The organism is Calyptranema fuscum S582, assembly GCF_055793305.1.
The window spans coordinates 1-43,784 of the sequence record NZ_JBSLYH010000057.1; the positions used below are offsets into that span (position 1 = coordinate 1).

A 43,784-nucleotide genomic window follows, 5' to 3' on the forward strand; every position below is an offset into this window, starting at 1 on the left:
TTTTAGGGCATTGCGGCAATTAGTTTTCGTAATTTTTTCGCCCAGGGCTTGCGACAAAAATTTCCATAAATCAGACCCGACATCTTTGGCATGACCTTCTGTGCAACCGTAGTAGGCAGCGATTTCTACATACTTGCGTCCCTGCAAAACGAGTTTCAGAATCGTTCGTTGCAGTTCGTTCAGACGTTCACCCGTCTTTGCCAGTACCAACGTATCTACCCATGTCAAGACAGCTTTAGCATCCATTGCTCGGCGATCGATGAGAGTTTTTTAACAGCATAACCTTCTCTATTCTTTCCCCGACTTTTCCGACTTTTTGGGGAGCCAAAATTGCCGACCTTTGCCGACTGACAGTCGCTACTGCCATTTTCTAGGCTAATGAACACCTGACGTTGGTGATTCTGGATGTGTGGTAGATGGGGCAACCGACGGTTGCCCCATCTACCACACATTCCCCAGCCAGTCTTGCCGCATACCCAAATATCCTTGAGGATCGTATGACGAGTACTTATTCTCTCGATCGCTTGCGACCCGATCGGGCAGGTCAGCCCGACTTGCCACCGTCCTACCGCATACTCCAACGCCGTATTGCGGTTTTAGTCGATCGCTATCTAGCCCTCGACCATTTAAGCGATCGCCTTGCAGACCTACCCAAACAGTTTGTCCATCCCCAAACCCGTCCATGGCAACCGATTTCCTGGCAAGCGATCGATCGCACTCAGATTATTGGCATCCAGCCCGATGTCTTTTTGGCAGTCCTCAAAGGGGCGATCGATACAGAAGCACCCATTCGAACCTATACCCAAACCAGTCGCCGCTATTTAGAAACACTGCATCCCCAACTGGCTAACGTTGTTGGCGGCACTCTGGCTCCAGATGGCTCTTTGCTAGAACCCGGATTATGGGAAAAAGAAGAACGGCAACACACGCCTGCACTGGTAAAACTCTACACGCAGCTTAGCGGCGAAAAAATTAGCCCGACTCCCCATGCTGCCCGACTCTATCAACCCTCTTCCGACCCGGAAACCGATCTGTACCGTCATGGGTTGCACCGGGTTGCCACTGAATATGGCGCAACCTGTCTCTATCTCTGGCTGATGGCGCACACGACCGGAGCGCTCCAGACCGTTTTAGAAGAACTAACGATCGATGAAATCAACCACATGACAAAATTTTGGGGCTTTGGGGTCTGGGCATATCCGGATACCTCGCTGCTCAAAATTTGCCACACCTTACTGAAAACTATGAATGGACGAATTCGCTATAGTCGCGATCGCAGTAGCCTGATCGGTACCCTTAGCCGCATGACCCATGTCCTGTCCTGGCACACCTGGACTTGGACGAATCGAGCCACATTCATCTATACCTGCATCCGTACTCTCTGTCGGCTCCATCGTTGGCACAACGGCTTGAGTCAGGAATACTTAGAAAACCTGTTTGGCAAACCGGGGAACCGAGGAGTTTCGATCGCCGTGGATAACGGGGAAGGATAAAAGATGAAGTCTTAAGGTTGAGGTATTGAGTTCACGATCAAAATCCCTCACCCCATACCTCTGCAAACATTCCCAACACCTACCCATGAAATTAATCGTAGAGACGCGATGAATCGCGTCTCTACCGTCCCTCATCCCTCATCTCTCATCCCTAATTTCTGCTATGACAACCAACCTTTCATTCACGACGCTTCCATCTGACCTCGATCCGCAACGGTTGCCGCACCATGTTGCTGTAATTATGGATGGCAATGGCCGTTGGGCAACTCACCAGGGATTGCCACGGATTGCAGGACATCGCCAGGGTGCCCGGACGCTCAAAGACCTGTTGCGCTGTTGCAAAGATTGGGGCATTGGGGCGTTAACGGCATATGCGTTTTCGACCGAAAATTGGCGGCGTCCTACCGAAGAGGTCGATTTTCTCATGTTGCTGTTTGAACGGTTACTGCGGCGAGAGTTGGTCGAAATGCAACGAGAAGGAGTCAAAATCTCGTTTGTTGGCGATCTAGCAGCATTACCGAAGGTGTTACAACGGGAAATTGAACGGGCGATCGCTGAAACCATGAATAACCAGGCGATTCATTTTACCGTGGCGATGAACTATGGCAGTCGTGCGGAGATGGTAAATGCTTGCCGCCAGATTGCCGAACAAGTGCAACGACAGGAACTTGCTCCGGAAGCGGTAAATGAAGCATTGATTAGCCAAACCCTTTACACGGCTGGCACGCCCGATCCCGATCTGTTGATCCGCACCAGTGGCGAGATGCGCTTAAGCAATTTTTTGCTGTGGCAATTAGCCTATACCGAGTTGTATTTTACCGATCGCCTGTGGCCTGACTTTGACCGAGCCGCCTTTCATCAAGCTTTATTGGCATATCAAGGACGCGATCGCCGCTTTGGTCAACTTTCCCGGTCTGCCTAACCGCTCCGTGCAGCACTCATCCCAAATTTTATAACTGGCTTAAGCAAGGCATGAATTTGCCGGGGAAACCTTCGGTTTCCCCGGCAAATTCATGCCTAAAATCCGTAACACTGCCTAACCTGAGCCAAGATAGAGAGGTAGAGCGTGCGATGCTGCGCTTGGCATCGAGTAATCATGACTGAACCGAATCTGACCTCTCTGTCCTCTCCATCTGCCACGACCACCCCTGCCATTAGTGATGCGGATATCGTCACCGTGCATCCGGTAGAAGAAACCATGACACGCCAGCGATTGCCTTACTTTTTTGGGATTTCCAATGCTACCGCAGGCACCAACGGCATCTCGATGAATCTGGTGATTATTCCACCCGGCAGCAGTGCCGAACCGCATTTTCACAAAGACTTTGAAACTGCCATTTATTTACTCAAAGGACGGGTTGAAACCCGCTATGGCAAAGGCTTAAAGCGATCGGTGATCAATGAAGCAGGGGATTTTCTGTTTATCCCACCGGGTGTGCCCCATCAACCGTTTAATTTGAGTGAGACAGAAGCAGCCCAGGCGATCGTGGCTCGCAATGATCCGAAAGAGCAAGAAAACGTGATTCCCTATGACCCAGCAATCGACTGAACTGGGTATTGGGGTGGATGACTAGAGGCGATCGCACGCGATCGCCTCTAGCCTTTAATGGCGCGCTTGATCTGCCCAGGGGGTCAACCATGCCGAAAACCATTTCAACCCGTAGTCAATCACCAGCCCAATCAGCCCGATTACAGCAATGCAGAACAATACTTTTTCCGTTTGCAAAAATCGCTGAGACTGAACAATTTTGAAACCCAATCCATTTTGCGCGGCGACAAGTTCAGCAATCACCAAATAATTCCATGCCCCGGAAATATTCACCCGAATGGTATCTAGAACACTGGGAAACGTCGCCGGGACAATGACTTTGAACAACACATCAAGACGGTTTGCCCCCAGCGTATAGGCAACATTAATCATTTCATTGGGAATAAATTTGACCGCATCGGCGACCATCATGGCGTTATACAACACCACTCCCAGGAAAATGATTAAAATCTTCGACGGTTCGCCCAATCCCACCCAAATCACAATCAAGGGCACAAACGCCACCACAGGCATATAGCGAACGGTGCCCACAATCGGTGCAAACAGGCTTTCCATGCTGTAAAACGTACCCATGGCAATGCCCATCGGCACACCAATGATAGCAGCGACCAGGAAGCCCCCGGCTACGCGACTACAACTTGCCGCCACATCCACAATCAAATTATCGTCTCGAAACATCTCAATGCCCGACATCAGCACCGAGGTCGGGGTGGGCAAAAACATTGGCGTTACCCATCCGGCATAACTGACAATTGACCAGGCAATCAATGGGATGGCTAACGAGATCGTAACAATCAATATTGACAGCCACCGGGGAAATCCTTGGCGAATGCTCCAAAATACAGAAGGTTTGAGATAGCGCCTTTTAGGAGGCGAGAAAGCAAAATCAGACTCTGCAAAACTAGATTGATCCACCATCTGTATTCCCTCCATCAATACGGTATAAGATGCAACCCCCTAAAAGAATTTGAGATATCGCTGTATCTCCCAGTCTGAAACATGGGTATGGTATTCCTCCCATTCCTGATTTTTAAAATCGATATAGGTCTGATACATCAAAGAACCCATCACCTGTTCGCTGAGCGGATCGGCAGCAAAAGCCGCGATCGCTTCTCCTAACGTCCGGGGCAACATGGCAATGCCCTTTTCCTTTAACTCTTTGAGGGAATAGGTATACATATTTTCGGTATGGGGTTCACCGGGGTCGAGTCCGGCTTTAATTCCTTCCAATCCAGCTGCCAAAATCATCGCCGCCCCCAGATAGAGATTGCTGGAAATATCAGCAGCCCGACATTCCACCCGCCCCCCTGCCAGGGGAATTCGTAACATATTAGTGCGATTGTTGTTGCCATAGCAGATGTAAACGGGTGCCCAGGTAAAACCAGACATACTGCCTCTGGCAATCAATCGTTTGTAGCTGTTGACCGTCGGTGCAATCACCGCACAAATTGCCGGGGCATGGTTGAGAATGCCAGCAATAAACTGATAGCCCAGGGTGGATAAGCTACACCGACGAGGATCTTCAGCATCAGCAAACAGATTCTCACCCGTTTTAATATCAGCCAGGGACATATTATAGTGGGCACCACTCCCCGTTCGGTTGGCAAACGGTTTGGGCATAAAGGTGGCAAAGAAACCATGCTTGCGAGCAATTTCCTTGACCATCAGCTTAAAGAAAGTAAGCCGATCCGCCATTTTCAAGGCATCGCAATAGGTAAAGTCTGTTTCAAACTGTCCGTTGCCATCTTCATGGTCAAACGAATAGACATCCCAACCCATGCTATTCATGGCTTCGACAATTTCTGTCACCCATTCATAGTTATCCAGCAATCCTTGCAGGTCATAACAAGGCTTTGCCAGAGTATCGCGATCGCTAATGGGAACCGGCTGACCGTCTTCCTCTTTAAGGATAAAAAACTCTGTCTCAACCCCCATATTGCAGGTAAAACCCATCTCCGCCGCTTCTGCCAGCACCCGCTTGAGAATACCGCGACAACAAGCTTCGAACGGCTGACCCTTTAAATACAAATCACTGGCAAACCAGACTACATCCGGCTTCCAGGGCAAAATTGTTGCAGAACCAGGGTCAGGATAGGTAGCCACTTCCTCATCACTGACCTCTTGCGGGACGCCGTCCAATGCCGCACCAGTAAACAGTTCCGAACCCGCCATCATCTGCCCAAAATGGCTCAGGGGTACAGACTTTGCCTTACACATCCCGTGGATATCCACAAAGCTTGCCAGGACATACTTCACTCCCTGATCTACCAGGGAGGCTTTCAAGGCTTGCAGTTCAGAGTTTAATTCTTCAACCATAAAATTTAATTAAGGCAGCCCACATGTTCATCACAAAATTTACATGAATAGTGATTAACATAAAACAGCACAAAATATTGTGCTGACTTGGACAGTCATACGTTAAGCATTAGACTATTAACCACAAACTTCAATGAAGTCAAAACTCTAATAGACAAACTCTTCAGTATTCAGTTTTTATATTTATGTACAGAAAAAAATCTACCTATTTTGTTCCTCATGGATTAAGAGAATCTTCTTTTTGATGCAAATCTTGCGTGTAATCTAAAGAAGCAAAAGGATTAATTATTGCTTCAATTCCCAACTGAACTTTCTGAAGTTCCTGCCTTTGTTTATTAAGCCACATTTCTTCAGTCAGTCTTTGCTCTAGGGTCTCTTGCTGGCAACGATTTTGGAGTTCTAAAAGATTAGAATAAAAAATAAATAATTGTTCTAAATAGTCTTTTACTAATTTCAGCCTGTCATCAAAAAGCAACTTAATTCGCTTTTCAATTTTATGAGAAACTTCTCCCTTGTAATCAAGCACTTCATCCCACAAAACATCAGACATACGTTTTTTAAATTTTTCCAAAGTCGGACTTAAAGTATCTTTAAAGGATACTAAATACTGATCTGAAAGATTTTTTATATCGCGAAAATAACTTTCAAACTCTTTTTTATTTTCCTCAAGTTCTATTCTTTTTTTCCACTTTCCTCGTGAGTCAAGCAAATCAAGACTAGATTGAATCATCTTTGAATCAACTGCTTCAACTTCTTTAAGCAGCAATTGAAATCGATTTTCGATAATTCGCTCAAATTCTTTAGAAAGATTATATACTTCAGCTTCGATTTCCTTTAAAAAAGTATCCTTCTCACTCCATCCGACTCCTAGTTTAGATTTATTATTTTTATCCACGAAATGCTTTATTCTAAGCTTTGCAATCTGAGTTTCCCATACTTCCTTTATTTCTTCTATAACAGATATTTTTGAGGCGTTGCCTATATCTTGAATCCTGACCTGACTTCCACTAATTTCTCCTATTTGTTGCCATATTTCTAAGCTTGACGCTCTAGAAATTCTCAGCTTGCTCTGCCAAACATCATTAGCATGGTCTAAATCGTTCAGGCTATTTTGCAGTAATTTCCTAAGACTATCCGCAGATGACCTTAAATCTACAACACACTTTGATACAGATTCTTGCAACACCGAAGCAGCTTGCTGGATTTCCACAGAATGCAATAATTGCACCTCAGTATCCAATATTTGTTCTGTAGATTGGAGTACTTCTTGAAAAGACTTGAGATATTCATTCATCCGTAAAACCTCCGAGGTAAATGACTAAATCTGGGAATTAGAATATGCCTTGATTATTCCCAGATTTAATTACAATTTACTCCAACCATGGTTGACATTCTAAGTTTTTCTAGCGCATCTAGTACTTTTGTCTTTTCTCCCGAAGTCCAAGAAAAAATTTCTAAAGGTCTATATGAAGTTGTCAGACGTGCGGATGGAACACCTATTGGCATAGCCAGGGATGTAGTAACAGGTCAGTTCAGAGCTATAGCAACTAGCTTTATCGATCAGGGGTCTTTAATACAAAAAACTAAAGGAATAATATTAGAGGGCGAAAATCCTCTTCCATTTTTTCCTCCAACTCCTATCTCTCCCCTGATTACAGGAGTTCAAATGTTTCAGTCTCATCTTGGATTTCAAAAGACTTATCGTAAACTTGATGTCATTCAATCGGGACTCAAAGCACTTCAAAATAGTGTGGGTGTTTTACAAGCAACAACAGCATTAATAGGCGTTGGCACAGTAGCTGGCGTTGTCTTAGGGGCAGTGAATCTACATCAAACCCTTAAACTGAAAGAAGATGTAAAACAATTAAGAACAGAAGTTAAGGATGGCTTTATTGATCTCAGTAAAGCTTTAAGGGGAGCAGAAGTCGAAATTATTCAGCGAATTAACCAGGTTGCCAATGATGTTGAATTTAGACATCATCGAACTCTTCTCATTGAGTCTTATGGAATCTTTGTAAAAGCAATACAGCGCTTTCAATTAGCTTTGAAACTGCAAGATGATGGTCTTCGAAACTCAGAGATTAGCAGTTCTAGAGATATGTTGTTTGAAGCTTTAGCCCGTTATGATAATCCTCACTTATTGGAAGGAAGTTGCTCCGCTGGTCAACTCCGTAGGCAAGAATGTGTTTGGGCGATTGAGCAAGCAATTGTTACGACTTTCCAGTTACAGGGTGCCTATGAGATGGTCAGCGATCGACTTTTCAGGCTTCAAGACAAGATTCGTCAAGACTCCATCAATATTATTGATAATTGCCAATCTTCAGATGAGCTAACTTTCTTGTTCCCCGAGTTAACTCGAATTCATACTCATGATGTTGCAGGATTAGTATCCTGGCAAAACCAAGTTGATTGGACACAAGAATTATCACAAAGTGATCAGGATCTTTTAGGTAATGCGGACTACGGCAGTAAAGATGTATCGATTACCTCAGCTAACGAATATAATCTTCAGCTAGATATCGAGATAGCAAAACCTCAAGAACAGATACTTTACGAAAGCCTGCAATTAAAGTCTCATTTCCTGGCTTTACGTGACCAACTAAAACTTATTGTCAATACCGACTTTCGGCAAGAGTATGAGTCTTACATAGAACAGCAAGCTCCAAGCTACGGATATAAAGCGCTTGTCCCGTCCAACTGGAAAGAGATACCAGATCTAACTGTTGTAAATCTTTACTGGTATCTGAAAAACAAAGCTTCTGAATCAGTGCAGAAATAGTTGAGTTGCTATGTAACTAGCATCAACTATTCATAAAGAGGCAATCGCTTTCATAAATTAGTTTTTGAAACAAGTGCGTCCCGACTTCACGGGTAGGCAATAGTTTACCTTTCGCATATCCCAGCGACTGAATCCGCTTTTGCACGTCTGGCAACGGGTTCAGGTATTTCTGAATGGCGTCGAAAAACTCAATCAGCGGTTTTACATTTTCTGGCGACGCCATTGCGATCGCATTAGGTATCATTCAGCTGAGAGATATTACCTCACGGTTTAGCGATCGCAGCTAGCAAGGGTTTGGCGATGTCAGTTTCATAGCAGCCGAGAGGCTGGTTGAACGGGGTGCAGGGGTGGAACCCCTGGCTGGGGGCGCAGCCCCCACACCTACACCGTCCTGACCATCTACTCAATTGCTAGATGCCCTGATTTTGGGCAGGATTCGGTTTGCAAGAGAGTCATCGCGGATCAATTTCGTCCAAAATGATGAGAGTGCCAGATTCATTTGAACAGTCTTATTGATCCTTCCGCTGGCTTTTGTATCTGACTCCACATTTAACCCTTGCCCCTCGGTTTAACCTGATGAAATATTTACCCTCCCTCCACCATTGCTGTTTAGGACGTTCTTTATGCTCAACATCAGCACAGCGATCGATCTCAAGCATCAAGGAGCACAGCAGGTGAGCCGTGTTGCAGACGCTCCTGGCAGTCAACCGAAAATGGAAGTACGTGATCTGTACAAATCATTTCGGGTTGAAGGGAAGCAGTTGACCGTGCTGGAAGATATTAATCTGCAACTCTACCCAAGAGAGTTTGTCTGCTTAGTCGGGGCTTCGGGGTGTGGAAAATCAACGTTGCTCAATATCATTGCAGGGTTAGTGCAACCGACCTCGGGCAAGGTGTTGGTAGATGGCAATGTCGTGGGGGGACCTGGTTCCGACCGGGGCATGGTGTTTCAGCACTATACGCTCTATCCCTGGTTAACAGTGTCTCAAAATATTGCCTTTGGGCTACAGTTGCGCAAAATGCCCAGAGCCGAGCAGCGCGAACGAATTCAGTACTATCTGCGAGTGGTGGGGCTGACCCAGTTTGCCAATGCTTACCCCAAACAACTCTCTGGCGGCATGAAACAGCGGGTAGCGATCGCCCGTGCCTTAGCCAATGAACCAGAAGTACTGTTGATGGACGAACCGTTTGGTGCCCTCGATGCCCAAACGAAAGAACAGATGCAACAGTTTCTCTTAGAACTTTGGGAGCAAACTCATACCACGGTCTTGATGATTACCCATGATGTAGAAGAAGCAATTTTCTTATCGCAACGGGTCTATGTCATGAGCGTGCGACCCGGCCGGATCAAGCTGGAAGTGCCGATTGATCTACCCCAGCATCGGGACTTAGATATCAAACTCACCCCTCATTTTGTCAACATCAAACGGCAAGTGATTCATTCCCTACGAGATTGATCGGGAAGCTGAATTGGAACGTGAAACCTTCGGTTTCACGTTCCAATTCAGCCCAATATAAACTCGAAAAGCGGCGCGATGCGCCGCTTTTCAACACTTTAATTGGTGCTCATGTTATCGCGTAAGACTGGATATCTAATGTCTTCATCGCAATTGGAAAGCGATCGCGAAGGAAGGCGATCGCCTTACATGAATCCACTACTTAGCGACCAGAAGCGCCGCCAGATCCTGTACAAATCCCACCCTCAGCAGGACAGGTAGTTGTATTGGCACGACCTGCATACGCCGCAGGAACTAGAGCAGCAGACAACACTAAAACTGATAGGGAAGCAATCACTAGGCGTTTCATAATAGGTCTCCTTACAATCAGGATGATTCAAAATCCAATGGTTGACTTAAGGATCACAAATTCATCAGAGTCCGGAAGTTTATTGTTGGAAGCGCGGCGTTGCCGCGCTTCCAACAATCAATCTGCGGTTTTATTAAATCCACGATCCCAGATAGGGCGTTCCATTTGGTGAGTATCGCGAAGACTGATAACGCCCTACCTTTCAAACGCTGGGCAGCAAACTGGGTCTACCGACCGGATGCGCCACCAGAACCTGTACAAATACTTCCTTCTGCGGGACATGTGGTTGTATTTGCATTACCTGCTGCACTGGCGACAGGAGCTAAAGCAACAGACAAAACTAGAACAGACAGCGTAGCAATCATTAAGCGTTTCATGGTCGATTTCCTCGGATTAAGTATTGGACTAGTAGTAGAGACGAGAGCCAGCCGTGAATAGAATGCTGTATCGATTTTGCTATTCTTACTTCAACGGCTGTTATCAGTTGACTAAGGTATGAACGGACTAGAGAATTATTGGGCTTCTAGCAAGTAGCTCTTACGCAGCCCTCGCTAGAGTTGGTTGAAGTCTAGATTTATCGCCCAGACGCTCCACCAGAGCCAGTGCAAATACTTCCTTCTGAAGGACATGTCGTTGTATTTGCGCTACCCGCAGCACTAGCAACGGGAGCTAAAGCGATAGACAAAACCAAAACAGACAAGGTGGCAATCATTAAGCGTTTCATTAGGAGTCTCCTCTGAGTGATGAACTGAAGCGGATCAAGTAGTTGATAGAAGCGACCTTTCGGTTTCGATTTCGATTTGCTTGACTCAACTTGATTACTATAGTGACTGCCTCACCTGAGTTTGTTCTGATGGAAAACTGAGAGAATTCTAAGATTTGCCTGGGAAAACTGAGAATCTGGAGTAATGGTATACAGATAATGGGTTTTGATTGTGCAATGCAATCCATTCCCATCTGGTGTCGCAGATACTAAGGAGCGTAGATTTAACAAACCCGCAGATTTACTTTTGGAAGTGCGGCGGAGCCGCGCTTCCGAAGTAAATCTGCGGGTTTTAATTAATTTGTGACCCTAAGACAAACGGCTGAATATTGGGGAGTTTGAGCCAAGATCTTCCGGAATCTCGGCAAAGTTGGTGAAACTTAGGGTGGGCGAGAAGAATCGGGACGGCACACATCCCCATGACAGCGCTATCAACTAGATGGCACATAGATAATGAAACGATGCCAAATTGCCTGGAAATCAGACGGGCGATCGCTCTATTTCTTTATGACCAGCCAAAATTCTGTCACTTGATAGACTGCCAGTTGCTTAAAAAGCTGTCTTAATGAAATACAGAACGCTTTATTCCTATACAGATAGTTGTCTGACACATTCGCTTATAATCACTAGAGGCTAATATATTAAGCAAGCGTAATATGCTCTTTACAGAGTGATACATTTATAGCCACTGTCAAGAAAATTGGGCAAAAAATTGGGACAGGAAACGTGGGAACCGCACCCCAACCAGGGGTTCCATCCCTGAACTCCGTCTTAAGCAGCCATGCAATAGCGATATAAAACGTCTGATTAAAACGTCAAAAACTAATTTTGTAAACGTAGAAAATTTAGAGGTGTGAGCCGGAGTGGGAAAGTCAATACAAGAGTCTGAGGTACAAACCAGTAAGGCTGAAGCTAATAGCACCGACGGGATCACGCAAATCCCGGCATTCGTAGCCCAACCCGATCCTGCTCCCGCTCAACCCATCCCTCCAGCCCAGCACGTTAAACCGCTTCGCTGGTTTTTTTGGGGTTCTGCTTTGGCACTGACGGCAACCGTCTCGGCAACCCTGGGTGCCACCCTGATGTTGACCGTGCCCGTACCCCCGACGATCGCCCCTGAAACCCAAGGACAACCCCCTTCTTTTACAGATCTCTGGCGCAAGAGCTTTGGTTATCGGATTACTCGCCCCATCAACATTTTAGTGATGGGAATTGACGAGGTGTTAGAAGCGCCGGAAGGCTCGGATGAAATTTTTTCGGGTCGAAGCGACACGATGTTGCTAATCCACATTGACCCCGAAACCAATACGGCTAGCCTGCTATCAATTCCAAGAGATACTCGCGTTCGGGTGCCCGGTGAAGGCATTGCTAAAATCAATCATGCGAACACCGTTGGCGGCGCAGAACTGGCAGCCCAGGTAGTTAGCGGCACGCTGAATGATGTCCAAATCGATCGCTACATTCGAGTCAGCACAGAAGCCTTTCGTGAATTAGTCGATTTGCTGGGCGGGGTTGAGGTCTATGTCCCCGATCGAATGGTTTATGAAGACGACACTCAGCAGCTTTATATTGATTTGCAACCCGGACGTCAAGTGCTAAATGGTGACCAGGCAGAGCAGTTTGCTCGCTTTCGTCACGATGCCTATGGCGATGTGGGACGGGTACAGCGACAACAACAATTGCTTCAAGCATTGCGCGATCGCCTGATGAACCCAACGGTGATTCCCAAAATACCCCAGGCGATCGAGTTATTCCAAAGATACATTGATACCAATCTATCGATGGATGAAATGCTATCTCTGGCAAACTTTGGGCTGGGGCTGCAACGAGAAGACCTGCGCATGGTGATGCTGCCCGGTCGCTTTAGCGCACCAGACGAGTATGTAGCGAGCTATTGGATTCTGGATCGTGCTGGACGCGACCAGGTGATGCAGGAATATTTTCAGGTTGATCCGCTGGCAGATGCGATCGCCGCTCGTCCGAGAGAATTTGAAAATCTCCGGATCGCTGTACAAAATGCGACAGACAATCCCAATGCCGGACAGGAATTTGCCGATTCTCTCCGCGATCTGGGGTTCCGAAATGTCTATTTAATTCGAGATTGGTCGGATCAGCAAAGCGAAACCCAAATTATTGTGCAACGCGGTAACTTAGAGGATGCCGGTCAGCTCAAAGATCTATTAGGGCTGGGTCAGGTAGTGGCAGCATCGATTGGCGATCTCGATTCTGACTTAACCATTCGAGTCGGTGCGGATTGGGTAGCGCCATCGGCGGATAGCGAACTCAGCTACTAAACAAATACCTGACAGAGAACTCGTGTTGCAAACACCAAATGTTGCAACATGAGGGGTTGGGGGCTTTGCCCCCAAGAAGGGGTTCCACCCCTTCACCCCTTACAAAACTTTCGTTTTGCTGTACTAGATCGCCCTTTAGGACCTTTACAAAATTAAAACCCACAACTGTTTTGGGAGAGTGCGGCTCCGCCGCACTCTCCCAAAACAGTTATTCAAGTTATTTTTATGAGGATCCTTAGAACTGCGATGAAGAAACTGATCCTACGTTTTGTTGGGCTGTGGCTGGTGATCGGCTTAGCCTGTCTGTGGCTGGTGTTGAGTGCGGCACCGGCGATCGCCCAGGTCGATAGTGTCAACTACAGCAACGCCAACCTGATCGGCAAAGACTTTTCGGGTCAAGATTTAACAGGAAAAACCTTTGTCGCCGCAGAAATGCGACAGATCAATCTCCAAAATGCCCAGCTCAGCAATGCCATTTTGACCAAGGCAGTGATGCTGAATGCCAACTTAGAATCGGCAGACCTGACAGGTGCTTTGGTCGATCGCGTATTTTTGGTGGGGGCAAACTTGACCAATGCCATCCTGACCGATGCCACCATGACCCGCACCAGTTTTGAGAATGTGACCATCACCGGGGCTGATTTTACCAACGCTATCCTCGATCGCTATGAGATTAAACAGCTCTGCGATCGCGCCGATGGGGTTAATCCGGTCACTGGCGTTTCAACCCGCGATAGTCTGGGGTGCTAGGCATGGTGGCTTGACGTAAATCCAATGCCTTGTGAGGGAGCGATGGCGGAGCCATCGCTCCCTCACGACGTGCAGTTCACGCTATTGAGCATGGCTAGATCATTATTAGATCGCTTGTAGATTAGTTTGGGCGGGGACGAAGCCCCTACTCGAACTCATCCCAAAAACTTAATGTGCAAGAGGTCTATTCACTTAACTGGGGTTGAGCAGCGATCGCATCTCTTCCCAGGCAGTCACGTCTTGCAGCAACGAACTATATCCTAAAGAATTGGGATGTAACCCATCCGGAGAAAGACGCGATCGCCACCAGTCATCGCCTCGCGCCAGCCATTGGTCAAACACATCTAAATAGGGAACTTGCAACGAAGCGCAGGCTAACCGCGTCACTTCTTTATACCGATATTGTTCGGCATGGGTGTAATACAACAGATTGACGAACGGCATTTTCGTTTCATCAACGGGCGGCATCCCGACAAAAATTACCTTGCAGAGTTGCCGCGCCTGGATCAATAAACTACTCAGCTCTGCCCTAAACTCATCAAAGTCTGTTAAATTTCGACCCGTGGGCTTACCGACCCGTGCCGAATCATTAATTCCCACCGAAAGAATGATGACATCGGGGAGACAATGGCGCAGTTCACCCCGACAGCGAAACTCACAATCTAAGCGGCGAGAGACCTGACGAACACCATCCCCCCGCACTCCCAAATTGTAGAGGGCATGACCTGGGCTATCAAATGACATCCATTGGCGGCGCAATCGCTCAACCCAGCCACCACCTTCTGGGTCGCCAAACCCGTAAATTAAACTATCTCCAATAGCAATTAGACGTAACGGTTTAAGCTGCCGATCAATCAACGACGTTCCTTTTTCAAGAGACTGACCAGATTCCAATGCAGAAATACCTCTTGAACTCTGGTTAGAAGCGATTTCAAGATGAGGTGATAATGTTTGCTGCATGTATGCGACGAAACCCTAACGGCTGGAGTTAACTTTCCTATACAAATCGGACTGTATCACTCCAGGGGACACTTTTCAATTCTTTGCGTAGATACAAAAAACTAAACATTTCGATAAGGGCGAAAAAGCAACACGTCCCTGAGGCTCAAAAAACCACCGTCCTGTGATTCATGGGGGGGCAGCGACGGCTTTGCCGTTGCTGCCCCCCCATGAATCAAGGTTTGCACCACACCTTTGGCACGCGATCGCGGATGACGTTTAGTAGAGCGCTTGCATCAGTTTCTTGCGATAGTCTTTACTCAGCGTATGGTCATCGCCCAATAGCCCAAAAATCATCAGCATGGCTTTACGGGCGCTGTCGTTGCGATACTTGCGATCGCGGCCGACAATTTTTAAGAAATCGGATAGAGCCGCTTCATAATCGCCACTTAAAACAGATTGCACAGCGGCAAAGTACGTTTGATCCAACTCGCCATTGATCACCGGATTTTCGGCTTCCCGCCTAAATTGGATCAGCGTTTTGATCGTTTGCGCTTCAGTAAAAAATTCTTTTTCGTGGTCTTGAATTTTGCAGGCTAGCTTCTCAGCCGAATCCAGCCTATTTTGGCTCAACAAAAATCGAGCCGCTTCGATAATCAGCTTACGGTTGTCAGGATATTTTTCGCTGAGTGTCTCAAACAACCGCTTAGCACCTTCGACATCTCCCGCCACCCTGGCAACATGGATCGCTTCTAACCCAGTTTCTAACTCAGACTTGAGCTTCAGCTGTGTCATCAGATCGCGGAGTTTAGGTTCGGGCAAAACACCGACAAAGCCATTCATCACTTCGCCCTGAACGACCACCCGAACATCAGGCACCCCTTCGACGCCATACTCTTGTGCCAGATCGGGATTTTGATCAATATCAACCTTTGCCAAGACAAAGTCATACTCTTTTACAAGTGTTTCGAGCATGGGTTTTAGCATCTGGCAAGGACCACACCAGGTCGCATAAAAATCGACCAATACAGGCTTTTCAAACGACTGCTGTAAGACATCGGTGGTAAAGTTATCGCGATCTACCACAACTGAAGTTCCCATGTACACTCTCCATGTCCGACTTGCATTCTGATCCTTTATGGTAAAAGGCGATCGCAAGCTCTGACCAAAATTCCTGCATTCCTCAAGAATTCCCCCCGATCACTGGCAACAAAATTTACAATCACCTCTCCAACCGGATGAGTTGGGCAAAAACGGCGTGCCGTTTTTGCCCAACTCATCCGTCAGGTTGATCAGAGCTTTAGCGATTGACTGTGCTCATATCGGCATAGCGATCGCCTGCGGTCATACCCTTGGGGGCAACCTGTTCGATCTGCTGAAGTTCATCGGCGGTTAGCTGAACATTCACGGCTGCAACATTTTCTTCTAAATACGTACGCCGTTTTGTCCCCGGAATCGGCACCAGATCATCGCCCTGTGCCAACAACCATGCCAATGCCAACTGCCCCGGAGTAGCACCTTTGGCAGCCGCGATCGCTTTCACTTGTTCAACCAGTTGCAGATTTTTGTAAAAGTTTTCGCCTTGAAATCGCGGTGCCACACGACGATAGTCATCTTCTGCCAGGTCATCGGGACTGGCGATCGCTCCAGACAAAAAGCCTCGACCTAAAGGACTGTAGGGCACAAACCCAATTCCCAACTGCCGTACAGTTGGCAAAATTTCATCTTCCGGGTCACGGCTCCAGAGCGAATACTCCGTCTGCAAGGCTGTAATGGGATGCACCGCATGTGCCCGTCGAATGGTTTCCGGTGCTGCCTCCGACAATCCCAGATAGCGCACCTTACCCTGTTGAACTAACTCCGCCATCGCCCCCACCGTATCTTCGATCGGCACAGTGGGGTCAACTCGGTGTTGATAATACAGGTCAATCACCTCTACACCCAAGCGTTTGAGCGACGCATCGCAGGCTTGTCGCACATAGTCAGGCTGACCACTGATGCCGCGCCATCCCCCCTCTTCGGTGCGCACATTACCAAACTTTGTGGCAACCGCAACCTGATCGCGCCGACCTCGAATCGCCTTACCTACCAACTGTTCATTGGTAAAGGGACCATACATATCTGCCGTATCCAACAACGTGATACCCAGATCTAACGCCCGTTGAATTGTGGCGATCGCCTCATCATCATCCCGACCACTATAAAACTCTGACATGCCCATGCAGCCAAGCCCTAATTCGGAAACGACAAGCCCTTGTTGTCCTAATTTGCGTGTTTTCATCTGCGTCTGTTCCTTCTAAACGTGTTGAGTTGGTTGTTAGCTGTTAGCTATTAGCTATTAGCTGTTAGCTGTTAGCTATGAGCTATTGGCTGTTAGCTATGAGCTGTTGGCTATGAGCTGTTAGCTGTTGGCTGTTGGCTGTTAGCTAATAGCTGTCAGCTGTTAGCTATGAGCTACTTGCTCCTTACCTTTCTTGTTCTGTGGGGCGAATTAAAATTTCATTCACATTTACACGGGGCAGTTGAGTGACGGCATAAGCGATCGCATTAGCAATATCCTCACTTTCTAGAGTTTTGAGGGAGCCGTAGAAGTCGTCTGCCCGCGCTTTTGCGGCAGGGTCGGTAATATGTTGGGGCAATTCTCTGGCAACCAAACCGGGTTCAATTACCGTGACGCGACTCTTGTTTTGGTGAACTTCTTGGCGCAACGCTTCTGAAAAAGTACCTACGGTCTACGACATCTTGACCCGCTAACGTTCCAGTCATTTTAAGTGCCTCCTCACGGGTCAACCATTCATCTGGGGATAGAAACTAGATGCCATCCGTATCAGGTGAGGATGCCACAAATCGCTAGTCTCCGGATTGGTCAGCAAACACCTCTTTGGCAACAGCCATGCCATTTAATGCGGCTGGGAATCCGGCATACAGTGCCATTTGCAGAATCACTTCGACAATTTCTTGCTGGCTACAGCCTACGTTCAACGCCCCCTGGATATGCACTTTTAGTTGGGGTTGGGCATTACCCAGGGCAGTCAGTGCTGCCACCGTGGCAATTTCTCTGGATTTCAAATCCAGTCCCGGACGGGAGTAGATATCGCCAAAGCCAAACTCAATAATGTAAGTTCCTAAATCTGGGGCGATCGCCTGCAAGCTGTCGATCACTCGCTCACCGGCAGCACCATCAATCTCCTGGAGTTTAGTCCAACCTCGGTGATAACGTTCCGAGTTAGGGACGGTAGATGGGGTGGCAGGTGAGGTAGCCGGGAGCGATCGCTCAGACGGATGTGCAACCTCATCAGAAGCGCTGAGAATTAAATTTTCATGGAGAGGTAACATGATTGACCTCAATTCACTAGGGTTTACGTTAACGTTAGATTGATAGGGCGATCGCCGCCCTGTTTTATCGTGATTTGTAATCGAGTGGAGTACAGATTATTTTTTGAACGCTATGCGGAGCATACCTTTCAGCGAGATAACCTGGCTACAGCGGAGCGCGAAGCGCTATAGTATTGAATCCGAACTTTTTATTTTTACCTTTACGTAAACGTTAGATTTTAGGCAAAAAATTATCTTACTGAGTCTCAACCTGTTCATCAATCCAGTGTTGGATGCGATCGATGCTGGACTTTAGTTCTGAGCGAAATTGAGTCAGCGATTCGATCTTGTCATCAGTTTCTTGCAGGTGTTGCGTTAGGATTTCAACAATTTTGCGTTTGCCTTGCAATCGCGTCGGATCGCCAAAATAGAGCGGAATCACGGTTGTAATTTCCTCCAGGCTAAGTCCTAGTTCTTTCAAAACTGCAATTTTTTCTAACCGTTGCAATTCAACGTCTGTGTAATATCGAAAGCCTTTTCCTTCGCGTTCACTGGGTCCCAATAACCCAAGACTTTCGTAATAGCGAATCGTTCGGGGTGTTACACCCGCCCGTTGAGCTAATTCACCAATCCGCATTTTTTCGTTCACATTCTATTTTTACCAAACTTTTACGTTAACGTCAAATCTTTGCGATCCAAAACAGCGACTTGTGCCCGGTCTGGAGTGTCGCGCCATGCGGGCGCGACACTCCAGACCCAAAGCCCCAACCAGCGTGGCTGGAGATAAGACCCTACCCGATTGCAATCGACTCCAGGGGCATTTTTTAGTCATGCCAATTTAATGAGCGATTGCACCAGAGCTCGTAGGGACGCATCGCCATGCACCCTTACAGAAGAGTGATGTGCCGTGCAGTCTGCTTAAATCGGTATCCCATCCCAGCCCGAAGTCGGATCAATGTTGCTAGATTTATCCAGTTTTTTCCAATTTTTTCCTGATGGACTATCCATTCCTGTGAGAAAGGGAATGGTAGATGCACCCTGAATTAAATCCCTGGCGTTCCGCTAGGGATTTTTTATTTTGATCCATTGGCGGTAAATGGGATGACCTTACGCGACAAATGCCAGTTGAGGTAGGCGTTCAATCCCAGTTGGCATGGTTCTGCCAACGGCTGCCGCGATGGGGCGCAGGCTCTCGACTAATTCCATCATGTCGTCTAAAGCAAGCGTTTGACGCGCATCAGAAATAGAGTTTTCGGGGTCTGGATGGCACTCGACCATGATGCCGTCGGCAGCACAGGCGATCGCTGCTTTTGCCAAATTGGGCACGAGTTCCCGTTTTCCAGCGGCATGGCTGGGGTCTACGATCACGGGCAGATGGGTAATTTGTTTGAGCGCAACTACCGCACCCAGATCTAAAACATTGCGCGTATAAGTATCGAAGCTGCGAATGCCACGTTCGCACAAAATCACATTGGGGTTGCCGTGGCTAAGAATATATTCTGCTGCCATGACAAACTCTTCGACGGTAGCAGCTAATCCTCGTTTTAATACAATTGGCTTATGGGTCTGCCCCAGCGCTTTGAGTAAGTCGAAATTTTGCATATTGCGGCTACCCACCTGCAACACGTCGGCATAGGTCACAATCTCTTCGATCTGCGAAATTGCCATGACTTCCGTAATCACAGGTAAACCATAGCGATCGCGCACCGATGCTAAAACCTTTAAACCCTCCAATCCCATGCCCTGGAAATCGTAAGGAGATGTGCGAGGCTTATACACTCCACCCCGCAAAGCCTGGATCGGAGCCGTAACTAAGCGACTGGCGATCGCGTCCATTTGCGCTTGACTTTCGACGGAACACGGACCGCCCACAATTAACAGATCTTGTCCGCCAACTGCCACCGTTTCAGAAAGGTGAATGACAGTTGTGTGGTCGGAATGAGCTTTCGCAACGAGTTTCGCTTTTTGCACGGGAGTCTCCTTGAATTGAGGGAAAAGGGAAAAAAGTTTAAGGATTGAACGCTTGGCATGAAAAAACCCGGAACGTTGTCGTTCCGGGTTGTGTGAAGAGTGCACGACAAACTCACCCGGAACGTTGCCTGGTCCAAAAAAAGTATCCAAAAAAGAATCCGAGGGTTGTGTGCAGCATGATTGAGAGTTGATTAAAGGTGGGACGAACGGGAAGGGTGAACTATCAGCCTAGAAACACAAAAACCGCAGAGGTTAGTCTGCGGTTCACTCAGAGGTTCCATACGAAGCTGGACTCACCCCAAGTGAACCTTCGTAAAGAAAAACCAAAAATAGAGTGCTGACTGGAACATAAAGCTTTGGCGTTTTTTGTCGTGTAGAGTTGACTGGCTTGATATTGCTAAACCTAACAGACAAGTCGAAATGGCGTCAAGTACCTTAATGGGGTGAGCGAGGGGTGTTAACTAGCAGATTCCTGAGAATCGTGGATTTAATAAAACCCAATTCTTTTTGAGAGAGCGACGGCTCCGCCGTCGCTCTCTCAAAAAGAATGACAGGTTATTTAACGTGTGATCCTAAGGTGATGGTGATTGGACAGGCGATCGCCCCTTCTCCATATCATCCCTTTGACGAAACTGCCATTGTTTTGGCTACAATTCATCAGGTGGTCAGGAACACTTAGTCAGAAACATTTTGGTCAGGAACATTGCGTTTCTAAAAACAAACCATGATTGAAGTCGAACATCTCAGCAAAACCTACGGCTCCACAACAGCAATCCAGGATGTAACATTTTCGGTTGAGAAAGGCGAAATTTTAGGATTTCTGGGACCCAACGGAGCCGGAAAAACAACAACGATGCGAATTTTGAGTGGGTATTTGCCTGCAACCACAGGTACGGCTCGCATTGCTGGCTTTGATGTGCATGAAGACTCAATGGCAGTTCGGCAAAGCATTGGCTATTTACCCGAAACACCGCCCCTGTATCCGGAGATGACCGTTGCCGGATTTCTCCAGTTTGTGGCTCAGATTAAAGGCATATCGGCAGGCGATCGCCCCGGACGGGTTGAGTCTGCGCTAAAACGCTGCAACTTACTCGAAAAGCATAATGTTCTGATTCGCAAATTATCAAAAGGCTTTCGCCAGCGGGTTGGCATTGCCCAGGCGATCGTCCACGACCCGCCCGCCATCATTTTGGACGAACCGACGGTGGGCTTAGACCCGCGACAAATCATCGATGTCCGCAATCTGATCAAGAGTCTGGCAGGGGAACATACCATTATCCTCTCAACCCATATTCTGCCAGAAGCCAGCATGACGTGTAACCGAGTTGCCATCATCAACAAAGGGCAGGTAGTGGCAACGAATACGCCAGAGGAACTGGTTAACCAACTGGTTGGGGGAGGGGTGCGCTATGAGTTGGAAGTCGTGGGAGACTTCGAACCGTTGAAACAACGATTGCAAGGGTTACACAGCATTCGCATGATAGACACCCAGTCGGCTCCCGATCGCCCAGATGGGCACTATCGCGTCAAGATCGAGCTGGAGGCGGGAGTTGACCTTGGACGAGAGATCTCAGCCATGGTAATCGGGGCTGGGCTGGGGTTATATGAAATGCGGCGGAGCCAGGGCAGTCTAGAAGATGTGTTCTTGGAACTGACCACGGAAGAAAAAACTATAGAGTCGGATAACGGTGACACCCCTGAGGCTGAAGCACCTGATTTATCTAATGATTTAGCCAGTCCAGAGCACCAGCAAGAGATCCAGCCGCAAGAAATCAAGTCGTCTGAAGGGGAAGGAGTTTAAATGCGAATCATTCTTGGCAATATTTTGGCAATTTACCGCAAAGAACTTCAGAGCTATTTTGCCTCTCCCTTTGCGTACATCATTGCTGGTATTTTTTGGCTATTGGCTGGTTTTTTCTTTGTGGCAATTTTATTAGGACCTCAAGGGTTGATCGCCCAGGTTGCTTTACGCGATCAAATGGGAATCACAGAGCCTCCGGTCGATGTTCCTTACCAATTCATCAGCATTTTCTTAGGCATTTTAGGATCGCTGTCCCTCTTCGTTTTGCCAATGCTATCGATGGGGCTGTATACCGAAGAACGCAAGCGGGGTACGTTAGAACTCCTGGCAACCTCACCCATTACCAACTGGGCAGTGGCAGTAGGGAAGTTGCTTGGGGTCGTCACTTTTTTTGCCACGATGGTCTTGCCATTAATGGTGTATGAGGCGATCGCCCTACGTGCCTCAGATCCACCTTTCCAACTGCCGGTCTTATTCATGGGTCATATGGCTTTGATCTTGATGGCAGCTGGTGTGCTGTCTGGAGGAATGTTCATCTCGTCCCTGACAGATAGTACAATCCTGGCTGCCATCCTGACCTTTTCGTCGATGCTGACCCTCTGGATGATCGATAGCATTGCCAATGCCGTGGGCGGCACCTTTGGCGACGCCTTAGGACACCTGTCATTGATCAAGCATTACACCAACCTGACTCAGGGGGTTCTAGACACCAGTAGCCTGGTTTTATTTGGCAGCTATATTATCTTGGGAGTCTTTCTCACTGCCCAATCTATCGAAGCATTTCGATTCCAACGGTAACTGTCGTCAGTCGCCACCCACGTTGATATCGCTACCCAGAACTTGTGCCCCACTTAGCTCAACGCCGGTCAGGACGGTTTCTGTGGTGCTGGCGTAGTACATCTGCGCATTGGTCAGGTCGGCATTTGTCAAGTTGGCGTAGTCAAACACAGCATTCGTGGCAAATGCACCCGTCAAATCTGCCTGACTCAGGTTTGCACCCGTTAGATCCGCACCTTCCAGATTCGAATTGATCAGCGTAGCACCCGTCAAATCCGCGTTTCGCAGGTCAGCGCCAATCAAATGCGCGTCATTTAGATTAGCTCCTGTCAAGTCACAGCTTGGGCAAGCACCCGTTTCCAGAAGTTGCTGCACTTGGGTTGGGTTTTCGGCTCGGACGCTAGTTGCAATGAATAGCGGTGCAATCAGAGCAATCGACGTAAGTAACATTCGTTTCATTTTTCGCTCCTCCGTTATCAACGGTAAGCAACTGTGTAGCCCGGTCAGCGATCGCCATTGAGGTCAGTAACAAGAAGGTTTAGCGCACCTTATTCCTCATCCAAACATCTCAAGCAACTGCTATACCTATAGCTTCGCATTCTTAGCAGGGGATTGCCATCTAGCTACAGAATGAGTTACATTTAGAGGTTTTTACACTCAACGTTAAGGACATGGCAGTTGCTCTTCCTATTCTCTACAACGCTGTTGGGCAGTGCGTTTTTGCTGTTTTGGGTGCAGCTGATGGTGGGCAAAATGATTCTGCCCTTGTTGGGTGGCTCACCCGCCGTCTGGAATACGTGCTTATTCTTTTTTCAGGCAGTGCTGCTGCTGGGTTATGGCTATTCTCACGTGGCTACCACGAGCTGGAAGATCCGTCATCAAGCCGTCTTTCATATCGGTCTGCTGCTGGTGACGCTGCTGGTCTTACCGATTGCTCCTGCTCCGGGTTGGATGCCCTCAGCAGACACGATTCCCGTCCTGTGGCTGTTGGGCTTATTGAGCGTCTCTGTGGGGTTGCCGTTTTTCGTCGTTTCCACCACGGCTCCCCTGTTGCAAAAATGGCTAGCTCAAACGCCTAGCGTGGCGGGCAAAGATCCCTATTTTCTCTACGCCGCAAGTAATTTGGGGAGTTTGCTGGGGCTGGTTTGCTATCCGCTGGGGTTGGAACCCACCCTCTCGTTAACCCAACAAAGCCAACTATGGGCGATCGCCTATGGTGTGTTGATAGTGCTGGTGTTGAGTTGTGCCGTGTATGTGTGGCGATCGCCTGCCTCTGCCAATGCTCCCGATCCCACGTTTGACCAACCATCCCTTGAGAACGCCCCCACGGGTCAACAGCAACTGCAATGGGTCGTGCTTGCCTTTCTACCCTCCAGTTTGCTGCTGGGGGTCACGACCTATATCACGACCGATTTAGCGGCTGTTCCGTTGCTTTGGGCAGTGCCGCTGATGATTTATCTGCTCACCTTTATCCTCACCTTTGCGCCGCGATCGCGGCTTCCCCATACATTACTGATCTTGCTACAACCGCTGCTATTAACCGCCCTCTGCCTACTGTTTTTGCTGCGAATTGTGCAACCTATCTGGCTCATTTTGCCTTTGCATCTGTTGGGTTTATTGCTCGTTGCCGGTATCTGTCATAGTGAATTGGCGCGGAGCCGTCCCGATCCTCAACATCTCACGCTGTTTTATTTTTGGATTGCCCTGGGTGGGGTCTTGGGTGGCTGGTTGAATGCGATCGCTGCTCCCATCCTTTATCCCAGTGTGCTGGAATATCCGCTGATTTTGCTCCTGAGTCTATTGCTCTTACAAACCCCCCTTTTTGCAGACACGCGAATCGGTAGTTTCCGGTTGCGGTTAACGTTACCCCTGAGTTTAGGACTGTTGGGCGGCGGATTGCTGGTTGGGTTTAGTGCCGATTGGCGACCGGAACAGTGGATGGGATTAGGATTGGCGATCGCCCTATTACTGGGGCTACGGTATGCTTTCCGAGGGCACTGGTGGATGGCAGGGGTAGGCATCGTTTTGATTGGCTTACTCCACCAATTTTCGGTAGGGGGCGGGGCAGACGTATTGCTCAGCGATCGCAGCTTTTTTGGCGTGTATCGAGTGCTCAGCCCAACCCAGTCGGGGGGCTACCACAGCCTCTTACATGGCACGACCCTGCACGGCGAGCAAAGCCTCGATCCCGATCGGCGTAACGAACCGCTTACCTATTTCACTCGCACGGGACCTGTGGGGCAATTGTTTCAGGCATTTGCCGATACGCCTCCCGATCGGATTGGAGTTTTGGGCTTGGGGGTAGGCACGCTGGCAACGTATGCTCAGGCGAACCAACAGTGGACGTTTTATGAAATCGATCCCCTAGCGGTCAAAATTGCCACTGATCCGGACTATTTCACGTTCCTACAAGACAGTCGGGCAGCGATTGATCTAGTGGTGGGAGATGGTCGCTTGGCGATCGCCCAGATCCCCAACTCATCCTACGATTGGCTATTTATGGATGCCTTCAGTTCCGATTCCATCCCACTGCATCTCATTACCCAGGACGCGATTCAACTGTATTTTGAGAAATTGAGCGATCGCGGTTTGCTGGTCGTCAATATCACCAATCGGTTTTTAGAATTAGAACCCGTTTTAGGGGCGATCGCCCATCACCTGAACCTGGCAACCCTGGCACAATTTGAAACGGATGTCTCAGACGCCGATCGAGCTGTCGGCAAAGCACCCTCTCACTGGGTCATCTTGGCACGGCAGCCAGAAGATTTTGGGGCATTACAAGCTGATCCCCGCTGGCATCCTATTGCCATCGATGTCAATCAGCAGCCCTGGACCGATGATTTTTCCAATATTGTTCAGGCAATTCGCATCGGGCAGCGCTAAAGCACTTCGGCACACAGTTTTGCCATCGGCAGACACAGCATTTTGCGCCAGCCTGGAACATAGGCTCGCTGCCGGAAGACGTCATACTGATTTTGCTCAATCACATCTAAAATGCCGCGATAGAGCATCAGTGCTGCCCAAACGGGGAATCGAGCATCTTGGCTGAGCTGGCGAATGCCTCTTTCTGCCTCGGTGTAAAACTTTCGCGCCCGTTGGATCTGAAACCGCATCAGCTCGCACCAGCGATCGTCTACCACACCCGCCAACAGGTCGGCTTCGGTATAGTTAAACAGTTGCAGATCGGCTTGGGGAATGTAGATGCGCCCACGGCGAGCGTCTTCCCCAACATCCCGCAAAATATTGGTTAACTGATTGGCAACGCCAAGGGCGATCGCCTCTTGAGTCGGGTCAATTTCACCCTGGTTTTGTTCCCACGGTGCCCTGGTGTTGTTGGTCGCAACCCCCATCACTGCCGCCGACATCAGCCCCACCGTACCTGCCACCCGGTAGCAATATAGCTCCAGTTCCTCAAAGGTTTCATAGCGACTCCGGTACAGATCCATGCGCTGACCTGCGATCATGTCCCGAAAAGGCTGAATGTCAATCGGAAAACGCTCTAGCGTATCGACCAATGCGACATCCACATCGTCCAGAGGATGACCTGCAAAAATTGATTCCAGGTTTTCCTCCCACTCATTGAGAGTGGCATCAGTCGTAAATTCTGCTTTCGGTCCATCAACCAGCTCATCGGTGCGACGACACCAAACATAAATAGCCCAGATAGCCCGACGCTTGGCTTCTGGCATCAGGAGCGTGCCCACATAAAAGGTCTTAGAGTACATTGCCGTCACTTGACGACAAAGCTCATAGGAGTCTTCCAGGGACGCCAGGGAAAGGATACGAGGAGATTCAGGCAATTGCAGCATTCCGTTGCAGATGGGGGGTACTTGTGAGATGTTAGCGATTCACCATCAGCTATCAGCTTTTCAGGTTAGGGATCGCTTGGTCAAGTCACTCAACGAACTGAAGGCTGTAAATCTTCTAACTTGGGGTTAGATTGCCCTGTCGCGGTTGCTGAGGAGCCTGTCGTGTTTTGGCGATCGCTAATTGCCTGAGCGGCTAGCTTACCCGAAAGGACAGCTCCCTCCATACTTGCTAGATAACGCTGCATCGTAAAGTCACCTGCCAGGAAAAAGTTAGGAATGGGCGTTACTTGTGAGGGACGGTATTGCTGACAACCGGGTACCGCTTTATAAACGGAGCGCGGTGTTTTCACAACTTTAGACTTCAACAGTGTGGCAGTGTTGTCTCCTGTGAAGTGTTCTGGAAATAGCTTTTCCAGTTCTACCATAGTTGCTGCAATAATCTCTTCGTCTGATTTACTAATCCAATCTTTTGCGGGCGCTAAAACCAATTCCAACATCGATCGATTGGGGTCGGCATATTCGCGGCAGGTGTTGCTCATGTCGGCATAAACACTCAGCAACGGCGATCGCGAAAATAATAAGTGATCGATATCGGTGAGTTTGCGATCGAACCAGAGATGCAAATTAATCACGGGCACCCCTTCCAACCCATCCAGCTGTTTGAAGTAGCTCTGCTCTCGCCAGGGGGTCGGCAGCATGACTTTCAACGGGTCAACGGGCATCGCTGACACATATAAATCTGCCGTCAGCACCTCATCCTCTGCGTCGTCTAAACCGCGCAACAAAAATCCGCGTACCGATTGGTCATCGTTCAGCAAGATTTCTTTTAAAGGTGCATTTAACCGCACCTCACCCCCGCGTTCGGTAATATAGTCCACCATCGGCTGACAGAGGCGTTCTGTGGGTGAACCATCCAAAAATGCCATTTTTGAACCGTAGCGCTCCTGCAAGAAGCGATTCATGGCAGTCAGGATCACCGTTGAAGAAATTTCATCCGGGCCAATAAAATTTAACGATTTAGACATAGCAATGAAGACTTCTTCATTCACCCGTTCGGGAATGCCATGTTTTTGCAACCACTCTGTCCAGGAGTAGCGATCCATCTCTTCGACATAGGCTTGCCCGCGCAGCATCACCGGGATTAGCCCCAGCCCAAATTTGATCTTTTCCTCCCAGGTGAGCATGTCATTGTTGCGCAAAATTGCCGCAATGCCGTTCCAGGGTGCCGGAATATCAGGGAAATCAAAGCGGGAATAGACCCCCGGATGATCCGGCTGATTCATAATCATGCTGTGCTCTTTCCACTGCAACCGATCCTCAATGCCCAGCTCTTTGAACAGCTGAAGGACATTGGGATAAGCGCCAAAGAAAATATGCAGCCCGGTTTCATACCAGTCGCCATCTTCATCTTTCCAGGCAGCGACCTTACCGCCCAAGACATCGCGACGTTCTAAGACGATGGGGGTATGCCCTGCATCAACCAAGTATTTTGCGCAAGATAGCCCTGCTAACCCTGCTCCAGCGATCGCAACTCGCATGTAATGTGATTACCCTTGAAAAAGTTTTGACACTCAGTTCACATTAAAATTATATGTTGCAATCTGTTACATTTTGATTCGCTGCAACTAAATCTATTAAGAATGACTCGTTAATTCGTCTGCCATTCTGGTTGAGAGAGCTGTGGCGCTTTCAACCAGCGGTGAACTTTATCAAATCCATGATCCTACGTCAGAATGCAATAGGGGCACCTTAAGTCTTTGCAATGGGTTGAAATGCTAAAACGACCATATCCTTCATGGCTAAACCGTTATCTTGGGTTAGGGATTCCCCTGATCGGCGTTGTCATCGTCGGCGGCATTTTTTTGGAGCGGCAACGGCAACAGGTTGAGACCGTTATCCCAGCCACCCCTCCCTCAGCCTCAGCCTCACCTGTTACCCCAGGCGATCGTCCTTCTCCAGCCTCACCCACACCGACTCCATCCGCGATCGCCTCTACTTCAGTGCCCCTGGCAGGAATCGTCCCCCACCTTTCTTCCCGCCCAGGACAACCTTCCACGACGCCATCTGTCAGTCCCTCTGCTGCCACACCACCGCTAACGGCTGCCCAACAGGCTGCCAACCAACAGGCAATCGAAGAATTTCATGCCTCAATGCCCACCATTGATGCCTCGATCGAGATGCATGTGGCGATCGCCGTAGGGGTTCCTTCTACAACCTTTAGCAGCGCTGGGGGAGCTAATTTGCGCGATCGCAATGGTCAAAGTTTACGGTCTCTCGCTGCCGGAGAACATTACACCGTCCAGGCACAGGGAAATGCGATCGCCTTGGGGTCCTGGAACTTACCATCCGTTGTCTGGATAGAAATTCCACCGACAAGCACCTTTCGACTGGGCGATCGCGAATATCGGGGGCAGTTATTACTGGCAGCTGAGTCAGGACGGCTCTGGGCAGTCAATTACGTCAATATGCGGCAGTACCTCTACAGTGTCGTTGGTAGCGAAGTCTCTCCCAGTTGGGATATGGAAGCGCTCAAAGCGCAAGCCGTCGCTGCCCGTTCCTATGCACTGACGTACTATTTTCGACCTGCCAACGACCTCTATCACTTAGGCGCAACCGAACGCTACCAGGTGTATCGCGGCATCGAACGAGAAGCAGCCAGAACCAATCAAGCCGTAGACGACACAGCCGGAGAATTTGTGAGTTATCGGGGAGGCATTGTCGAGTCGCTCTATGCTGCCTCTGATGATATTGTTGCAGAAGCATTTCAAGGTCGGGGCATGAGCCAACTGGGCGCACTCAACCTGGCAGAGCAGGGATATTCCTACCAACAAATTTTAAGTAATTATTATCCCGGCACAGGCGTCGGACGAGTCGAACAAGATTACGAATAAGAGATTCCAGTTTTTGAGTGAGAGCCTCGCAGAGCGAGGCTCTCACTCAAAAACTCGTATTTCACGTAACTGAAAATTGCTATGCCTATATTGGTTTACAGATCTGCCTCATCTTTTGCCATCAAGTCCCCAATATCATGGCAAAGGTCTTGAAGCGCCTGCTTTTCGGTACGCCGCGACGGACGCCGATATTTCTTGCTTTCTAGCTTGGGTTCCGATTGAATCTGTCCTTCTCGCCCAATTTTCATCTTGGTTGTAGACTCAGCATCCCCCGTCTGGTCTTGAGCATCCTGACGAGCGATCGCCTCGCTCAAAAACCGTAAATAGTGCTCATAACGCTCCCAGTCGCCACGAACCGCGCAATTGGGTTCATCCCGATGCAAACAATCGCTAAATTGACACTGACCCTCGGCTAACCGTTGCCCAATCTCCGGAAAATAATCGGCTAATTCTCCTGGCAAACAATCGAGGTCGGGCTGGTTAAACCCAGGCGTATCGGCTAACAACCCACCCATGGGCAGCTCAAATAACTCAACGTGGCGCGTGGTATGCCGTCCCCGCCCCAGCTTGCCCGACACAGCCCCAACTCTCAAATCGATTTTGGGAATCAGATGGTTAATCAAACTTGACTTACCCACGCCGGAAGGTCCCGACACAATTGTAATGCGTTGGTCTAACTGGGCTTCTAGCTGATGGAGACCTTGATTGTGTTCAAGACTGACAATCAGAGGAGAATAGCCCCACTGCTCCAGGCGATGACTCCAATCGTGCTGCACGGCATCTGAAACCAGATCGCTTTTATTCAAACAGAGCGCCACCGATATCCCCGTTGATTCTGCTTTGATCAGAAAATGACTCAGCTGAAACGGGTCTAAATCGGGTTCTGCCAGGGCAAATACCAGCAAAATTTGATCGGCATTGGCAATGGGTGGACGATCAAGCTCGGTACGACGCGGAGCCACCTGCACGATCGCCCCTCGCCCACCATCCCAGTCAGGCTCCTCAATTTGGACGCGATCGCCCACCATGACTTGCTGCCCAATTTTTTTGAGCCGCGATCGCCGGGTGCAAAGAAGCGATGAAATTGCCCTTGCACCTTCTGGTAGCGTTTCAGGGTCAAGCTGCACCCAATAATAATTCGCCTGCACTGACAACACAGTGCCTGTCAGAGTTGTGAAATCCGGAATCTGCACCTTGAGCGAAGGCTCTAAATCTGCACTCATCACTCTGGTTTTAAAGCTCACAACTTAACATTCAGAATGACCTTCTGTGAAAGGATGACGGACTCTTAAGGCAAAAAAGGCGTGATGATCTTCAATACTTTCTACGGCGTACCCCGACATCTTTAAACTGTCAGGCACTTGCTCGATCGGCTCTCCCGGATCAAGCCAGACCTCCAGTAAGGTACCAGGCGTCATTTTCTCCAGCCGCAATTTGGTTCGCACAAAGTTGATCGGACAGGGCGTTCCTCGCAGGTCTAAATGCGCGGCGGCATCGGGATGGACAGTAACGGCTTCTGTAGGCTTCATCCTCGGAATAATCCTCCTAGAAACCCCTCAATACCGCCTCCTTTACCAATGCGATCGCCCCGGATCTTAGCCAGCTTCTCCAGCAATTCTCGCTCTTCAGGCGCAATCTTAGTCGGGATATCAATCAGAACTGTGATTAAATGATCGCCCCGGCTAACCGGATTACCTAGCCGTGGGACACCGTGATTTTCTAAGGTTAATACTGTATTCGGCTGAGTCCCCGGAGAAATTAATAATTCAGCAGGTCCATCTACCGTATTCACCTCTAAGCGGCAGCCCAGAATTGCCTGCAAATAGCTAATTTTAAGCTCTGATAGAATATTGATCCCATCTCGTTGAAACTCAGCATCTTCGTTGACAAAGAGATAGACATACAGATCCCCCGGCGGTCCACTCCGTTGTCCGGCATCGCCTTCCCCAGATACGCGCAAACGGGTTCCATTATCGACACCAGCCGGAATATTGATCTTGAGTTTCTTGGCTTCCTGCCGTTGCCCACTACCGCTACAGACATCACATTTGTCTTCGATCACCTGTCCGCCGCCATTGCAGGTCGGACACACCGAAACTTGGGTGAAACTGCCAAAGGGCGTGCGCGTGGCTCGACGAACTTGACCTGAGCCGGAACAGGTTGGACAGGTACGTGGGCGAGTTCCAGGTTTTGCTCCAGAACCGCTGCATGTGGTGCAGGTTTCTAAATGGCTAATGCGGATCTCTTTCTCGCCACCAAATACGGCTTCACGAAAGTCTAACTTCAGATCCAGACGCAAATCGTCACCCCTGACGGGACCGCTACGACGACGGACTTGCTGACCCATGCCACCCGAGAAGCCACTAAAGAAACTCTCAAAAATATCAGCGAAGCCACCTAAGTCGCTAAAGTCCTGCGGATTGGGACCCGCCCCAGAACTAACGCCCGCTTCTCCAAACCGATCGTAGCGAGCCCGAATTTCTGGTTCTGAGAGCACTTCGTAAGCGCGATTAATTTCTTTAAATCGCTCTTCAGCCCCTTCTTCTTTGTTGACGTCAGGGTGATACTTGCGAGCTAGCCGACGGTAAGCGCGCTTAATTTCCTCTTTGTCTGCACTACGAGAGACACCGAGAACTTCATAGTAATCACGAGCCATAGAGCGATATTTTTGGGTGAGAGGTAATGGACACCTTGGGTACAAAGCTTGGGTTCAAAACCGTGGGTCTACATGACACCATGAAACCTTAGCTTAAGAACCCTTACATTCCTACCCTATATCCTAAACTAGTCCACTGCCTCGTAATCGGCAGTAACGGTTTCATCATTGTCGAAACTGTAATCTTCCTCCAAACCCCCATCGGGTTCGGTTCCGGCATGACCATTTGCCCATCCTTCTGAGGCAGAATCAACAGAATAGGCATAGTCAGGGTTATCTGTACTGGTCTGCTGGTATAACAACGAGCCAATTTCGAATAATGCTTGTTGGAGGGCATCATAGCGCTGTTGCATTTCTTCGATGGAGGTTTTATTGCGGTTGGCGATCGCCGCTCTCAACTCAGCCGCTCGCTCAGCCACACTGTCTTTCATCCCCTCATCCAGCAAGTGAGCATTGTTACGCAACGTTTCTTCATAGCTATAAAACAGGGTTTCTGCCTGATTTTGTAGCTCGACCAGTTGCTTACGCCGTTGGTCATCCTCGGCATACACTTCTGCTTCCTGTCGCATCCGCTCAATCTCAGTACCGCTCAGACCTCCAGTATCACGAATTTCAATACTTTGCTGACGTCCCGTACCTTTATCGCGAGCAGAGACTTTGAGAATACCGTTGGCGTCAATTTCAAACGATACTTCAATTTGAGGCACCCCTCTAGGAGCTGGCGGAATTCCAGTGAGCTGGAATTTTCCAAGGCTCTTGTTATCTTTTGCCATTGCCCGCTCACCCTGCAAGACATGGATCTCAACAGAGGTTTGCCCATCAGTTGCCGTCGAGAAGGTTTGCCCCTTGGTGGTTGGTATGGTGGTATTGCGCTCGATAATGCGAGTAAAGACTTCGCCCAGCGTTTCAATTCCCAACGACAGCGGCGTGACATCCAACAGCAGGATATCTTTCACTTCGCCGCCCAATACACCGGCTTGAATCGCTGCCCCCAGAGCAACAGCTTCGTCAGGGTTAACCGAGCGATCGGGCTGCTTGCCCCCAAAATATTGACGAATTGCTTCTTGGACAGCCGGAATTCTGGTAGAACCGCCAACTAGAATGATCCGGTCGATCTGGTCAGGACTCAGCCCGCTATCTTTCAACGCTTGCGCTACAGGCTCAATCGTACTTTGAACCAAATGCCCAACCAATTCTTCAAACTTGGCACGAGACATCTCCATCTCTAGATGTTTGGGTCCCGTCTCATCCGCTGTGATAAACGGGAGATTAATGGTCGTCGTCAACATCGTGGAGAGTTCAATCTTGGCTTTTTCTGCCGCTTCTCGGAGACGTTGGAGTGCCATTTTGTCCGCAGAAAGATCGACCCCTTCTTGGGTTCGGAAAACATCCGTCAGCCAGCGCACCAGAACATTGTCAAAGTCGTCTCCCCCCAGGTGGTTGTTGCCAGAGGTTGCTTTGACTTCAAATACACCGTCACCCAATTGCAGAATCGAGACATCAAACGTGCCGCCGCCCAAGTCGAAAACCAGTACACATTGTTCCTGATCTTGTTTATCCAGACCGTAGGATAATGCAGCCGCCGTCGGCTCATTAATAATCCGCAGAACCTCAAGACCGGCAATAGTACCCGCATCTTTGGTTGCCTGCCGTTGGGCATCGGTAAAATACGCTGGGACGGTAATCACAGCTTGAGTGACCGTTTCGCCCAAATAATTTTCGGCATCTTGCTTTAACTTCTGCAAGATCATTGCCGAAATTTCTTGGGGTGTATAGACCCGACCACGGATTTGAACGTCTACAGTATCGTCTTTCCCTCTGACACAGCCATAGGGAACCCGACTACGCTCGTCTACTGTGTCGTCCCACCGTCGTCCTATAAAACGCTTGATACTGAACACCGTGTTTTCGGCATTGGTTACAGCTTGACGCTTAGCCAATTGCCCTACCAGGCGTTCACCTGTCTTACCAAACCCCACGATACTGGGGGTGGTGCGTCCTCCCTCAGAATTGGCGATAACTACTGATTGACCGCCTTCCAAGACAGCAACACAGCTATTCGTCGTGCCCAGGTCAATACCGATGACTTTTCCCATAATTAGCGGTCGTGAACGTACGTATTCAAGTGAATGAGTACAGCAGATGAAGAAATATTGAACTCATTTCTAGCAAGTATTCCGCAGTTGCTCGGGAATTTGATCAATCTAACCCAAAATCTTTACTTCAAACCAGTCATTTTCTACAACCTCAGGGATTATGTGTATCAAAACTAACCGTTCAGGATTCCGTAGTACTTGGATTGCTATCTTCAACCTCAGACGTTGGATCTGGAGCCGCTGCAACTTTCACCATTGCGTGGCGAAGAACGCGATCGCCTAATAGATACCCCCGAACCAGCTCTTCAATCACGCTTCCTTCGGGATGTTCACTGGTTTGCTCTCGCATGACTGCCTCATGCAGATTGGGATCAAATTCTTTGCCTTCCGCCCGCATGGGTGCTACACCAATGCGTTTCAGACGATCGACAAAGTCTTTATATACACCCTGATAACTCTTGTGAATGTTCATTTCTGAGTCGGTCTGCGGCTTGATCTGCGATCGCGCCCGCTCAAAGTTGTCTACCACAGGCAACAACGCAACCACCGTATTGCACTTGATTTGCACTTCCAAATCTTCTTTCTCTTTTTGGGTGCGTTTACGGAAGTTATCAAAATCAGCCGAAATTCTCATGTACTGGTTGGTTCGATCGTCCAGTTGAGTTTTGAGAGACTCAATTGTACGAGTCAGCTCTCTAACCGCCGCCTGATAATCGATCCCACCTTCAGATTGATCCTCTTCTGAAATGTCATCCAGAGGCAAATCTGGAGTAACCGTCTCAGCATTTTCGCCGGTCTGATCGACGATGGGGGCAGTCTCTGAGCCCATATCTGAATTCTCTTCCACCTCAGTTTCAGCAGACACTACTTCCGCAGAAGGTGTTTCATTCATCATCTTCTCCAAATCCTCCGAAACATCAGTCATTGCTTCCTGAGCATCCTTTAACTATTGACTTCCACTCATTTTGCAACAAACCATTGGACTGTAGGAACTATCCTAGTGTGGAAAGCACGAAAATTATTGTCTGAATTGCCCCAATAGATCTGAATTGCCGCAGAATTGCCCCAATAGATAAGAGCGATTGTCCAGTTTAAGATTTTAGCTACTCTAACCTAACTTCTCCGAAAGGATACCTCTTTCAAGCGAAGATTTCACTATCTAGTACACCAACTTAAAAGTTTTAGAGGGGGTGGAGGGGGTAGAACCCCCTCTTGGGGCTGCGCAGGGGTGGAACCCCTGCACCCCGTTATAAAACGTTTAATTGTGTCTTCTAGCAGGAAAGTATCTTTGCGTGCCTTTATATTGGTGTGCGATTTGTGCGCTTCGTAATGGATATCGTTGAATACCCTGTCAATCCACTCAACACAGGCTATGATTTTTGGAAATAGCTTAAGAACTCGACTATTGCGACCCAACCCTACACTGATTAAAAGGCTCAGGTATACCCTTCCTGTTTTTTGCCCGCATCTACGTATCTAGCCTGCAAGCTTGAGCCAAAGTAACGAAACGTAACGTTTCTGAGCAGAGAGGATGTCTGTGTTGTTATACACAGGAGTTAGATTTGGACGTGTGTAAGCGTAAACTTCCTGTGTTGTAGTCTCTCCTTGGTTTTGTCAAAACCATAAGGCTCGTGGGTTTAATAAAGCCCAATTCTTTTTGAGAGAGCGGTGGCTTCGCCACCGCTCTCTCAAAAAGAAGTACAGCTTAATGAAGCTGGGATCCTAAATTATGAAAAGCAGTATTAAGATCAAGCTACCTTGCGATCGCGAACTGAATTTTCAAAACTTTTAATAAAAATTATTATTTCTTGCTTCCGATTTACGCCTTTGGGTTTTATATTTTCAGGCAACTAGATTCGAGATCGTCTCAACTCGACCGTTTTCCCATCTACTCACTCTTTCAGAACCATCTACGCCAATCTCTGTAACTATTTCAGCAATTCTGGGCACACTCTAAACTACTTCAAGGAAACTCTTGGCATCCAGCTATGGCTAATCCCCCCTCACAGCGTCGCGCCTTAGTCATTCATCAAAATTTCTCGCCGTTCAGCAATAAATTGATTGCGGCTGGATATATCGACAACGAGAAGATGTCTCAAGCACTGGTCGAAAGCCGTAAGTCGGGTAGACCCCTCACAGAGGTACTCGAACAGATTACTGGAAAGTTGCTGCCCCCTGACCTGTTGCGTCAGTACAAGAAGCAGCAGTTGTTTGAGCTAAAAATTCTCTATGGTGTGGAATCGCTTGATCCCGAAATGGGGCAAATCTCCACAGCGCAGGTGGGATTGTTGATCAATACATTGATCCCAGTAGATGTCTGTCGTCGCTGTCGCCTGGTGCCCTTAGCCCGAACTGAATCTGATCCACCGGCATTGCTGGTGGCAATGGTCGATCCCGATGATCTATCGGCACAAGACGATCTCAATCGAATTCTTCGACCACACAATCTGACCCTCCAGCGGATGGTGATCACGCTGGAAGATTATCAGCGCATCATCAACCAATACCTTGACGAGCAGCAAGAGCAACAACGACAGCTGGATCAACAATCTAAAGTCGATGTTAAAGCCGATCTAGAAGGGCTGGAGTATCTTGAGTTAGAAGAAGCCGTCGATGATGCCGATGCCAACTTAGACGCGGCGTTACAAGATGCTGAAGCTGCGCCGGTTATTGCTTTGGTCAACAAGATCCTGGTCAAAGCCCTGCAAGAAGGGGTTTCAGATATTCACGTTGAGCCACAGGAAGAGGATCTGAGAATTCGCTTCCGTAAAGACGGGGTACTTCGAGAAGCCTTTGAGCGGTTGCCCAAGAAAATCATTCCAGCCGTTACAGCTCGTTTCAAAATCATCGCCAATCTGGACATTGCTGAGCGTAGAATGCCGCAAGATGGACGGATTCGCCGAATTTACGATGGGCGTAAAATTGACTTCCGGGTCAACACGATTCCCAGTCGTTGCGGTGAGAAAGTCTGTCTTCGAATCTTAGATAACTCTGCAACTCAGTTGGGGTTAGATAAGTTGATCGCCGACCCCGACACGCTGCGAACCGTACAGGACATGGTGGCACGTCCGTTTGGTCTGATCCTGGTAACAGGACCTACGGGTTCCGGGAAAACGACGACTCTTTACTCGGCACTGGCAGAGCGGAATGACCCAGGCGTCAATATCAGTACGGCGGAAGACCCGATTGAATATACATTGCCGGGTTTGACGCAGGTCCAAGTCATTCGAGAAAAAGGGATGGACTTTGCCTCGATTTTGAGAGCATTTTTGAGACAAGATCCAGATGTGATTCTGGTGGGTGAGACGCGCGATAAGGAAACCGCGAAGACGGCAATTGAAGCCGCTCTGACTGGACACTTAGTGTTAACGACGCTACACACTAACGATGCGGCTAGTGCGGTCGCTCGATTAGATGAAATGGGAATTGAGCCATTCATGGTTTCCAGTTCTTTGATTGGTGTCCTAGCACAGCGGCTGATGCGTCGGGTCTGCGCCGAGTGTCGGATGCCTTACACCCCTAGCGCCGAAGAAATGGCAAGGTTTGGGCTGTCTGCTTCCAGGGATGCGGATGTGATTTTCTATAAAGCCAATTCGTTACAGGTTGACCAAATCCAAGAAGCGAAAGCTAAGAATATCCTCTGCTCAAGCTGCAAAGGCATTGGTTATAAAGGGCGATGTGGGGTTTATGAAGTGATGCGAGTCACAGAACCCATCCAGACTTTGATTACAGAAGGGGCACCCACTGAACGGATTAAAGAGGTAGCGGTTGAAGAGGGCATGAAAACCCTTCTGGCTTACAGTTTGAACCTGGTTCGCCAGGGGGCTACCACGTTGGATGAAGTAGAACGGGTTACCTTTACAGACACAGGTCTGGAAGCAGAACTGAAAGCCAAACGGAAAACATCCTTAACCTGCCGATGCTGTAGTGCCGAGTTAAAGCAAGAGTGGATGGATTGTCCATACTGTATGACTCCTCGATTCCAAGACTAACGCCTGCGATCGCCAGTTTGCTTGATGGGCAATGGAAATCACCGCAGGACAGTTTGGAACTGAAGTCATTTACCGACCGAGAGCTTGAGACATCGATTAGAACATCGCTGAAGGAGAGACTGTGTTATGGAGATGATGATTGAAGATTTGATGGAGCAACTAATCGAGATGGGTGGCTCGGATATGCACCTATCTGCGGGGTTGCCTCCCTACTTCCGACTGAGTGGGCATCTCACTCCCATTGGCGATGAGCCGCTGACCGCAGAACAATGTCAACGGCTGATTTTCAGCATGCTCAACAATACCCAGCGCAAAAACCTGGAACAAACCTGGGAATTAGACTGTTCCTATGGAGTTAAAGGGCTGGCTCGATTTCGGGTCAATGTGTACAAGGAACGGGGCACCTATGCCGCCTGTTTACGGGCTCTCAGTTCTAAGATTCCTAGCTTCGAAAAATTGGGCTTACCCGATATTGTGCGGGAAATGGCTGAGAAGCCGAGGGGTTTGATTCTAGTCACCGGACCTACCGGATCTGGAAAAACAACCACTCTGGCAGCCATGATTGATCTGATTAACCGGACTCGTGCGGAGCACATTCTCACCATCGAAGATCCGGTTGAATTCGTTTACGAACCGATCAAAAGTGTGATTCACCAACGCCAGTTGGGAGAAGATACCAAAAGCTTTGCCAATGCCTTAAGAGCTGCTTTGCGGGAAGATCCGGATATCATTCTAGTGGGTGAAATGCGGGACTTGGAAACGATTTCACTGGCGATCTCAGCAGCTGAAACGGGTCACTTAGTCATGGGCACGTTGCATACCAGTTCTGCTTCTCAGACAGTCGATCGGATGGTCGATGTGTTCCCTGCGGAAAGACAACAACAGGTCAGAGTTCAGCTCTCTAACTCACTGGTGGCAGTGTTTAGCCAAACCCTGGTCACTAAGAAAAATGTTAAACCAGGAGAGTATGGGCGAGTCATGGCTCAGGAAATCATGGTGGTAACGCCAGCGATCGCCAACTTGATTCGAGAAGGTAAGACCTCTCAGATCTACTCTGCCATTCAAACGGGTGGCAAATTGAGTATGCAAACCCTCGAAAAAGTGTTGGCAGATCAATACAAACAAGGGCTGATTTCCTTTGAAGCTGCGATGGCTAAAACATCTCGACCGGATGAATTCCAACGGTTAATTGGGGGCGTACCCGCGCCCGGTGGAGCTAAACCCGGTGTCCCGGCTGGACGATAATTGAGTGATTTTTCGATTGGATGAATGGTGAGCTATGCCAACCTATGTTGTTCGCGCTCGGGATTCTAAAGGCAATCCTAGACGGCAAAAAATAACCGCAGACTCTCCTTCTGAGGCGCGTACAGCGCTACGAGAGAGGGGTCTTTTTGTACAAGATCTGACCGAAGATCGAGGATTGGTTGAAACGCTCAACAACCTCGATCTGCAAGAAATCCAAAATTCTTTTACCAGCGTTACGGTTAAAGACAAAGCCATCTTCTCTCGTCAGTTTGCGGTGCTGATCAACGCTGGTGTGGCAATGGTTCGAGGCTTAGGTGTCTTAGCCGACCAGTGCAGTAACCCAAAACTGAAAAAAGCACTTCAAGAAATTAGTTCTGATGTGCAACAGGGAACGAACCTCTCTGATGCCATGCGCAAGCATCCTAAGTGCTTTGACAACCTTTATGTCAGCATGGTGCAGGCGGGAGAAGTTGGGGGGGTACTGGACGAGGTGATGAATCGTCTGGCGAAACTGCTAGAAGACGTAGCGCGCTTACAGAACCAGATTAAGTCAGCCATGACTTATCCCATGGCGGTCGGGTTTATTGCCGTTTCCGTTTTCCTGGGCATGACCATTTTCCTGCTGCCTATTTTCGCCAATATTTTTGATGAGCTAGACGCTGAGTTACCTGCATTTACAGCCATGATGTTGCAGATCAGCAAGGTGCTCAGAACTCCGATTTATTCCATCATTCTGGTGAGCTTTGTTGTCGTCTTTGTATTTGCTTACAAGCAGTACTACAGCACGCGGGTCGGGCGAGAAACACTCGATCGCTTTTATTTGAAAATGCCCCTGTTTGGCGATTTGATTCAAAAAACAGCGACGGCTCGTTTCTGCCGAACTTTTGGTTCTTTGTCTCGTTCTGGGGTGCCCATTTTAACCGCCTTAGAAATCGTCCGAGATACCGCTGGCAACCAGGTTGTGGCTAACGCGGTAGACGCAGCACGCCAGGAAGTTCAGTCAGGTGGCATGATCAGTATTGCGCTGCAACGGGAGCAAGTCTTCCCGATCATGGCAATTCAGATGATTAGTATTGGTGAAGAAACCGGGGAAATCGACACCATGCTGATGAAAGTCGCTGATTTCTATGAAGATGAAGTAGAACAAGCCGTTAAAGCCCTCACGAGTATTATGGAACCCATTATGATCGTGGTGTTGGGGGGGATGGTCGGTTCTATCCTTGTGGCAATGTATTTGCCCATGTTTAAGGTGATGGACGCTATCAAATAGCATTCACAGCAATTTGAAACACTATTCTCCCGCTAGAGAGCTGAGAAAAATGTCTGTGAAACCTGTACAACAGTTTCAGTATGAGGAATTGCTAGCCAGTTATAGCGATCATCTCGGGGCGATCGCACTGTTAAAGGAATTTCGCCCTTATTTAGAAATGATTCCGAGTATGCGGCGTCCGGATGAGAGTGTGATTTCCATTGCATTTCCCATCGTCCGGGTTCGCAGCTCTATTTCAGCGGTTGCCACAGGGGTGGGTGCCATTCCACCGGGCGAGATCATTCGCCTCCCTTGCGATACAGCAATTTTGATGTGCGATCCCGAATGGAAAATTAAGACGGGGGTTGAAATCTTTGTCTTCATCCATCGCCCTCAAGAAGATCTGTCAGACTTGCTTGCCCGCTGGCGGCAAACCCAAATCTGGCTGGATAAGGGCTATGAGTGGATCATGCCCCGGCGCTATCAGCACATCTTGAGTGAAGGGGCTGAAGAAACCCATCCGCTATTTGTCCTCTTACCCGAAACACCAGAGCGGATCAAAAAGGGGTTGAAAGGAGCATACTTACCCTTTGTAGTTCAGTCAGTCGTGCCGGAGGGTGAAGAAGAACCCAGCAGCCTGGACAAGGAGTCTCTTCCGACAGAAGCCCCCTAGATCAGGCTCTATTTTTTATGCTGATTAAAAGAGTGGATGTTGCGCGCCCTGCGGGCGCGCAACATCCACTCTTTTAATAGGCGTGAAGCACAAGGTGTTGTGAGAGAGCCTCGCGGAGCGAGGCTCTCTCACAACACCCGTAAATCTATTCCGGTGCGAAGCGCTATATTTTTTACGAAAACTGTTGGGCATAGAAACGAGCATAGCGATCGCCCCTGTCCAACAGTTCTGCATGGGTTCCCGACTCTACCACTTGCCCCTGCTCAATCACCAAAATGCGATCGGCACGACGAACGGTAGCCAGTCGATGGGCAATGATAAATACAGTTCGCCCTGTCATGAGTCGTTCTAAAGCTTCTTGCACCAGGGCTTCTGATTCAGAATCCAGAGCAGAGGTCGCTTCATCCAAAATTAGAATTCGGGGATCAAGCAAGACAGCACGAGCGATCGCAATGCGTTGACGCTGCCCACCAGAAAGATTGATCCCACGTTCGCCGACCCAGGTCTGATAACCCTCTGGAAATTGGCTAATAAATTGGTGTGCATTAGCAACCTTTGCGGCAGCTTGAACCAGGGCTGGATCAAACTGCTGTTGCCCAAACGCAATATTTTGAGCGATCGTACCTGAAAACAAGATTGAATCCTGAGGAACGATGCCAATTTGTCGCCGCAGGCTGTGTAATGTAACCGTCCGAATATCCACCCCATCAATCAAAATTTGACCAGATTGGGGATCATAAAACCGAGGAAGCAAGTTAACCAATGTTGTTTTCCCAGCACCAGAGGCACCGACTAAAGCGATCGCCTCTCCGGGAAATGCCAGCAAATTCAGGTTTTGTAAAACAGGCTGCTCAGATTTATAGCTAAAGCTAACTGCTCGATATTCGACCTTTCCCGTCACAATGGGGAGACTGACCGCATCCGCTTGCTCAAGCACACCCGGTTGCACGTCCAGTAATTCAAAAATCCGATCGACCGAGGCCTGTCCCTGCTTGAACTCGTTGTAGTTATCGGTTAAATGAGCGATCGGATCAATCAATAAGCCAACTGCCGCCACATAACTGCCAAACTCTTCCCCCGTCAGATGCCCAGCAGCAATCTGCCAACCCCCCAACATCAGTAAGAGCAATACGCTCAGTGCATAGAGAAACCCAATCACTGGAAACTGAACGGCTTTCAACCAGGCGGCGGCATACTTTGCCTGCCGATTTCGTTCTGCTGCCTGACTAAAGCGTTCAACGGCATAGTCTTCCGCAGCAAAGGCACGAATCAAACGGACACCACTAAACGCTTCCGTTAACAGAGACGATAAATCGGACACTAAATTTTGACTCTGGCGAGAGAACCGGAGAATGCGTTCCCCAAACCAACTGATCAGAAATCCCAACAGCGGCGCAACAATCAAACTGGCAAGCGTCAGTTGCCAATTGAGGTAAACCATGTAGCCAAAGACAACAATCAGTTGCAAGACGCACGGGGTAAAGTCATGAAATACCTTGTTGACCACTTCGCCAATGCGATCGATATCTTCGGTCAAACGGTAAGACAAATCCCCGGTTTGGGCGTTTTCAAAATAGCTCAAGTCCAACGTTTGCAGATGGGCATACACTCGCTTGCGTAGATCCAAAGCGATCGCCAATGCTGCCTTTGCCATTAAAGAATCTTGCCCATACTGAGCAAATTTTTGGATGAAGAATACCGCTGCCACCACTCCGGCAAGTTGAGCTAATGCCAGAACCTTACCCTGTACCAAAAATCCTAATAGTTTACCGGCTAACCATGCCAGGACAGGCCATGCAGAGGTAAACACCAACGTACAGAGTAACGCCTGCACAATAATCCGTTGGTGAGGGCGCAGGTAAGGGCGTAATTTCCAATAACCAGATTGAGATTTCAAGTCAGTTCCGTTCGATGCAGTAAAAAAGTTAAGAATTACGTCAAATTTCTGTATCTGAAAGCACAATTTATCGATAAGATGGGAATTTTAAAATTACATCCCTAACTGTCAATCCCATCCAGAGAGGCTTTAGAAAGGAAATTTATGAAACTAGGACGACAAACCGATAAAGCTATCCCCGAAGAGATTGGCGGTCAAGTGCAGAGTTTTGTCTTGCAGGCATCTCATCCTTTGTTAGAGGATACCGCAGAGGATGACCTGGAAATTTATTCTGATCTACCCAGCATTGCGTTGACCAAACGACATAGTCCGGAATACATCAACCGGCGATTAAAGCTCAAGCATGTTGCCGAGGCACGATTACTTCAATTTGCGGATGAACTATCTAAATTGGCTGACGAGGTTCGCTATCTCAATCCGGTGATTGCTGAAGCGATCGACGATGCCTGGACGGCAACGGATATAGCGCTTGAACTGTTGGATCAAGACCTCTGATCCCAAGTCATACCAATTTGTTTGAATTAGGAGTACGGCAGATATCTGTACGGGCTCGGCAGTGCCAAGCCCCTTCTGAACTTCGATGTGCCCAAAGCTTCGTTTAAATGGGTATCAGGTATCGCTTAATTAGTATTGTGGGGCGCTTCGCGCCCCACAATACTGGACTAAATTAATCCATACAGCGCTTAAAATTTGCCAGTGAGATCAGACAGAATCACCATATAG

Annotated in this window: 40 protein-coding genes; 17 read left to right on the forward strand and 23 right to left on the reverse strand. The window is 48.6% G+C overall.

All coding sequences use genetic code 11. From position 1 onward, the window contains the following. Both ACR6Z4_RS27200 and ACR6Z4_RS27205 read right to left on the reverse strand, forming a co-directional pair. A partial coding sequence (locus ACR6Z4_RS27200; RefSeq protein WP_479720483.1) for a helix-turn-helix domain-containing protein occupies positions 1-246 on the reverse strand: 246 nt, incomplete at its 3' end. Next, on the reverse strand, positions 225-452 hold the full coding sequence (locus ACR6Z4_RS27205) for a hypothetical protein (RefSeq protein ID WP_479720484.1): 228 nt from the start codon (positions 450-452) through the stop codon (positions 225-227). The genes ACR6Z4_RS27205 and ACR6Z4_RS27200, both read right to left, overlap by 22 nt. Before the next feature lie 45 nt (positions 453-497). Between ACR6Z4_RS27205 and ACR6Z4_RS27210 the strand changes: the two genes are divergently transcribed. The 3 genes from ACR6Z4_RS27210 to ACR6Z4_RS27220 all read left to right on the forward strand — a co-directional run bounded on the left by ACR6Z4_RS27210 (position 498) and on the right by ACR6Z4_RS27220 (position 3,042). Beyond that, positions 498-1,493, forward strand: coding sequence for a ferritin-like domain-containing protein (locus ACR6Z4_RS27210; protein WP_479720485.1), 996 nt, complete (start codon positions 498-500; stop codon positions 1,491-1,493). Positions 1,494-1,656: 163 nt separating this feature from the next. Then, the gene (locus ACR6Z4_RS27215) at positions 1,657-2,415 is read left to right on the forward strand and encodes an isoprenyl transferase (RefSeq protein ID WP_479720486.1); all 759 of its coding nucleotides are present in this window, start codon (positions 1,657-1,659) and stop codon (positions 2,413-2,415) included. A gap of 174 nt (positions 2,416-2,589) precedes the next feature. Further along, on the forward strand, positions 2,590-3,042 hold the full coding sequence (locus ACR6Z4_RS27220) for a cupin domain-containing protein (RefSeq protein ID WP_479720487.1): 453 nt from the start codon (positions 2,590-2,592) through the stop codon (positions 3,040-3,042). 54 nt (positions 3,043-3,096) lie between these two features. On the opposite strand, the gene ACR6Z4_RS27225 is transcribed toward ACR6Z4_RS27220, so the two are convergent. The 3 genes from ACR6Z4_RS27225 to ACR6Z4_RS27235 all read right to left on the reverse strand — a co-directional run bounded on the left by ACR6Z4_RS27225 (position 3,097) and on the right by ACR6Z4_RS27235 (position 6,652). Beyond that, the gene (locus tag ACR6Z4_RS27225) at positions 3,097-3,960 is read right to left on the reverse strand and encodes an ABC transporter permease (protein ID WP_479720488.1); all 864 of its coding nucleotides are present in this window, start codon (positions 3,958-3,960) and stop codon (positions 3,097-3,099) included. Between the two features lie 39 nt (positions 3,961-3,999). Next, entirely contained in the window at positions 4,000-5,358 is a 1,359-nt protein-coding gene (gene glnT, locus ACR6Z4_RS27230; protein WP_479720489.1) for a type III glutamate--ammonia ligase, read from the reverse strand. Between the two features lie 217 nt (positions 5,359-5,575). Next, positions 5,576-6,652: a hypothetical protein gene (locus tag ACR6Z4_RS27235; protein ID WP_479720490.1), complete on the reverse strand. Its 1,077-nt coding sequence runs from the start codon at positions 6,650-6,652 to the stop codon at positions 5,576-5,578. Between the two features lie 87 nt (positions 6,653-6,739). On the opposite strand from ACR6Z4_RS27235, the gene ACR6Z4_RS27240 reads away from it, so the two are divergent. Both ACR6Z4_RS27240 and ACR6Z4_RS27245 read left to right on the forward strand, forming a co-directional pair. After that, positions 6,740-8,137, forward strand: a complete 1,398-nt coding sequence (locus tag ACR6Z4_RS27240) for a hypothetical protein (RefSeq protein WP_479720491.1) — start codon at positions 6,740-6,742, stop codon at positions 8,135-8,137. 713 nt (positions 8,138-8,850) lie between these two features. Then, the gene (locus ACR6Z4_RS27245; RefSeq protein WP_479720518.1) at positions 8,851-9,594 is read left to right on the forward strand and encodes an ABC transporter ATP-binding protein; all 744 of its coding nucleotides are present in this window, start codon (positions 8,851-8,853) and stop codon (positions 9,592-9,594) included. 202 nt (positions 9,595-9,796) lie between these two features. Here the strand turns inward: ACR6Z4_RS27245 and ACR6Z4_RS27250 are convergent, their stop codons facing one another. Then, positions 9,797-9,943 (reverse strand): hypothetical protein, encoded by a 147-nt coding sequence (locus ACR6Z4_RS27250; RefSeq protein WP_479720492.1) that lies wholly within the window; start codon positions 9,941-9,943, stop codon positions 9,797-9,799. Between the two features lie 227 nt (positions 9,944-10,170). Beyond that, positions 10,171-10,320 carry a hypothetical protein gene (locus ACR6Z4_RS27255; RefSeq protein ID WP_479720493.1) on the reverse strand — a complete coding sequence of 50 codons (150 nt, stop codon included), beginning with the start codon at positions 10,318-10,320 and terminating at the stop codon, positions 10,171-10,173. A 1,249-nt stretch (positions 10,321-11,569) separates the two neighbouring features. Here ACR6Z4_RS27255 and ACR6Z4_RS27260 point away from each other — a divergent pair. Beyond that, the gene (locus tag ACR6Z4_RS27260) at positions 11,570-13,000 is read left to right on the forward strand and encodes an LCP family protein (RefSeq protein WP_479720494.1); all 1,431 of its coding nucleotides are present in this window, start codon (positions 11,570-11,572) and stop codon (positions 12,998-13,000) included. Between the two features lie 246 nt (positions 13,001-13,246). Beyond that, the gene (locus ACR6Z4_RS27265) at positions 13,247-13,750 is read left to right on the forward strand and encodes a pentapeptide repeat-containing protein (RefSeq protein WP_479720495.1); all 504 of its coding nucleotides are present in this window, start codon (positions 13,247-13,249) and stop codon (positions 13,748-13,750) included. A gap of 192 nt (positions 13,751-13,942) precedes the next feature. On the opposite strand, the gene ACR6Z4_RS27270 is transcribed toward ACR6Z4_RS27265, so the two are convergent. The 7 genes from ACR6Z4_RS27270 to ACR6Z4_RS27300 all read right to left on the reverse strand — a co-directional run bounded on the left by ACR6Z4_RS27270 (position 13,943) and on the right by ACR6Z4_RS27300 (position 20,020). After that, a complete protein-coding gene (locus ACR6Z4_RS27270; protein WP_479720519.1) occupies positions 13,943-14,653 on the reverse strand; it encodes a GDSL-type esterase/lipase family protein in 711 nt (236 codons plus the stop codon). Between the two features lie 315 nt (positions 14,654-14,968). After that, positions 14,969-15,790, reverse strand: coding sequence for a tetratricopeptide repeat protein (locus ACR6Z4_RS27275; protein ID WP_479720496.1), 822 nt, complete (start codon positions 15,788-15,790; stop codon positions 14,969-14,971). Positions 15,791-15,989: 199 nt separating this feature from the next. Further along, positions 15,990-16,970 (reverse strand): aldo/keto reductase, encoded by a 981-nt coding sequence (locus tag ACR6Z4_RS27280; RefSeq protein ID WP_479720497.1) that lies wholly within the window; start codon positions 16,968-16,970, stop codon positions 15,990-15,992. Between the two features lie 184 nt (positions 16,971-17,154). Next, on the reverse strand, positions 17,155-17,397 hold the full coding sequence (locus ACR6Z4_RS27285; protein ID WP_479720498.1) for a hypothetical protein: 243 nt from the start codon (positions 17,395-17,397) through the stop codon (positions 17,155-17,157). 142 nt (positions 17,398-17,539) lie between these two features. Further along, positions 17,540-17,875, reverse strand: coding sequence for a carboxymuconolactone decarboxylase family protein (locus tag ACR6Z4_RS27290; RefSeq protein ID WP_479720520.1), 336 nt, complete (start codon positions 17,873-17,875; stop codon positions 17,540-17,542). Between the two features lie 385 nt (positions 17,876-18,260). Then, positions 18,261-18,641 carry a MerR family transcriptional regulator gene (locus ACR6Z4_RS27295; RefSeq protein ID WP_479720521.1) on the reverse strand — a complete coding sequence of 127 codons (381 nt, stop codon included), beginning with the start codon at positions 18,639-18,641 and terminating at the stop codon, positions 18,261-18,263. Between the two features lie 470 nt (positions 18,642-19,111). After that, complete coding sequence (locus tag ACR6Z4_RS27300; RefSeq protein ID WP_479720522.1) at positions 19,112-20,020, reverse strand: bifunctional 3-deoxy-7-phosphoheptulonate synthase/chorismate mutase; 909 nt, start codon at positions 20,018-20,020, stop codon at positions 19,112-19,114. A 502-nt stretch (positions 20,021-20,522) separates the two neighbouring features. Between ACR6Z4_RS27300 and ACR6Z4_RS27305 the strand changes: the two genes are divergently transcribed. Genes ACR6Z4_RS27305 through ACR6Z4_RS27315 form a run of 3 tightly spaced genes read left to right on the forward strand, consistent with a single transcriptional unit; the run spans position 20,523 to position 22,574 of the window. Continuing rightward, positions 20,523-20,654, forward strand: coding sequence for a hypothetical protein (locus ACR6Z4_RS27305; RefSeq protein ID WP_479720499.1), 132 nt, complete (start codon positions 20,523-20,525; stop codon positions 20,652-20,654). Between the two features lie 45 nt (positions 20,655-20,699). Continuing rightward, on the forward strand, positions 20,700-21,776 hold the full coding sequence (locus ACR6Z4_RS27310) for an ABC transporter ATP-binding protein (RefSeq protein ID WP_479720500.1): 1,077 nt from the start codon (positions 20,700-20,702) through the stop codon (positions 21,774-21,776). Next, positions 21,777-22,574, forward strand: a complete 798-nt coding sequence (locus tag ACR6Z4_RS27315) for an ABC transporter permease (protein WP_479720501.1) — start codon at positions 21,777-21,779, stop codon at positions 22,572-22,574. A gap of 6 nt (positions 22,575-22,580) precedes the next feature. On the opposite strand, the gene ACR6Z4_RS27320 is transcribed toward ACR6Z4_RS27315, so the two are convergent. Next, positions 22,581-23,012: a pentapeptide repeat-containing protein gene (locus tag ACR6Z4_RS27320; protein ID WP_479720502.1), complete on the reverse strand. Its 432-nt coding sequence runs from the start codon at positions 23,010-23,012 to the stop codon at positions 22,581-22,583. Positions 23,013-23,231: 219 nt separating this feature from the next. Between ACR6Z4_RS27320 and ACR6Z4_RS27325 the strand changes: the two genes are divergently transcribed. After that, the gene (locus tag ACR6Z4_RS27325) at positions 23,232-25,436 is read left to right on the forward strand and encodes a spermidine synthase (protein WP_479720503.1); all 2,205 of its coding nucleotides are present in this window, start codon (positions 23,232-23,234) and stop codon (positions 25,434-25,436) included. Here the strand turns inward: ACR6Z4_RS27325 and crtB are convergent. Both crtB and pds read right to left on the reverse strand, forming a co-directional pair. Further along, positions 25,433-26,362: a 15-cis-phytoene synthase CrtB gene (gene crtB, locus ACR6Z4_RS27330; RefSeq protein WP_479720504.1), complete on the reverse strand. Its 930-nt coding sequence runs from the start codon at positions 26,360-26,362 to the stop codon at positions 25,433-25,435. The two genes, ACR6Z4_RS27325 and crtB, sit on opposite strands and share 4 nt — an antisense overlap. A gap of 89 nt (positions 26,363-26,451) precedes the next feature. Then, positions 26,452-27,900 (reverse strand): 15-cis-phytoene desaturase, encoded by a 1,449-nt coding sequence (gene pds, locus ACR6Z4_RS27335; protein WP_479720505.1) that lies wholly within the window; start codon positions 27,898-27,900, stop codon positions 26,452-26,454. Positions 27,901-28,134: 234 nt separating this feature from the next. Here pds and ACR6Z4_RS27340 point away from each other — a divergent pair, with 234 nt between their 5' ends. Next, positions 28,135-29,253: a SpoIID/LytB domain-containing protein gene (locus ACR6Z4_RS27340; RefSeq protein WP_479720506.1), complete on the forward strand. Its 1,119-nt coding sequence runs from the start codon at positions 28,135-28,137 to the stop codon at positions 29,251-29,253. Between the two features lie 95 nt (positions 29,254-29,348). Here the strand turns inward: ACR6Z4_RS27340 and rsgA are convergent, their stop codons facing one another. From rsgA to grpE, 5 genes are all read right to left on the reverse strand, one after another. Continuing rightward, the gene (gene rsgA, locus ACR6Z4_RS27345; protein WP_479720507.1) at positions 29,349-30,476 is read right to left on the reverse strand and encodes a small ribosomal subunit biogenesis GTPase RsgA; all 1,128 of its coding nucleotides are present in this window, start codon (positions 30,474-30,476) and stop codon (positions 29,349-29,351) included. Between the two features lie 24 nt (positions 30,477-30,500). Further along, positions 30,501-30,782 (reverse strand): sulfurtransferase TusA family protein, encoded by a 282-nt coding sequence (locus ACR6Z4_RS27350; RefSeq protein ID WP_479720508.1) that lies wholly within the window; start codon positions 30,780-30,782, stop codon positions 30,501-30,503. After that, the gene (gene dnaJ / locus ACR6Z4_RS27355; RefSeq protein WP_479720509.1) at positions 30,779-31,909 is read right to left on the reverse strand and encodes a molecular chaperone DnaJ; all 1,131 of its coding nucleotides are present in this window, start codon (positions 31,907-31,909) and stop codon (positions 30,779-30,781) included. Before dnaJ ends, ACR6Z4_RS27350 begins: the two co-directional genes overlap by 4 nt. 128 nt (positions 31,910-32,037) lie before the next feature. Next, a complete protein-coding gene (gene dnaK / locus ACR6Z4_RS27360) occupies positions 32,038-34,005 on the reverse strand; it encodes a molecular chaperone DnaK (RefSeq protein WP_479720510.1) in 1,968 nt (655 codons plus the stop codon). 181 nt (positions 34,006-34,186) lie between these two features. Further along, positions 34,187-34,930, reverse strand: a complete 744-nt coding sequence (grpE, locus tag ACR6Z4_RS27365; RefSeq protein WP_479720511.1) for a nucleotide exchange factor GrpE — start codon at positions 34,928-34,930, stop codon at positions 34,187-34,189. A 1,063-nt stretch (positions 34,931-35,993) separates the two neighbouring features. Between grpE and ACR6Z4_RS27370 the strand changes: the two genes are divergently transcribed. The 4 genes from ACR6Z4_RS27370 to ACR6Z4_RS27385 all read left to right on the forward strand — a co-directional run bounded on the left by ACR6Z4_RS27370 (position 35,994) and on the right by ACR6Z4_RS27385 (position 41,164). Then, on the forward strand, positions 35,994-37,997 hold the full coding sequence (locus tag ACR6Z4_RS27370; protein WP_479720512.1) for a GspE/PulE family protein: 2,004 nt from the start codon (positions 35,994-35,996) through the stop codon (positions 37,995-37,997). 126 nt (positions 37,998-38,123) lie between these two features. Beyond that, positions 38,124-39,242 (forward strand): type IV pilus twitching motility protein PilT, encoded by a 1,119-nt coding sequence (locus ACR6Z4_RS27375; protein ID WP_479720513.1) that lies wholly within the window; start codon positions 38,124-38,126, stop codon positions 39,240-39,242. 34 nt (positions 39,243-39,276) lie between these two features. Then, positions 39,277-40,512, forward strand: a complete 1,236-nt coding sequence (locus ACR6Z4_RS27380) for a type II secretion system F family protein (RefSeq protein ID WP_479720514.1) — start codon at positions 39,277-39,279, stop codon at positions 40,510-40,512. Between the two features lie 49 nt (positions 40,513-40,561). Next, positions 40,562-41,164, forward strand: coding sequence for a hypothetical protein (locus ACR6Z4_RS27385; RefSeq protein ID WP_479720515.1), 603 nt, complete (start codon positions 40,562-40,564; stop codon positions 41,162-41,164). Between the two features lie 172 nt (positions 41,165-41,336). Here the strand turns inward: ACR6Z4_RS27385 and ACR6Z4_RS27390 are convergent, their stop codons facing one another. Then, positions 41,337-43,061: an ABC transporter ATP-binding protein gene (locus ACR6Z4_RS27390; protein ID WP_479720516.1), complete on the reverse strand. Its 1,725-nt coding sequence runs from the start codon at positions 43,059-43,061 to the stop codon at positions 41,337-41,339. Between the two features lie 144 nt (positions 43,062-43,205). Here ACR6Z4_RS27390 and ACR6Z4_RS27395 point away from each other — a divergent pair, with 144 nt between their 5' ends. Beyond that, a complete protein-coding gene (locus ACR6Z4_RS27395; RefSeq protein ID WP_479720517.1) occupies positions 43,206-43,556 on the forward strand; it encodes a hypothetical protein in 351 nt (116 codons plus the stop codon). Positions 43,557-43,784 lie beyond the last annotated feature (228 nt).

Excerpts from the sequence above, each read along its gene's own strand:
- ACR6Z4_RS27205 (WP_479720484.1), bottom strand. The coding sequence starts at position 452 with ATGTGTGGTAGATGGGGCAACCGTCGGTTGCCCCATCTACCACACATC.
- ACR6Z4_RS27210 (WP_479720485.1), top strand. The coding sequence starts at position 498 with ATGACGAGTACTTATTCTCTCGATCGCTTGCGACCCGATCGGGCAGGT.
- ACR6Z4_RS27215 (WP_479720486.1), top strand. The coding sequence starts at position 1,657 with ATGACAACCAACCTTTCATTCACGACGCTTCCATCTGACCTCGATCCG.
- ACR6Z4_RS27220 (WP_479720487.1), top strand. The coding sequence starts at position 2,590 with ATGACTGAACCGAATCTGACCTCTCTGTCCTCTCCATCTGCCACGACC.
- ACR6Z4_RS27225 (WP_479720488.1), bottom strand. The coding sequence starts at position 3,960 with ATGGTGGATCAATCTAGTTTTGCAGAGTCTGATTTTGCTTTCTCGCCT.
- glnT (WP_479720489.1), bottom strand. The coding sequence starts at position 5,358 with ATGGTTGAAGAATTAAACTCTGAACTGCAAGCCTTGAAAGCCTCCCTG.
- ACR6Z4_RS27235 (WP_479720490.1), bottom strand. The coding sequence starts at position 6,652 with ATGAATGAATATCTCAAGTCTTTTCAAGAAGTACTCCAATCTACAGAA.
- ACR6Z4_RS27240 (WP_479720491.1), top strand. The coding sequence starts at position 6,740 with ATGGTTGACATTCTAAGTTTTTCTAGCGCATCTAGTACTTTTGTCTTT.
- ACR6Z4_RS27245 (WP_479720518.1), top strand. The coding sequence starts at position 8,851 with ATGGAAGTACGTGATCTGTACAAATCATTTCGGGTTGAAGGGAAGCAG.
- ACR6Z4_RS27250 (WP_479720492.1), bottom strand. The coding sequence starts at position 9,943 with ATGAAACGCCTAGTGATTGCTTCCCTATCAGTTTTAGTGTTGTCTGCT.
- ACR6Z4_RS27255 (WP_479720493.1), bottom strand. The coding sequence starts at position 10,320 with ATGAAACGCTTAATGATTGCTACGCTGTCTGTTCTAGTTTTGTCTGTT.
- ACR6Z4_RS27265 (WP_479720495.1), top strand. The coding sequence starts at position 13,247 with ATGAAGAAACTGATCCTACGTTTTGTTGGGCTGTGGCTGGTGATCGGC.
- ACR6Z4_RS27275 (WP_479720496.1), bottom strand. The coding sequence starts at position 15,790 with ATGGGAACTTCAGTTGTGGTAGATCGCGATAACTTTACCACCGATGTC.
- ACR6Z4_RS27280 (WP_479720497.1), bottom strand. The coding sequence starts at position 16,970 with ATGAAAACACGCAAATTAGGACAACAAGGGCTTGTCGTTTCCGAATTA.
- ACR6Z4_RS27295 (WP_479720521.1), bottom strand. The coding sequence starts at position 18,641 with ATGCGGATTGGTGAATTAGCTCAACGGGCGGGTGTAACACCCCGAACG.
- ACR6Z4_RS27305 (WP_479720499.1), top strand. The coding sequence starts at position 20,523 with ATGACAGGTTATTTAACGTGTGATCCTAAGGTGATGGTGATTGGACAG.
- ACR6Z4_RS27310 (WP_479720500.1), top strand. The coding sequence starts at position 20,700 with ATGATTGAAGTCGAACATCTCAGCAAAACCTACGGCTCCACAACAGCA.
- ACR6Z4_RS27315 (WP_479720501.1), top strand. The coding sequence starts at position 21,777 with ATGCGAATCATTCTTGGCAATATTTTGGCAATTTACCGCAAAGAACTT.
- ACR6Z4_RS27320 (WP_479720502.1), bottom strand. The coding sequence starts at position 23,012 with ATGAAACGAATGTTACTTACGTCGATTGCTCTGATTGCACCGCTATTC.
- crtB (WP_479720504.1), bottom strand. The coding sequence starts at position 26,362 with ATGCTGCAATTGCCTGAATCTCCTCGTATCCTTTCCCTGGCGTCCCTG.
- pds (WP_479720505.1), bottom strand. The coding sequence starts at position 27,900 with ATGCGAGTTGCGATCGCTGGAGCAGGGTTAGCAGGGCTATCTTGCGCA.
- ACR6Z4_RS27340 (WP_479720506.1), top strand. The coding sequence starts at position 28,135 with ATGCTAAAACGACCATATCCTTCATGGCTAAACCGTTATCTTGGGTTA.
- rsgA (WP_479720507.1), bottom strand. The coding sequence starts at position 30,476 with ATGAGTGCAGATTTAGAGCCTTCGCTCAAGGTGCAGATTCCGGATTTC.
- ACR6Z4_RS27350 (WP_479720508.1), bottom strand. The coding sequence starts at position 30,782 with ATGAAGCCTACAGAAGCCGTTACTGTCCATCCCGATGCCGCCGCGCAT.
- dnaJ (WP_479720509.1), bottom strand. The coding sequence starts at position 31,909 with ATGGCTCGTGATTACTATGAAGTTCTCGGTGTCTCTCGTAGTGCAGAC.
- dnaK (WP_479720510.1), bottom strand. The coding sequence starts at position 34,005 with ATGGGAAAAGTCATCGGTATTGACCTGGGCACGACGAATAGCTGTGTT.
- grpE (WP_479720511.1), bottom strand. The coding sequence starts at position 34,930 with ATGACTGATGTTTCGGAGGATTTGGAGAAGATGATGAATGAAACACCT.
- ACR6Z4_RS27370 (WP_479720512.1), top strand. The coding sequence starts at position 35,994 with ATGGCTAATCCCCCCTCACAGCGTCGCGCCTTAGTCATTCATCAAAAT.
- ACR6Z4_RS27375 (WP_479720513.1), top strand. The coding sequence starts at position 38,124 with ATGGAGATGATGATTGAAGATTTGATGGAGCAACTAATCGAGATGGGT.
- ACR6Z4_RS27380 (WP_479720514.1), top strand. The coding sequence starts at position 39,277 with ATGCCAACCTATGTTGTTCGCGCTCGGGATTCTAAAGGCAATCCTAGA.
- ACR6Z4_RS27385 (WP_479720515.1), top strand. The coding sequence starts at position 40,562 with ATGTCTGTGAAACCTGTACAACAGTTTCAGTATGAGGAATTGCTAGCC.
- ACR6Z4_RS27395 (WP_479720517.1), top strand. The coding sequence starts at position 43,206 with ATGAAACTAGGACGACAAACCGATAAAGCTATCCCCGAAGAGATTGGC.